This window comes from Sulfitobacter sp. HNIBRBA3233 (assembly GCF_040149665.1).
GTDB classification, from domain to species: Bacteria; Pseudomonadota; Alphaproteobacteria; order Rhodobacterales; family Rhodobacteraceae; genus Sulfitobacter; species Sulfitobacter marinivivus.
In genome coordinates, this window is sequence record NZ_JBEFLP010000007.1 from 1 (window position 1) to 53,711 (window position 53,711).

Below are 53,711 nucleotides of genomic sequence, written 5' to 3' on the forward strand. Positions count from 1 at the left end.
TAGGTCACCGGCGTCCGGCCCGGCGTATCCGCCAGCGTCGCAAAGCTCACCATGTCGTTGCCAGATCCCCCGTCGATCGTATCAGACCCGCCTCCAGGCGTGATCCAGTCGCTCCCGCCCCCCGCGTTGATCGTTTCCGACAGGTCCGTCCCGTTCACGTTCTCCGCCGATTCCGTACCGGTGACCGGCGGGATGTCCCCGTCGTCGATCCGCGCCGCCAGCTGGGCGTAGGTCAGAATATCGTCGTCGAACTCGATCTCCTCGATGTCGTTGGCGATGAAATCCGTGCCCTGCGCGCTGATCACCAACAGACCGCCGGTGGCGCTGCGCACGATGGTATCGGCCAGATTGACGGTTTCGATCACGGCGACATCCTCGCCCGCGCCACCACGGATCGTATCCGAACCGCCGCCGCCCGCGATATAGTCGTTACCGCCGCCCGCCTGGATCAGATCGCCGAGGCTGGAGCCGATCAGAACGTCGTCCCCGCCCGTCCCGGCAATGCCCCGGTCGACCAGCGTCTGGCCGTTGCGGGCCGCGAGATTGGCAAAGCTCAGCGTGGTGTCGGAGAACTGGATGTTCTCGATCGTGTTGGTGAAGAACTGGGTGCCGGTACCGAGGGTCAGCAGGATCGACGTGGCCCCCGCGCCCACGCCCACGTCACCGCTGGCCGCGTGGATGATCAGCGTATCGATGCCTTCCCCGCCCTGCAGCGTATCGTTGCCCGACCCGCCGTAGATCGTATCGTTGCCGCCGCTTGCGTTGATGCTGTTGTTGCCCGCGTTGCCGACGATCAGGTTGGCGCCGCCGTTGCCGCCAAAGACCTGCGCACGGGTGCTCGACAGGGTTTCGGGTGCCAGCAGTTCGATCGACAGGGTCGAGGACAGCGTATAGTCGAGATCGGTCAGCAGGATATCGCGCCCCTCGCCCGCCGTCTCGATGATCCGGTCGCCGATGTTGTCGACATGGTAGGTGTCGTTGCCGCCGTAGCCGACCATCAGGTCGGCGCCGCCCTTGCCGTCAAGCTCGTTGTCGCCGGCGTTGCCGCGCAGCTGGTTGTCGATCGAGGAGCCGGTGAAATCCATGTCGTTGGTCGTGGCCTCGTCCAGCGCCCGGACCACCTCGACCTCCGAATCCGCCGTCAGCCTGATATCGACCGAGGCACGGATGGTATCCTGACCGCCACCGGCCAGTTCGATCACCTGCACGCCGGCGGCCGAGATGCGGTAGGTATCGTTGCCCGATCCCCCCTCCGCACGGTCGGCGCCGCTGGTGACGTAGAGCGTGTCGTCGCCCGCCCCGCCGCGCAGGGTGTCGATCCCGCCCTCGCCGCGCAGCATGTCCGCGCCGTCGCCCCCTTCCAGCAGGTCATCGCCGCTGCCGCCGCGCAACTCGTCGTCGCCGCTGCCACCGCGCAGGATGTCGTCGCCGTTCTCGCCGCGCAGGGTATCGTTGCCGGCACCGCCGTCGAGCGTGTCCTCGCCATCGCCGCCGCGCAGCGAGTCGTTGCCGCCGTCGCCGCTGACGCTGTCGTTGCCGCCGTAGGCAAAGGCCGTGTCATCGCCACCGCGCAGGACCAGACGGTTCGCCCCATCGGTGCCGCGCACCTCGTTGGCGCCATTGTCACCCGCGATATCGAGCCGCCCGGCGATCGACCGGCTGCTTGCGTTGATCACCTCGATCGCGTTGTTGGCGCCACCGTCGTAGCTGACGCTGGTGCGGACCGTATCGGTGCCGTTGCCCGCTGTCTCGAACACCACGTCGCCGGCTTCGGTCACGACGTAATCGTCGTTGCCCGCGCCCCCGTTCATCGTATCGTCGCCGTCACCGCCTTCGAGCGTGTCGTTGCCGTCACCCCCGTTCAGCACATCACTGCCCGCTTCGCCGAAGAGCGCATCGTTGGAGGCCCCGCCGTGCAGCGTATCGTTGCCGTCCGCGCCGAACAGCCGGTCCGCACCGTTGTCGCCAAAGACCTGATCGTGTCCCCCATCCGCAAGAATGGTGTCGTCACCGTCGAGCCCGCGCAGCGTGTTGGCATCGGCGTTGCCCTGCATGACGTTTGCCTTGGCGTTGCCGGTACCGTTGATGTTGGCATTGTCGCGGGAGTCGAGGATCAGGTTCTCGATGTCGCGGCCCAGCGTATAGCTGATGAAGCTGCGGACCTGGTCGGTGCCGCCCTGGTCGACACCGCCGCTGCGTTCGTTGACGACATCGCCGGCCTCGTTGACGAGATAGACGTCGTCGCCCGAGCCGCCGTTCATCGTGTCGTTGCCGAACCCGCCATCAAGCGTGTCGTTGCCGGCGTTGCCGTTGAGCGTCTCGTCCTCCCAGAAGCCCTGCTGGTTGGCGAGGATCTCGTCGTCGCCCGCCGTGCCGTTGAACGCCGGGGGCGCCCCGTCGGCGAGCACGTCGATGTTGCGGAACTGCGCCGCTGTCGTCTCGGGAATGGGGCCGCTGGTCTTGCCGCGATAGACACCCATCTGCAGGTAGGGGCCGATGTCGTCGTTATAGCCGATCGGGCCGGTATAATCGACGATCGTCACCCCGTCGCGCTGCACCTCGAGCCGTCCCGATGTGCCGGTGTGATCGAAGACCACGACGATGCGCATGTTGATCCAGGTGTCGCGCGCGATCGGATCGGTATCGAGATAGAGCGTATCCTCGTCCTCGTAGCCCGGCGCGGTCAGCCGGATCAGCGAGGTTTCGGTGGTGTTCTTGTTGGGATCGGTGCGGCCCACGATCTCGAGCCGGTCACCGCGCATCTGCACCGTCAGCGGGGGCGGGCCGGAGACATCCGTCGGCACGCCCGAGGCATTGCGGTCCTCGGTCTGGTGCAGCTGCGCCAGCACGAGAAAGTCGGCGGTGTTGGAGGGTCCGTCCTCGACGAAGACATCGAACTCGATGGTGAACTCGCGCCCGTTCTGCATGCTGCGGAACGACGATATCTCGCTGCGGTTCTTGCCCTGCGCCTCGTCGCCGCTGTCGGTATCGGTTCCCGAAACCCCTTCGAAGAAATCATCCTGACGTACTTCGAAACGCATCCTCCCGTCGGAAAACCGTTCGTAGCTGTAGTCCTTGCCCGCGTTCTTGAGAAAGGAATTTTCGTCAGTGAAAAATGCCATCGTATGAATCTCGCCTTTTGTTTTGAATATGCGTCCGGAGGTGAATTGGCTTCGGCCGAAGCCTAGAGTCTTATCTCTGCAAATCAGACGCCTAATGTTAAGTTGTGATTAAATTCTGTCGAAAAGTTGACGGCTGAATCATTTTTCACACAACTCGGCCGCCAGCCCGGGGTTTGGCGGTTTTACGCCGCCCCATCCGCCCCCGCTGCGCGGATCACAGCCACCACAACCTTGCCCTCTGCAGGCTATAGAATTGCCATGGTATGAGCGGACACCTTGTATTTCGCCGATCGATCCCAGGAGCGCGCGCATGTACAAACCGACCGCCTTTGAGCAGGAAATGCTGGAACTCATCAACCGCGCGCGGAGCGATCCGCAAGGTGAGTACGAAGCCCTGATCGGCACCGGCCCGGACGATACGGGTGTAACCCCCGAGATTGCCAACGCGGTGCGCTATTTCGGCGTCGATCTCGACGTCTTCCGCGCCCAGCTTGCGGATCTCGACGCGGTGGCGCCACTGGCGTGGGACGACGCGCTCAAGCGCGCGGCGCAGGGGCATTCCGAACAGATGATCGCGCAGGACACGCAATCGCACCGCCTGCCGGGCGAGGCGAGCCTTGGCGGCAGGCTCGACGCGGCCGGTTACGATGGCTGGCGGATCGTGTACGAAAACGTCTTTGCCTATACCGACGATCCGGTGCAGGGCCACGCGGGGTTCTACATCGACTGGGGCGCGGGCCCGCACGGCATTCAGGATCCCGCGGGCCACCGTATCGCGATCCTTCAGGAAAAGGTCAGCGATGTCGGGATTGCGGCCATCGCTGAAAACGATCCGGGCACCTCGGTCGGCCCCTGGGTCGTGACGCAGAATTTCGCCGCGCGTTTCAGTGAAATCCCGCAGCTGGTCGGCGTGGTGCTGGCGGATGCCGATGGCGACCGGTTCTACGACGCGGGCGAGGGATTGGGCGGGGTGCGCATCACCGCCACCAACGCGGCGGGCGAAAGCTTTGTCACCACCAGCTGGGACAGCGGCGGATACCAGATGGAACTGGCCCGCGGCGCCTATGACGTCACCTTCTCGGGCGGCGCGCTCGACGGGACGATCAGCGGGCGTGTGGTTGTCGAGACCGCGAACGTGAAACTCGATGGGTTTGCCGCCGATGCCCGCACGGCCGATCCGGTACCCGAACCCGATCCGACCCCCGATCCCGAACCTGCCGTCGATCCCGTCCCGGTCACCGAACGGATCGAGGGCACCGACGGCAACGACTGGCTGACCCCCGGCGCGGGCAACGATACGGTTCTGGGCGGCGCGGGCGAGGATATGGTCAGCTTCTTCGATCTGGCGCAGGCGGTCAGCGTCAATCTGGAAACCGGCATGGCCCTTTCGGGGGCGGACACCAAGACCCTCGACGGGATCGAGAACGTCACCGGATCGATCCACGGTGATCTGATACAGGGCGATGCGGGCGACAACCTGCTGCGGGGTCTGGGCAATTACGACTGGTTCGTCGGCTCGGACGGGCACGACATCTACGAGGGCGGATCGGGCCGCGACATGATCTCCTACGTGCTGTCGGACAGCGGTGTCACCGTCGATCTGGGTGCGGGCCGGGGTCTGGCCGGACAGGCGGCCGGCGACAGCTATCAAAGCATCGAGCGGGTCACCGGATCGATCTACAACGATCTGACCTACGGCTCGGACGGGGCCGATGATTTCCGCGGTCTTGGCGGCTACGACTGGTTCGTCGGCTCGGGCGGCGGCAAGGACCGCTACGACGGCGGATCCGGCTACGACACGGTGGCCTATTCACTCTCGGGTGCAGGTGTCACGGCCTCGCTGCTCAGCGGGCGCGGCAGCGCCGGCGATGCGGCGCGCGATCTCTATACCTCGATCGAACGCCTGACGGGATCGAGCTTTGACGACATCCTCATCGGCGACCACGGGCGCAACGAGTTGCGCGGGCTCTACGGCGAGGACGCGCTTTACGGCAACGGCGGGGTCGACCGGCTGACCGGCGGGGGATCGGACGACTACCTCGACGGGGGCGGCGGGTTCGACTATGCCCTCTTCGATCACGCGCGCGATGCCTATACGGTCAGCACCTTCGGTGCCACGACGACCGTCAGCTACAACGGCGCCGGCGGCGAAGGCACCGATACGCTGGTCAACATCGAGGCGCTGATCTTCGCGGACGATATCTTCTTTCTCTGAGCCACAGGGCGGGATTTATTTTCCCCAGATCTGGCGGCACCGCCGCGCTTGCGGTAGATCGGTGCCGGGCGCGGAGCAGGGTTTTCGCGATCCCGCCTCTGCGGTACAGATCGAAAAGGTTTTCAGACAGTGATTTATCCCACTCTTCTTTGCGGCGGATCCGGCACGCGGCTCTGGCCTCTGTCGCGCAAGTCATACCCCAAGCAATTTGCCAAGGTCATGGGCGACGAGAGCCTGTTCCAGGCCTCCGCGCGCCGGATGGCGGGGCCTGATTTCGAAGCCCCACTGATCGTCACCGGCGATGCTTACCGGTTCATCGTGACCGAGCAGCTTGCACAGGTCGAACAGGCCCCCGCAGGCATCCTGATTGAACCCGAGGGTCGCAATACCGCGCCCGCGGTGCTGGCCGCAGCGCTCTGGGCGGCGCAGCGCGACCCGCAGGCGCTGATGCTGGTGGCCCCTTCGGATCACGTGATCCCCGACAGCGACGGGTTTGCCCGCACGGTAACCGCGGCGGTGCCGCGCGCGCAGGCCGGTGATCTGGTCACTTTCGGGATCACCCCGACCCGCCCCGAAACCGGCTATGGCTATCTTGAACTTGCCCCGGGCGCGCAGGCGGATGCACAAAGCCCGCAACCGCTGACCCGTTTTGTCGAGAAACCCGATGCCGGGCGCGCCGAGACCATGCTGGCGGCGGGGAATTTCCTGTGGAACGCGGGCATCTTCCTGTTCACCGCCCGCGCGATGATCGACGCCTTCGAAACCCACGCCCCCGATACGCTCTCCGGCGTGCGCGCGGCCCTTGAGGATGCGCAATCCGATCTGGGGTTCACCCGCCTCGCCCCCGAACCATGGGCCCGATGCGCGGAGATCTCCATCGACTACGCGATCATGGAAAAAGCCTCCAATCTCGCGGTGATGCCCTACCACGGGGCCTGGTCCGATCTGGGCGGCTGGGACGCGGTGTGGATGGAAAGCAACCCCGACGCGGCAGGCAACGTCACCTCGCGCGGGGCCACGGCCATCGACTGCACCGACACGCTGCTGCGGTCGGAGGACGAGGGGCTGCAACTGGTGGGCATCGGTCTGGAAGACATGATCGCCATCGCCATGAAAGACGCGGTTCTGGTGGCCCCGAAATCGCAGGCCCAACGGGTCAAGGAAGCGGTGGCCGCGCTGAAGGAAAAAGGCGAAAGCCAAGCGGTGCAGCTGCCGCGCGACTACCGCCCCTGGGGCTGGTACGAAAGCCTCGTGATCGGGGGTCGGTTCCAGGTCAAGCGCATCGTCGTCACCCCGGGCGCAAGCCTGAGCCTGCAAAGCCACCACCACCGCTCCGAGCACTGGATCGTCGTCGAGGGCACGGCCCGCGTGACCGTGGACGAAGAGGTCAAGCTGATCAGCGAGAACCAGTCCGTCTACATCCCGCTCGGCGCGGTGCACCGGATGGAAAACCCCGGCAAGGTGCCGATGGTGCTGATCGAGGTCCAGACCGGCAGCTACCTCGGCGAGGACGACATCATCCGCTACGAGGACATCTACGCGCGCGGCTGAGTGCTGCGGGTGTCCTAGCTGTCCCGACCGCCCTACCCGCCCAGCCACGCGCGCACCAGCGCGCGGGCCTGACGTTCGAACACCTTGTTGCTCCAGTCCGCGGCCCAGGCCGCGCGGATCTGCGCGGCGTAGGTCTCGCGCCCGGCGATATAACGGTCCAGAAGATCGCTGACCGCCGCCGCGTCGCGCGGCAGGCTGGCGCGGGTCATCTCCAGCCGCAGCACCAGCGGGTGATGGTCGGTGAAATCGGCGGCGGATTCGAACTCGGTCAGGATCAGCGGCAACCCCGCCTCGAAAGCCTCCAGCGCCCCGATGGGCACCCCCTCGTAGCGCGAGGTCAGCATATAGCCGTCCGCCTCCACGAGCAGGTGGCGCACATCCGCCACGGGGCCGCGAAAGGTGATCCGCGCCGCGGCCTGCGGTCCGGCCAGACGGCCCAGACGGCGCTGCACATCCGCGCGGTCGGTGCCCGCCCCTGCCAGCACCAGATGGCAATCCTCAGGCAGCAGCGCGAACAGCCGCACCGCCAGCGCATAGTTCTTCTGGTAGCCGCTGCGCCCCGTCATCACGAGCGTCCGGCCCGGGCGCTGTCCCTTGCGCGGGGGTAATTCCCCCAGATCAGAGCCGTTTCTGAGAATGTGGACACGGTGACGGCTGAGCCGGCGCGCACCCATGGCGCTGCGCATCCGGTCGGCCTGACCGGGGCTGAGAAACACCAGATCAAGCCGTGGACAGGCGCTGAGCAGCAGCTTTTCGATCCCGCGCGACAGCCGCCGCAGGCCGGGGCGGTGGCCACGACCGAAGGGCAGCCCATGGTAGGTCATCACCACATGCGCCCCCGGCGCCGGGCGCCACAGCCGCAACGCCAGCGCGGTACGCCCCAGCAGGGTGGCCATGCGCGCGTGCAGCCAGACAACGCGCCAGTCGCGCCCGCGCAGCACCCGCACAAGCCCGCGCAACCCGCGCAGCATCCGCAAGGGATTGAGACCGCTGCGCAGCCCCGGCACGGCGATGTGATGCGCGCCCGCCTCTTCCAGACGCGCAAATCCGCCCTCGTCGGGTTCACTGGCCACGTGGACCTGCCCCATATCGGACAGCACCTGCGCCAGCAGGCTGATATGGCGCGGCACCCCCGACAGGTTGGCCACACCACCCACCAGCAGGATACGCTCAGACCCGGCCAAGGACCGCCCCTCCCCAGAAGGTCAGCGACGACAGCCCCCCCTGACGGTAAAGCCCCAGCCGCCAAAAGGCGGAAATCCTGCGTATCAGAGACTGTTTTCGCGCACGGGCGAACCGCTCGAGCGTGGCGCGCGTCTGCGGGGTCAACAGATCGTCCACGGCGCGCAGCGCGGCGATATTGCTGTCGATCCGCGCCGCGTAGGCGCCTTTCAGAACCGCCCGCTTGCGCCCGATCTGCGCGGCGATACCCTGCCCGGCCCCGATCGCGTTGTCGCCATGCTGGCGATAGAAAAGCGCCGGTTCAGAGTCGAATATCACGCGACCTCCGGCGCCCAGCACCAGCAAATAGAGCCACCAGTCGTGGGCAAAGACCGCCCCCGTGCGCGCGGACGCGCGCCGCGCAAGTGCGGCGGCAGCGGGATTCAGGGCGATGGTGTTGCCCTGTGCGATATTCTCGATCAACGCATTCTCGAACCGGGGCGGGCGCGGGCGCGCGGGGCCCTGCCGCGTGACATCCCTGTCGGGCCACCAATACAGCACCTGCGCACAGTAGAGCGTCGGCACCTCCGGCGCCGCCGCCGCCAGCGCCGCCTGCGCGCGCGACAGCTTGTCCGGCAGCCAGCGGTCGTCCTGATCGGCCAGCGCGACGGTTTCCGCCGCCTCCGGCAGATCCCGGATCATCTGCATGAAATTCGCTGAAAACCCTTGTTCAGGGCCTGATACGACCGTCACAGCCTGGGGCACCGAGGCCCCGAACGCCTCGATCACCGCGCGGGTGCTGCCGTTGTCGCTGCTGTCGTCGCTACAGGTCAGCGACCAGTCCGCATGGGTCTGGGCCGCGATGCTGCGCAACTGGTCGGGCAGATGCGGCGCGCCGTTATAGGCCCCCATCAGGATATGCACATGGGTGCCCGACACCGGAAGGGACGGCGCGCTCAGAAGCTCTGATCGTAGTCGCCCACACCCGGCTCGGTGCGGATCACGTCGTCGATCCCCTTGAAGATCGCGCGCAGCTCCGCCTCGCTTTCGGCGCTTTCGCAAACCACGACAAGGTTGGGGGTGTTCGACGAGGCCCGCACCAGCCCCCACGATCCGTTGTCGAGGATCACCCGCGCGCCGTTCACCGTCACGACCTCCTTGACCGGCCGGCCGGCCAGTTCCGTCAGGTCCGCCAGCTTGGCCACGATGCGGTCGAGAATATCGTATTTCTCGGTATCCGCGGCATAGGGCGACAGGGTCGGCATCGCGTAGGTCAGCGGCAGCGCGCGGCGCAGGTCCGACATCGACATATCCGGATTGCGGTCCATCAGCTTGCAGATCTCGACCGCCACGCGCATCCCGCAGTCGTATCCGCGCCCGATGGGTTCGGCCAGAAAGTAGTGGCCGGATTTCTCGAACCCCGCCAGAGCGCCGAGCTCGTGCACGCGCCGCTTCATGTGGCTGTGGCCGGTTTTCCAGTAATCCGCCTTGGCGCCGTGCTTCTGCAACTCGGGGTCCGAGGCGAAAAGCCCCGTGGATTTCACATCCGCCACGAAGGTCGACCCGGGGTAAAGCCGCGCCAGATCGCGCGCCATGATCACCCCCACCTTGTCGGCAAAGATTTCCTCGCCCTCGTCATCGACCACGCCGCAGCGGTCGCCGTCGCCGTCAAAGCCCAGTGCAAAATCGGCCCCCGACGCTTTCACGCTGGCGCTCATGTCGTGGAGCATCTCCATCGCTTCGGGGTTGGGGTTGTAATGCGGGAAGCTGTAGTCGAGCGTATTGTGGCTTTCCACCACCTCGACCCCCAGACGCTCGAACAGTTCGGGCGCAAAGGCCGAGGCCGTGCCGTTGCCCGTGGCGCAGACGACCTTGAGCTTGCGCGTCATCCGGAAGTCGCCCACCAGATCGTCAAGATAGGCCTCGCGCACCCCTTCGACGAATTCGTAGGCGCCGCCGGGGCGGCGCTCGCCGCGGCCCTCCAGCACGATGGACTTGAGCTCGGACATCTCGTCGGGGCCGTGGGTCAGCGGGCGCTGGAATCCCATCTTCACACCGGTCCAGCCGTTGGGGTTGTGGCTGGCGGTCACCATCGCGACGGCAGGCGCATCCAGATGGAACTGCGCGAAATAGGCCATGGGCGACAGCGCCGGACCGATATCCTTGACGGTGATCCCCGCCTGCATCAGCCCCAGCATCAGCGCGTTCTTGATCGACAGCGAATAGTCGCGGTAATCGTTGCCGACCGCGATCACCGGCTCGATCCCGCGCTGGTGCATCTGCGTGCCCAGCCCCAGCCCCAGCGCGGTCACGCCGGGCAGGTTAATCTCTTCGGGGTACTGCCAGCGGGCGTCGTATTCGCGAAACCCCGTCGGCGCGATCATCGCGTCCCGCAGGAATTCCCAGGTGTTGGGTGTCACGGTGGAAAGCGGAGCGTTCATGCGGATATCCAGTACAAAAGAAGAGGTCGGTTAAGGTGAATTGATAGTGACGCTGCCCGGTCGGAACAACAAGGGGGGGCGCTCAGTCGCCGCCAAAGAGGTCGCGGGTGAACACGCGCCCGGTACAGTCGGCGATATCCCCGGTGACGCGGTTGGCGACGATCACCTCCGAGCGGGCCTTGAAATCCGCAAGGTCGCGGACGACTTCGGAGCCGAAGAAGGTCTCCTCCTTCAGCACCGGTTCATACACCAGCACCTCGACCCCCTTGGCCTTGAGCCGTTTCATGATGCCCTGGATCGACGACTGGCGGAAATTGTCGCTGCCCGCCTTCATCACCAGTCGGTAGACCCCCACGACCTTCGGCTTGTGCTTGAGGATCTGTTCGGACAGGAAATCCTTGCGGGTGCTGTTGGCATCCACGATCGCACGGATCAGGTTCTGCGGAACATCCTCGTAATTGGCCAGAAGCTGGCGGGTGTCCTTGGGCAGGCAATACCCGCCGTAGCCGAAGGACGGATTGTTGTAGTGGTCACCGATCCGCGGATCGAGCCCGATGCCCTGGATGATCTGGCGGCTGTCCATACCTCCGGCCATGGCATAGCTGTCGAGCTCGTTGAAAAAGGCCACGCGCATCGCGAGGTAGGTATTGGCGAAGAGCTTGATCGCCTCGGCCTCGTCGGGGTCGGTGAACAACACCTCGACATCCTTTTTCACCGCCCCTTCCAGCAGCAGGTCGGCAAAGACCCGCGCCCGGTCCGACCGTTCACCGACGATGATCCGGCTGGGGTGCAGGTTGTCGTAAAGCGCGCGGCCCTCGCGCAGGAACTCTGGGCTGAAGAACACCTGATCGTTACCCAACTCGCGCCGGATACGGCTGACAAAGCCCACCGGCACGGTGGATTTGACCACGATCGCGGCAGTCGTGTTGACCTCCAGCACCGAGCGGATCACCGCCTCGACCGACGAGGTGTCGAAGTAGTTGGTTTCGGGGTCATAGTTGGTCGGCGTCGCCACGATCACGAAATCCGCATCACGGTAGGCAGCGGCCCCGTCGGTGGTGGCGGTCAGCGACAGCGGCTTGTCGCGCAGAAAGGTCTCGAGCTCGGCATCCACGATCGGGCTGCGGCGGGCGTTGAGCATCTCGACACGGTCCTGCGAGATATCAACCGCCGTGACATCATGCGCCCCGGCCAGCAGCACCGCGTTCGACAGCCCCACATAGCCGATCCCGGCAACCGCAATCTTCATGTCTCAAATCCAGTTGTCTTTTGATAATCCGCGATTGTCTTAGATGAGAACCGGGGCGGTCACAACGCATCGCCCTGCGGTTCGGCCACAACAGCCGCGCTCTTGAGGGTTATCTTGCCAGAAAAGCGTGCTAAACGACCTTCAAGGAACGGCTGGAGCGCTGATATGCAGATCGAGAAAACCTCGCTGGACGGTGTCGTCATCCTTACCCCGCAGCGTCACGGGGACAACCGGGGGTTCTTCAGCGAAAGCTGGAACGCCCGGCGGATGGCGCAAGCGGGGCTCGCCTATGACTTCGTACAGGACAATCATTCGCTCTCGGCAAAGGCCGGAACGGTGCGCGGACTGCACTACCAGTCGCCGCCCCACGCGCAGGCCAAGCTGGTGCGCTGCGGGCGCGGCGCGCTCTACGACGTGGCAGTGGATTTCCGCGCAGGCTCGCCCAGTTTCGGGCACTGGGTAGGTGTCGAGCTCAGCGCCGAGAACGGCCGCCAGCTGATGATCCCCGCAGGGTTCCTGCACGGGTTCGTCACCCGCCTGCCGGATACCGAGATCATCTATAAGTGCACCGACTACTATGCCCCCGAGTGTGACGGCGCCGTGGCCTGGGACGACCCCGACATTGGTATCGACTGGGGCTTGGGCGATACCGCTCCGCAGCTGTCGGCCAAGGATGCCGCGGCCCCTGCCCTTGCCGAGGCACCGCGCCCCTTCCGCTGGGAGGGTGCCCCATGAAGATCCTCGTCACCGGCGGCGCGGGCTTCATCGGCTCGGCGGTGGTGCGCCACGCCATTGCCGAGGGCCACGAAATCGTTAACCTCGATGCGCTGACCTATGCTGCCTGTCTGGCCAACCTCGACAGTGTCGCCGACGATCCCGGTTACAGTTTCGTCGAGGCGGATATCCGCGACCGGCCCGCGTTAGACACTGTTTTTGCCGATCACGCCCCCGATGCGGTAATGCATCTGGCCGCCGAAAGCCACGTCGACCGGTCCATCGACGGACCCGGCGCCTTTATAGAGACGAATGTCACCGGCACCTACAACATGCTCGAAGCCGCCCGCGCCTACTGGATGGCGCGCGGCAAGCCCGCGGATTTCCGCTTTCACCACATCTCGACCGACGAGGTCTTCGGCACGCTGGGCGAGACGGGGTTCTTCACCGAAGACACCCCCTATGCGCCGAACTCGCCCTATTCCGCGTCCAAAGCGGCGTCGGACCATCTGGTGCGCGCCTGGCATGAAACCTACGGCCTGCCGGTGGTGCTGAGCAATTGCTCGAACAACTACGGCCCGTTCCATTTTCCCGAGAAACTGGTGCCCGTGGTGATCCTGAACGCCCTCGCGGGCAAGCCGATCCCGATCTACGGAACAGGCTCTAACATACGCGATTGGCTCTATGTCGAAGACCACGCCACCGCGCTTCTGACCGTGTTGCGTTCGGGCCGGACCGGACGCAGCTACAACATCGGCGGCAACAACGAGCTGACCAATCTCGATCTGGTGCACCTGCTGTGCGGCATCCTCGACCGCGTCAGGCCCAAGTCCGAAAGCTACGCAGAACAGATTACCTTTGTCGCCGACCGGCCGGGGCACGACATGCGCTATGCCATCGACGCCAGCCGGATCCGCGACGAACTGGGCTGGACGCCTTCGGTGACCGTCGAGGAAGGGCTGGAACGTACGGTACGCTGGTTCCTCGACAACGAGGATTGGTGGCGCGCACTGCAGGACCGCGACGGCGTCGGCAAACGGCTGGGCACCGCATGAGCGTGCTGGTCTTCGGCAAGACCGGACAGGTCGCCCGCGAGCTGCACAGGCTGGTCGCGGGTCTGCCAACCTCCGATCAGGCCCTGTTTCTGGGCCGCGAGGATGCGGATCTGGGCGATCCCGAGGCCTGCGCCGCGGCCATCGCGCGCGCTGCGCCGCGGGCGGTCATCAACGCCGCCGCCTATACCGCCGTGGACCGCGCCGAAGAAGAAGAGCCGCTGGCGACCACGATCAACGGGGACGCGCCCGGCGCCATGGCGCGGGCCTGTGCCGCGCGCGACATCCCCTTCGTCCATATCTCGACCGATTATGTCTTTGACGGCAGCGGCACGGCGCCGTGGCGTCCGGACGATGCCACCGCCCCCCTCGGGGCCTACGGGCGCAGCAAGCTCGAAGGCGAGCGGCAGGTCGCGGCGGCAGGCGGGCGGCACGCGATCCTGCGTACGTCCTGGGTGTTCTCGGCCCATGGTGCGAATTTCGTCAAAACCATGCTGCGACTGGCACAAACGCGCGACAGCCTGAACGTCGTCGCCGACCAGATCGGCGGCCCGACCCCTGCGGCGGGTATCGCCGAGGCCGTGTGGCGCATGGCCGGCGGGCTGGAGACCGGCACCGGCGGCGGTATCTACCATTACGCAGGCGCGCCCGCCGTCAGCTGGGCAGATTTCGCCCGGGCGATTTTCGCCGGCGCAGGGCAGGATGTGACGGTCCACGACATTCCGAGCACCGATTATCCGACCCCTGCGGCAAGGCCTAGCAATTCACGCATGGATTGCTCTTTGTTAGAGACTGATTTTGGCATCCCACCCGCCGACTGGCGGGCCCATCTGGCGGATGTCCTCAAGGAGATTTCCACATGACCCAACGCAAGGGCATCATTCTGGCCGGCGGCTCCGGCACGCGGCTCTATCCCGTGACCATCGGCGTCTCCAAGCAGCTTTTGCCGATCTACGACAAGCCGATGATCTATTATCCGCTGTCGGTCCTGATGCTGGCGGGCATCCGCGAGATCGCGATGATCACCACACCGCAGGACGCAGAGCAGTTCAAGCGCACGCTCGGCTGTGGCGGCCAGTGGGGGCTCAAGATCACCTATATCCAGCAGCCCTCCCCTGACGGGCTGGCGCAGGCCTATCTGCTGGCCGAGGATTTTCTCGACGGCGCGCCCTCGGCGATGGTGCTGGGCGATAACATCTTTTTCGGCCACGGCCTGCCGGAGGAACTGGCCGCCGCCGATGCGCGCACCACCGGCGGCACGGTCTTTGGCTACCGGGTGGCCGATCCCGAACGCTACGGCGTGGTGGATTTCGCCGCCGATGGAACCGTCCGCGCCATCGTGGAAAAGCCCGCGCAGCCGCCCTCGTCCTACGCGGTGACGGGGCTCTATTTCCTCGACGGCACCGCCCCCGCGCGCGCCGCACGGGTCGAACCCTCGGCGCGCGGCGAGTTGGAAATCACCTCTCTGCTGGAAATGTATCTCGCCGACGGGGAGCTCAGCGTGCAGCAGATGGGCCGCGGCTACGCCTGGCTCGACACCGGCACCCACGCGAGCCTGCTGGACGCGGGCAACTTCGTGCGGACCCTGTCCGAACGGCAGGGCATGCAGGTGGGCAGCCTGGACGAGATCGCCTTCAGACGCGGCTGGATCAGCGCCGAAAAGCTGCGTGAAACCGCTGCCCCGCTGGCCAAGAACAGCTACGGGCAGTATCTGCTGCGGCTGGCTGACGCGGATCGCACCCACGGATAGGATAGCCCAAACCGCCATCTGAGACATAGCATACCGCTCAAACTCATCGCGATAATTGCTTGCCCTGTTGCTTCAAAGTGATGGCTAGAACTATCTATAAATCAGGGTGTACCTCAAACGTCTTTTTCGGCCTTATCCCCACTTCCTGTTTCAAGCGTGCCCAGGAAACTCAGCAACGGGGCGATGGCGCGTTGGGGCGAGAACTCCCCCCCCATAAAGATAGGTGCCGCCCGTGCGACCGCACGGCGGTCATGCTCTCTTTCTGCAAAATGTGTCACGGCACGGGCAAAATCCACACGGGACGTGGCCACTGCAAGCCCGGCACCTCGGGCACCCGCGAGACCTGCGGCTCCTTCGACCGTAGTCACACAAGGCAAGCCAGCCGCGAGCGCGTCCACACATTTAATTTTCAGCCCCCCACCGACGAACACAGGATTAACGGAGATATCCGCTGCATCAAAATGCGCGTCGAGATCGTCCTGTCTACCGTGCAGTACTATGCGTGAGCTAGCGCGATCCACGAAAGCGTTGCAGACGTCACCGACAACGTGGAGAACCATGCGTTCTTCCAAAAGCGGCATGACCTGATCAATAAACCAGCGCAGTCCCGTCACGTTTGGCGCAGAGTTGGCTCCGACGAAGAGCATCCGACTGCCGTCGCCAAAGCGATTACGTGATCGGGCCGCAACAGCGTGAGGAACGTAAAGAACATCCTCAAGTTCCAGCTTGTTCTGGCAAAAGTCGACGTCTTCACTACTAATAGCCATAACAGCGTCAAAACCTGCAAGTAGCTCTCGCTCTGTAGGCACGTCCAGCTCGATCGAGGCGCGCAAGCCAGCCATGCGCATATTAATAGTGCGTGAAGACATCACATCATGCATGTCGAGGATTGTAGCGGTTTCGGGCGGACACACGTCAGCTATGTAACCGACTGTCAAGTACTCAAAGATTACCGCATCAGCCGGATGCGCTTCAAGATAGAGATTAAACGCTTCGGCGAAGTCAGGCACCCAGCGTTTCGCATAGTAAGGCAGTTTAGATAGCTTCCGCGCGAAGCTCGGACGATGGCCCGAATAACTCTTATAGCTGATTATCTCGACCTCAGATAAACCGGCTATTTCGGAGATCTTCTCCCGTTCGACCACCGTCAGTGTCCTCAGGAGGAAAACTACTACCTCATGCGCCTGCGACAGACTGCGCAAGAGCTGCGCAATTCGGGCATGGCTTCCGTAGGAGCCCTCCCAGAAAGTGACATCCGTCAACATTACGATTTTGCGGCGCATTAGACTTCACTTCTCTTGTCAAAGAACAACGTGATTTCCCACATTGGGCATTCCGTACACGGGCTAAACTAGTTGCGGCAATGACGTCAATCATGGCTTTGGGAAGCGCTGCCCGACAGCCCCCTCCATCTCGCCCTAGCATGTTTGTTACCCCTTCCCGTTGCACCCTCCTTTAGAACATGGAAGATAAAGATACTTCTCGGCAACAAAGTACCGGATTTCAGAAAGAGCGTACCATGCCTGTAAACAGGATCGTTTTTACCGGTGACGTATTGCGGCCCAACGTGGCGGGGACCCGGCCAACCCAACATCACAATATTCGTTGGTTGCGCAACCTGCTTGGTACCCAGCTTGAGATGGCAACCAACCTACCTGTGGAAAGCATCAGCTGGAATTGCGGCGGTGTTCAGGACGGCCGACTAGGCGATGATGACATATCTTTAATTTATCGGGCCTTTGGGCTACGTGTGGATATCCGAAACTGGGCGCGAATTCACGATATTGACCGGCTACCTCAGCAAGTCGATGAGCTGTTCCGTCGGCTGTTTCAGAACGCGCTGGTCGTGGGGTTCGAAATGCCTCCATACCTGCGTCGCATGTTTAGCCGCTTCGGCATTCTCTACATCAACGTAATGTTGCACCCAGTGCGCTTCCTCGACGATTTGCTACTTACCTTCTCTGCTTCTGAACCGTCTTTGCAAGAGCGGCTCTTTGCTCACCGCATCCAAGAGCCCTTTATCCGCACCATAGCCGGCCTTCAGCGCGCGGCAGCAGCGCGTAGCGATAATACGCAAATTGAGCCAGATAGTGCATTATTTCTAATGCAAACTTGGTACGATCAGTCCCAAATACAGGACGGTATTTTTGTCGATTCGATGAATTTTTTGAACGACATTGCCGCCTATGCAAAGCAGTACCGTGAGTTCTTGGTCAAGGAACATCCACTCGAGCCAAACCCGGCGACGTTATTCATGGCGGCTACTATTCCAAACATGCGTTTAGTGAAAGGCAACACCTATACCTTCATGTCGCGACCAGAAATTATTTCGGTAGGCACGCTGTCTTCGTCGGTAGGCTACGAAGCGCAGTATTTCGACAAAAAAGCACAGTTTTTTCTGCGACCACCAATGCAGCTAAGGCGCGGGCCCGACGATCCGGAAGATGCTCAGATCGGCATCCAAGACATGTTTCTTACTGCTGATTTTTGGCGCGAAGTACTCACGCCCATTCTGCCGGTGACCAACTCAGACGGCGTCACCGTACCGTTCAAGCCTAACCGGCTGAGAAGCTCGATACGGAGCTTCTGGAATTTCAATGAGATTGACACCGATATTGCGGTGCGAGCTGCGAAAGCAGGTTAATGGAGGATGACAATGACCGAGAACACAAATCCGGGCCTAAATCGCGACATCTCGGATACTGCCGCCAGCCATGAGCTGCTCGATGCAGTAGAAGCGCACGTAGACCTCTCAAAAGCTGGCTCAGAGAGCGAGGTTCTAATGGCCCATCTGGCAGCACGATATGAGGAGGCAATGACCCCCCTCCTAGGCGACGCCCCGAGCGATCCGGAACGGCTCGAGGGAGTGGTCCGGATGCTGGTTCGCCAGCTCGCACGCACACAGGCAGACGTCTACGTACTCAAGTCCGCAATGATCGGCCGGGACCATTTGTTAATGACCGATGATTGGGCATACAAAGATCCCCTGCGCGCTCATTTTCAGGGGATTGGTCGCGACCTGACGAAACTCAAGCCTTTCCCACTTGGACGCTACGAATTAAGTCTTGAAGACTCGATGTTGGGTTACGGCTGGCACAAACTAGAAACGAAGCCTGGTGCGATGCCATGGCGCTGGTCAGGGCCTGAGCGCAAATCTGGTCTCTTGTTGCCAAACCTGATGGGCGGCCCATGCCGCATACGCTTCGACCTGCAGATGCTGGTACCCGAGGCATTCCCCGCAGAGGGTTTTCTGCGTGTTGAGGATGCGCCTGTACCCTATGAGGTGACTTGGCACGAAAAAGACAAGCTTTCCGTCGTCTTTGAGATCGCGCCGCCTCAGGACGCCGTCAACGTCCTAGTCGAGATGCAAGTAACACACACAATTTCGCCCGCTAAGCTGCTAGGGCGTTTCGACAAGCGCAAGCTGGGTTTCTGCATGAAACGGATCGTCTACGAGACAGCAGATACCACTTCAGAGTAAGCCAGCCCCCTACAGGTAGGTCAGTGCAGTGTTGAAAATTCGCCAAGCAAAATATGGGCTATGAAACACAAATTCTCGTATGAACGGACCATTGGGAATGACCTGAGACCCGTTTCTTCCTCCATTTTTAGGAAGAGTCCGCTCCAATACGCGCCGCGTAGCCTCAGAAATCAAGCCGCGGCCTCTCCATCAATTCGGAGGAGAGTCGGGTCTCAAGTCACGCGCTGACGCTTAAACAGTCAGAGACCTTACTGGCCGCAGAACCTCGCTCGGTGATCTACGCGACCGCGTCCCACTTGAAAGCGTCACTGTAATTGTTTTTGCTAATCATGGCTTCCTTGCTTCAAAATTAGCTAAGAAAGCATCCACGATACAGGGGCTATTCAGTATCATAAGCTGGAAAAACCAGCTAGCTCCCCTCAGTCTCGAGGCCGGCCCTGACCAACCAAATCAGCGAACAGCGCGCAGATCCTTGCGGATCGCTTGCAGGATACCGTCCGGAGCGGGGTCTGCAGTTATCACCGGCGGACCGGGCCAGTCCGCGTCCACCCATGTCCGGCCATAGCGGTCGATCTCGCGGTCGTAGCGCGGCAGGATGTGGAAATGCACGATTGGATCCTGCATCATCAGGCACAGAATATTGATGCGCACAGCGCCGAACACTTCGCGCGACAGACGTTCTGCCAGACCAAACCCCGCCGCCATGCCCGAAGCCTCGGGACCGGTCAGCGCGGCAAGGTCGCGCGCGCCTGACCGCACGCTCAGCACTGTGGCGCCCAGCGTCGTCTGCCCCGGCCTGAGCGACAGCGCCCAACCGCCGGTATCGGCCAGCAGCAGCGTTTCGACGCGAAACTTTTCGTCAAAGCGGGTCAGATCATCCGTGGACATGCAATGCTCCTTGTCTGCGGGCACCGCGGGGTTTTCTTACCCCTGTGCCTGCTGGGTTGGCAGGATCTCTTCCAGCACTGCGCGCAGGCGAGAGCTGGAAGTATGTTTGGTATAGGGAAAATAGACGATCTCGACTCCGTGGGGCTGAAACCACTCTTCCAGAGCGACCCAGTTGGGGTGCCCTTTCCAATCGTCGCCCACGAACATCTTGTGAAAACCGTATTTCTCCCATGCGCCGTATTTATTCATGTCCTCCTGCACCACGACCTCATCGACGCAGCGCAACGCGCCGACGATTTCCATACGCTCGTCCTGCGGGATCACGGGGGCGACTTTCTTGCGCGACAGGCACAATGCGTCCGACGTCACGCCGACGATCAGATGGTCACATTCCGCACGCGCACGGCGTAGAAGGTTCAGATGGCCGACGTGAAACAGGTCGTATACGCCGGTCGTGTAGCCAATGGTCTTCACAGGGTCTCCAAGATCACAAGGCACGCCGCATGGCGTTCAGGACTGCTCCCAAGGGGCGGGGTTCGGGAGAACCTGATCCAAAAGCGTTTCAAAATCAATCATATCTTGGGGATCGGGCTCGTTGCCAAGATGGTCGTTCACATTCAGGAACACCGCCTTCTCGTCCTTGGCTTTCTGCATGGTCTTGCGCCAGTCCTGTTTTGCGTCGCCCACCAGCGCCTGACGCGCCACGCCCCACGTCGCATACGAGAACGCGGGGCCCTGGTGGTGGTTCTCCTCGTCGAGCGGCGCCTCCAGAAGTTTGGCCACGTAGTGGGGGTAGAAAAACAGCATGCTCAGATCACGGTCGGTGCGGAATTTCGCGTCGCGCGTGATCGCCAGATCCTTGGCAAAGTTCTTCTCGATCCGCTCGCAGATTTCGGTCTTGCGCATTTGCGGGACGTGTAGCGGGGCATGGGCCGCCACGATGCCACGGGTGCCCAGAACAAACCGGTTGAAGCCCAGCGTGCGGCGGTAGTTGCCTTTGACATCCCCGGCAAGGTTCATGTCCGGCGCTCCATGGCCAAAATAGTACTTCCCCTGCCCTTCCACTCCCATCAGCATCTTGGGTTCGACAGGATTGATGGCCAGAAAATCGTCACTGAAGCGGATGAACTTGTCGCTCAGCCCCGGAATATGATGCAGGCATGAATCGATGGCAAAAGAGTTGAATGTCGGCAGCACCGACAGATCGGGAAAGATGTCGCTGTGGATCACGAGGTTCAGCCGCGGATTGTCGAAGTCGATGCCGTCAGGAACCTGCCCGGAGGTGACGATATGGATGCGGTTGATCCATGGCATGTTGTCGTGAATGCCCCGCAGACAATAGTTCAACTCACCGTTGTTGCGGTGACGGGCGCGGACTTCATGCTTGCGGGCGGCCTTGGCCACGATACCGGAATAGTTCGCATGCTGGCGAACGAAAATCGGGTCTTCGCCATCCACCCACATGATGACAGCATCAATCTTTTCCATCACACCCTCCTGTAAAAGTGCTGTTTTGCGGGCAATTTCCGTGAATGTCTACGGCCAATGCCCCAGAAATGCGCGGGCGGCCCACAGGGTCGCAGCCTGCCCTTTCTGGCGAAAGTTTCGCACGCGAAACTTTTGACCAAGAGGTCAAATTTTACAAGTTCTCGGCACACCAGGCTCGTAGCAGCGCGCGTTTTTGCGCGGTCAGACCTGCACCACCGATTGTCACGCTGCCATCCGCATTCTCGGTCAGCTGAACCTCCGGGGCCGGGGAGGGAACGGCAGCACTGGCTGTCCCATCCGCGGCAGTTGGTGGGGCAGGGGGCACCGATCCCTTGGCGGGGCTGCGGCGCGGGGCAGGGGGGGTGCCTGCGTCGCGCGGCGCTTCTTCCGCCTGTGCGGCGGCGAGGGCCCTGTCGATCACAGCGCGTTCGTCTTCGGGCGTGGGCTGTGGCGCCTCCGACAATGTCTGTGTCATCCGCATTGCAAAGCCGGGCTCATCCTCCAGCAGCCGCGCCAGTGCGAGCCCCGTCCGCTCGGGCAGATGTGTGGGGAACCGCAGCACCGGATCGAGTGCGCGCACGATATGGGTAAAGCTGCCGATCTTCGATCTCTTGGCGCGGCTCGCGTTGGCAAACAGAGACTGTAGTGCGGTTTTGTCACTGTCATAGACCCCCTGCTCGACCGCGCGCAGCACGATGCGGGCGCGCTCGTAATAGCTCAGTCCGACGCGGATCTCGTTTTCCTCGACCATGGCGAGATAGGCGTCCGCCGCATCCTGCGGCTGGCGCAGCAGCGCCAGAACCTGTGCCGGACGGCCCTCGGTGCGCGCCAGATGCAACAGCGCCTGACAGCGCCGCCACCCCGAGATCAGCCCGTAGCGGTCGGGGCCGAGGGCCACCACTTCGATCGGGGTCTGCTGTCCGCGCGCCCGCAGGCTGGCAGCCAGCGCGTCCAGCTCCTCGGGGTCGAGCGCCACGCGGTCGCGCACCAGATGGTTGAACTCGATCTGCTCCAGCGGCAGTTCCAGCACCATGCGCCCGTCCTCGCGCGCGCGGCGCAGGGTGTCGGAAAGCTCCTCGAGTGCTGCCGCGCTGGCCGCATCCTGCACGATCCCCGAGATCGGCGCCGTGGCCCCGCCGGTCAGCGCCGGTCCGATCAGCCGTGTCAGTGGCGCGTCCTCGTCCGAAAAGGCCACGGGGCCCAGCCGTTTGCGTTTCGCCATGTCAGTCTCTCCCTGCCGTCGTCATTCCGCCGCATCGGCGTTTTGCGCCGCTGCCGCATCGCGTGCCCATGCTCCGATCAGCAGCGTCTTGAAGGCCGCGTAGGTCGCATCGAATGTTTCGCGCCCGCGCGCGTAGGTTTCGCGGTTGAAATCGCGGTAGTCGGCCTCGTAGATGCCGCGCACCTGTTCACCGGCCTGACCGATCAGCGCGGTATATCCCTGACGGTGCGGCGACAGGGTCGGCCCCAGATAGGCCTGCATCAGCGCCGCCAGTTCGGCCTGTTGCGCGCCGTCGTAGCGGGTGATGACCGCGCGCACGGCATCCCATTCGAACGACAGCCCCGCCCGCCCCAGCGCACGGGCGGCGATGTTTTCACCGTCCTCGATGGATTTGAAGGTCGTGTGCAGCATGTCGAAGAACCGCCCCGTGCTGTCGAATTCCAGAAACGATGCCCCCAGCGGCACCAGCAGGATATCACTGGCGGCCAGACCGTTGATCGTCAGATATCCCAGCGCGGGCGGCGTATCGATGAAGACGATGTCATAGCGGTCCAGCACGCCGTCCTCGGCCAATGTGTCGGTCAGCGCATCCCACAGTTTCCAGCCACGCGCCTGCATGCGCCAGACCGGCACCTGGAACTCCGCCCAGTAGAGATCGAGCTGGGCACCGATGAGATCGATGTTGGGCCAGTGGGTGTTCTGGATCAGCGCGTCGCTGCGCATGTCCAACGCTTCGCTGAGCGTATCATCGAGCGGGATCGGCGCATCGCCACGGTCCAGCCGCCGCTGGTTGTCGGTGCGCAGGTGCTGCGCGTAGTGACGCGCGATCAGCGGAAAGACGGTTTGCCATTCGTCCGCCACGCGGCCCCCGAAGATCGAGGTCATGGAGCCCTGGCTGTCGAGGTCGATCACCAGAACCTTGTACCCATCGAGGGCCGCCGACATCGCCAGATGCGCTGCAGTCGAGGTCTTGCCGACCCCGCCCTTGAAGTTTGCCACCGCGACCATTTTCGCGGGCAGACCTTCGGGGCGATAGGGCATGTAATCCTTCGCCTTCGATCCCGTCTGGCTGAAATGCGCACGCAGGCGCAGCACCTCGTCGAGGGTGAACCACTTGGCCCCGCCCTCGGTCTCGGACACGCCCTGCGGCAGGTCGGGGTTCTGTTTCAGCACGCGGCGGAAGTGTCCTTGCGCCACGGGGATCAGATAGCGGGTGATTTCCCAGGTGGAGAATTTGCGCAGCCGCCGGCCACCGCCGTCTTCGAGGCCGCGCCCGACCAGATCGCCGCGTCCGCGCGCGCAGGCCTCGGCCACCGCGCGAAAGCCGTCGGTGCCGACAGGGTCGCCCAGCGTGCTGCGCGCCTCAAGCGGATCTATGTTGAAATAGGGCGGGGCCCCGGGGGTGGTTTCTGTGGGCATGCTCGGCCTCTGTGTGTTGTGTTTTCTCTAAGGTACCACAAAAGGCCGCACATGGAAGCAATGATGCGACCTGTCGTGTTTTTCTTATATTTTTCTGGGCAATCAGCGGCTGCAACTGTGGCCGAGGGTGGCTTTGAGGGCAGGGGGTAGCCCCGAAGCCGAAAGAAGTGTTGTTAATTTATGGTTATTTATTCGTTACATATGACCCGCTGTCACGCAAATAGTTGAACTGACTGTGCAAAAGGCGATTCCGAAACAGGAAGGCGACTCTGAACCCCCGATAGCGCGACTCTGATCCCACGTCTTGGCGACTCCGATCCCACGTTGGAGGCATTGGCGGTTATGGACGCAGCCTGTGGATAACTCTAGGGTGTCACTGAAACCCCGATAAGGGTGGGATTCGCCAAAGGTGTCTTCCCGGGTCACGGACCAACTCCGGACCATCGAGCAGCGGGCAGGGCAGTCTGCCGACAGTGAGGTAAGGACAGGCCATGCGTGCGCCGACCAATGCGGCCGTGCCCTCGGGGGCGGGGCTCTTGCCCGACAGGCATCCGACGGCGGATTTCTTCGTCTGCGACATCTTCGGGGCCAGTCCCAAGGATGATCTGGGCACCATGGAGCATCCGATCTTTTCGCTGTCCACGCGTCCCGACCGGCGGATCCTGCGCTATACCCACAACGATGCGCAGGTCGAGGTGACGCCCAGCGTGAAGGGCCGTGCCACGATCCACGACAAGGACATCCTGATCTACTGCGTGAGCCAGCTGATGGCCGCGATCAATGCCGGTCGGCCGGTCAGCCGGGTGCTGCATCTCAAGGCACATGATCTGCTGGTGGCCACCAACCGCGACACTTCGGGGGATGCCTACGCGCGGCTGCGCGAGGCCTTCGAGCGGCTGGCCGGCACGCGTATCACCACCAACATCGCCACCGGCGGGGTCGAGACCACCAGCGGGTTCGGCCTGATCGAGACCTGGCAGATCGTGCGCCGGTCGCGGGCGGGGCGGATGATCAGCGTGACAGTGACGCTCAGCGAATGGCTGTTCCGTGCGGTGCTGGGCAAATCGGTGCTGACGCTCAGCCGCGACTATTTCCGTCTGCGCAAGCCGCTCGAGCGGCGGGTCTACGAACTGGCGCGCAAGCATTGCGGCCGCCAGCCCGAATGGCCGGTGTCGGTCGCGGTGCTGCACAAGAAGGCGGGATCGACAGCCCCCCTGCGGGTATTTCGCGCGGCGCTGCGGCGGATGATCGCCGACGACAATCTGCCGGACTACACGATGGAGGAGCGCCCCGGCGATCTGGTGGTGTTCACCCGTGCGGGCACGGTGCTGGCGGGGAGCACCCCGGTGCTGCACCCCGATACCCTGCAAGGGGCGCGCGATCTGGTGCCGGGGGCGGATATCTACGCGCTTCAGGCCGAGTGGCACCAGTGGTGGACGGATACCGGCGCGCCGAAACTGTCGGACCCCGACAAGGCTTTCCTTGGATGGGTGCGCAAGCGCCGCCGCGACGCCTAGCGCGGGCGGGTTGCTGCGACCGCAATTTCTGTGCAAAACGACTTTTATCGGCGGGGCAGGGCCCTTGCCGTGATTTTAGCGCGGCTGTCTTCGGGCGGTGCGCACCGATGATTTGAAGAATGTGGCCCGGTGGCCGCCGGTTCACGGGGGATATCTCCGCGCGATCCCGGTGCCGGCTCTGCCGCCAGAACGACGAGGATACGCCGAAGATGAGCCAGACCGCGCCGGCACCGGACCGCTACAACCCGCGCAACCCGTGGACGAAAGCGCGCCAGACGCTGGATCTGATCGCCGCCGGGCGTCTGGATGATGCTGCGCGGCGGCTGGAGATGATCCGCTACGATGCGGGCCTGCCCGAGGAGGCTTTCGGGCTCTACGCCGCCGCGCTGGATGCCGCGCGGCGCAGCAGCGGTCTGCCGCCACGGATCAACCTGCCGTGCGACTATACCGGCAGCGCGGGTCTGGGCCTGCGCAGGCCCTTCCGGCGCGTGCCCGCCGGCACCGTCCCGCCGCATCTCTATCCCGCGGGGATGGCGCTGCCGCCTCTCGCGGGACCGCGCAACGATTATGCCTTTCTGCGCGATGCGGCCACGGTTCTGGCGCCCGCGCATGCGGCGCGCAGGCTGCGGGTCGATGTGGTGCTCGACGCGGCGCGCTGCCCCGACACGGGTGCGTTGGTCGCGGCGCTGGCCGCGCAGGACTTCGACGGCGATATCCGGCTGCATGTTCTGGCCCCCGGTGGTTTGGGCGATCTGGCGCTTCCCGATGCCCTGTCCCCGCGGATGATCGGCGACGATATTCTGGGCCTGCAGGCCAATTCGGAGCTGCGCCGGATGCTCGAGATCACCGACAGCGACATCACCGTCTTTCTGGGCGGGGAGATCACACTTGATCCCGGCTTCATGGCGCGCGCCGTTTTCCTCGCGCGCGTCAGCGACACGGTCGTCCAGCCGCTGGTCCCGTTCGAGGCGCAGGGCGATCTGCGGCCGCTGACCACATGGCTCGATGATCATGCGCTGGCCCGGTCGCGGTTCCCCTACCGTGATATGGAGGGGCTGAACTTTGTCGCGCCTACCGCCTTGATGCGCCGCGCGGGTCTGCCCGAGACGCGGTTTTCCAGCACCTTCTTCGCCGCCCGCGAGATCGCGTTCAGGATGCACCAGAAGGGGGCCTATTTCGCGCCGCTGGCGGTGCCGCATCTGGTGCGCCCGGCTGACGACGAGGTCCACTCCGGCGACGGGTCGCTCTTTGTGGCGCTGTGTCCCAGCCACTGGGATCGTAAGAAGGACGCTGCTTTCGAGCGTCCGCGCGTCAACGTCTATATCCCCGCCTATAACGCCAGCAAATACATCTGCCGCGCCGTTGACAGCGTGCTGGAACAGGACGTGAAGGATGTGGATGTGTGCATCGCCGACGACGGATCCTCCGATGGCACGGCGGATGTGCTGCGCCAGCGCTACGAGGATACCCCGCGGGTGCGGGTGCAAAGCCGTCCCAACGGCGGCATCGGCCACGCGTCGAACCGGGCGATCGCGCTGGGACGCGCGCCCTATATCGGCCAGCTCGATTCCGACGACTGCCTCAAGCCCGGCGCGGTGCGCCGCCTGATGGAGGTTCTCGACGAGAACCCGGGCGTCGTCTGCGCCTACGGCTCGTGCGAGCGCATCGACGCCAAGGGCGCCTATATGCGCGACGAATACAGCTGGCCGGTCTTCACCCGCGAGAAGATGATGATCACCTCCATCGCGCATCACTTCCGCATGTTCCGCCGCGCCGCGTGGGAACGCACCACCGGCTTTCGCGAGGACATCGTCAACGCGGTCGACTACGACATCTTCCTCAAGCTGGCCGAGACCGGAGATTTCCACCACGTGGAGGAAATCCTCTACCAGCGCCGCTGGCACGGGGAGAATACCTCGAGCGTCAACGAGGGGTTCCAGACCCGCAACACCCACGTAGTGCAGAAGGAAACACTGGGACGGCTCGGCCTTGACCGGTTCTGGCAGGTCGACGTACCCGACCCGTCCGAGCCGCGCAGGGTGAGCTACGCGCGCAAGCCCGGGGTGAAGACGGTGATGTTCTGGCCCAACTATTCGCGGGTGAATCCCTACCAGCACATGCTTTATGGTCCGATGCGCGACCGCTACGAGGTCTGCGCGGGCGATATCGACGCGGCCCTCGAGCAGATCGAGACGTTTCAGAACCCCGCCGATCTGACCTTCCACCTGCACTGGATCAATTTCGTGCTGAACGGGGTGACCGATCCGCTCGTCGCCCGCGCCGAGGTGGATCTCTTCCTGCACAAGCTGTCGCATTTCGTGGCCCTGGGCGGGCGTCTGGTCTGGACGATCCACAACACCCTGTCGCATGACACGCCCTTTGCCGAGCTTGAGCGCGAGATGTCCCCGCGGATCGCGGCGCTGGCGCACCGGTTGCATTTCCATTCCGCCGCTTCCGTCGACGAGGTTGCGCGCGCCTTCTATCTGCCGCGCGACAAGGTGGTGGTGTCGCGCCACGGCCACTACATCGGCGCCTATCCCGATTTCGTCCCCCGCGCCCGCGCCCGCGCCGAACTGGGGCTGGCGGAAGATGACGAGGTGATCCTGTTTTCGGGGCAGGTGCGTCCCTACAAAGGGGTCGAGGCGCTGATCGCGGTGTTCCGCAGCCTGCTGGCCGAACGGCCACGCGCGGTGCTGCTGATCGTCGGCGAGGTGAAATTCGATCTGCTGGGCCAGCTTGCCCCGGCGCTGAGCGAGGCCGAGCGCGCGCGCATCCGCCTGACCAACCGCTTCGTCGACGACATGGAGTTGCAGGTGTTTCTGCGCGCCGCCGACATCGCGGTCTATCCCTACCAGAACATCCTGACCTCGGGATCGCTGCTGCTTGCGCTGAGCTTTGGCGTGCCGGCGGTCGTCCCCGCCGTGGGGATGACGCGCGATGTGTTGGAAGGGCGCGATGCGGGCGCTCTCTACGATGCGGATCAGGGGCAGGACGGGCTGGCGGCGGCGCTGCGCGAGATGCTGGCGCACAAGGATTCGGGCCGTTTGGAGCAGATGTCGCGGAACGCGCGCGCGCTGGCGCAGCTGCAGTCGTGGCCCGATTTCGCGGCGGTAATCGAAGCGGCGCAGCCCGACGCACCGGGGGCCGCATGAGCCTGCGGCGCTTTTCGGGGCAGGGCAGGGGAGATGCGTGTTCTCACGCGCTCCGGTGTGGGATAAAAGCGGCCCGAACGGGCCAGCGGAGGCATGGATGACAACGATCGCAAAATCTTCTGACAAGGGGCGGGACCTGCCGGTTTCGGGCACCGATATCGTGGCCCCGCTGTCGAGCCGTGAATTGTTCTGGCGCGCCCGCTATACCCGCGGCACCGAGGCGCTTGCCCATCTGCCGCTGTTGTTCTGGCTGGTGACGGACCTGCGCCCGGGCCGGTCGGTGACGGTGGGCATCGATACCGGGGTTCTGCATTTCGGCCTGTGCCAGGCGCTGGACAAGAACGGATACGACGGGGTCTGCTACGGCTTCGGGACATGGAAGGATGCCGAAGAGGTGCCCGCGGCCCTGCGCGAGCACAATGCACGGGAATACGACGACATGTCCTATCTGTCGGTGGCCGACGTGTCCGGCGCGGCCGACGGCTTCGGCGAGACCAGCGTCGACCTGCTGGTCTGCGAGAGCCGGCTGGACGGCGACGAGATCGATGCACTGATCGCGTTGTGGCTGCCGCGCATGACCGCCCGCGGGGTGATCGTGCTGTCGGGCGGGCAGGCGCAGCCGGGTCTGTTGTCGCGCAGGCTTTCCGCGCAGGGCATCGACGTGCCGGCGGTGCATTTCGAATTCGGCGGCGGTCTCGATATCCTGCTGGTGGGCGATACCCCGTCCGAGCGGATGGGCCATCTGGCCGGTCTGGACGGCGACAGCAGCGTGATGCGCAGTGTCGAACGGGTGCTGTCGCGCATGGGTGCGTTGCACGTCAACGAATGGCGCGCCACCGACAAGGCGGAATGGGCCCGCAAGCTGTCGGGTGAAGTGACCGAGGTCCGCGCCGCGCGCGACCGCGCACAGGCCCGTCTGGAAGAGCTGGAAAAGGCCACCGCCGCACAGGCCGAGCGGATCGAGAAGGCCGCCACGCTCGAAGAGAAACACGCGCTGAGCAGTGCCGCCGTGCAGCAGCTGACCCAGCGCGCCACCGATCAGGAACGCGAGATCGAAACCCTGCGCGCCGAGCTGGAACAGACCCGCACGGCGCTGGAACAGAGCAAGGAAGAAGGCACGACGCAGGCCGCCGTCCTGCGCGACGCGCTCGCCGAGGCCAAAACATCCGCCGACAGCGTCGAGCGCGCGCGCGCTGCGGCGGCGCTGGAGCTTGGGCAGGCCCGCGCGGCACTGGCCGAGGCCGAAGAGGCGCTCGAGGCCCTGCGCGGCGCGGGGGGCGGGACGATCGTTTCGCAAACCGGGCTGGCGGATCTGACGGCCCACCTTGAAACGGTCCAGCAGGAGGTGCTGGGCCTGCGTCACGATGCCAAGCGCGCGCAGCAGGAGATCGAGACGCTCCAGACCTACCGTGACAAGCTTCTGGCCAGGATCCGCACGCAGGACCGGCAGATCAAGGAGATGGAGACGCACAAGAACGCGCTGAGCGCGGACCGCGACGCCCTGCGCCACACGATGAACGAGATGATGCGCAGCAGCTCGTGGCGCCTGACCTCGCCGCTCCGGCGGGCGCGCTCGGCGCTCGGCAAGGGCTGAGCGGGCTCAGCCCGGGGGGGCCTTGCGCATGTTGAACTCGTGCCGCTCGATGCCCTCTTCGAGGTCGCGGTAGTAGCGCATCCGCCCGTCTTCCAGCACCACCGCGGCGTCACAGACGTTGCGGATGTCACCCAGCGAGTGGCTGACAAAGACCGCGCTGCTGTTGCGCATCCGGTCGAGGAAGATTTCCTTGCTCTTTTCCTTGAAGGCCGCGTCGCCCACGGCGGTGACCTCGTCCACGAGATACCAGTCGAAGTGGATCCCCATCGAGCAGGCAAAACCGAGCCGCGAGCGCATGCCGGAAGAATAGGTGTGCACCGGCTGGTGGAAATGCCCGCCCAGTTCCGAGAACCTGCGCACGAATTCGGTCAGCTCTTCGGTATCTACACCGTAGACCCGCGCCAGAAAGCGGATGTTCTGTGCGCCGCTCATGTCGCGGTTGAAGCTGCCCATGAACCCCACGGGCCACGACACGGTGCCGTCGATCTCGATGGTGCCGCTGTCGGGCTGGATGGCGCCCGCGATCATCGACAGCAGGCTTGATTTGCCCGCCCCGTTGCGGCCCAGCAGGGCAATGGATTTCCCGGTGGGAAAATTCATCGTCGCGTTGCGCGCGATGGTCTTGTGGTTGCCCTTGAGATGGTAGGTCTTGGTGACATTCTTCAGCCGGATCATGATCAGCGGCGATCCTTGAGGCTGTAGCCGATCAGCACGAGGATCGTCCAGACGCCCATCAGGATCAGCGTGATGATCAGCATCACCATGGTCCGGTCGGGATAGCGCGGCGTCTCGGGCAGGGTGGGGCGCAGGTAGGCGGCCAGATAGCGGCTTTGCCGACGGGCTTCGGCGACGGCGCTGTTATAGGCCGACAGCGCCGAGATATAGGCTTCCTCGGCGAATTTCGTATCCACCGCGAGGCTTTCGAAGGTGCCGAACAGATCGGCGTAATCCTCCGTGCCGGGGCCGGAATTGGCGTTGTCCGCCCCCGCGCGCCCGCCCAGTTTCTGGCGTTCGTCGGCGATACGGCGTTCGATCACCTCGATCCGGCGGCGGGTCTGCGCGATCCGCGGATCGTTGGTGGCCTGTTGCAGATCCTCGTCGATCAGCGATTCCGCCAGCTGCGCCTGGAGCGAGCTCAGCACGCCCATCTGGCTCTGGATGTCGATGGCCGGATCGACCACCTGCGTCTCGTTGCGGAACCGCGTCAGCGCCGAGCGCGCCTGCTTGAGCCGCTCGACCGCCTCGTCCAGTTCCTCGCGTGCGTAGAGCGTCGCATCCGCGCGCGCGATGCTGGACAGCTCGTTGATCATCGCGCTCGATTCCTCGAAGATCTGCTGCGCGATAGCGTAGGCGTCCTGCGGGTCGAAGGCGCGGACCTCGACCTCGATCAGCCCGTTGCCGGAGGTGAAATAGAGCCGCACCATCCGTTCCCAGTAATCCACCTTGTCCTCGATGCTGGCATCGGGCGCGAGCCGGTAGATCGGATCGTTCTCGGGTTTGCTGTAGATTTCGGTCAGGTTCATCTTTTCGTCGATGGCACGCACCAGTTCCTGGCTCTGGATGAACTCATACAGGATGTCGATGTCCGAGGAGCTGGCCGAGGACAGGCTGCTCAGCCCGCCCAGCAGTTCCATCGCGGATCCCGCCTCTTCCTGTCGAACGGTGAAGCCGACCTTGGAGGCATATTGATCCGCGGCGCGCGTATAGAGGTACCACGCCGTCACAAGGGCCGGCAGCACCACGCAGACCAAGAAGCTGACCATGACAATGATATGGCGGGGCCGGATCCGCGCGGGGCCGGCGGGTCTGAGGCTGGCAGCAACGGGGGCGGCCGCGTCCGGCTGCGGTTTTGTCTGCGTTGTCACGAGGGGGTGTTCCGATCATTAAGGCTGTATCGCTCTTGCATAGTGTTTGTAACCTCCGCTACCCCTGATTTCCAGATGTAGCCGCAGACCGGAGCGCCAAGATGTCCTTTCCCGCCGCGCAAAGACCGGGGCCGCCCCGCTTTCGCACGTTCCGATCCATCAGCGCGCTGATCCTGCGCGAGATGAGCACCCGCTACGGGCGCTCTCCGGGGGGATATTTGTGGGTCATTCTGGAGCCTGTGGCGGGTGTGGCATTGCTGACACTGATATTCACGCTGATCTCGCGCACCCCGCCGCTGGGGGTGAGTTTCCCGATCTTCTACGCCACGGGGATGCTGCCGTTTACTGCCTATGTTGCGATTTCGGGACTGGTGGCCGGCGCGGTGCAGTTTTCGCGCGCGCTGCTGAACTATCCGGCGGTCAGCTTCATGGATGCGCTGCTGGCGCGGTTCCTGCTGACATCTGTGACTCATATTTTGGTCATGGTCCTCGTGCTCACAGGAATCGTGATGATCTATGACCTGAAACTGATCATCCAGTTCAACTATGTCTTCGCCGCGATTGGGCTGCTTTTGCTGCTGGCCTTCTCGATCGGGGTGGCGAACTGTTTCCTGTTCACGCGGTTTCCGCTCTGGCAGAGTTTCTGGAACATCCTCAACCGGCCGCTGTTTTTGCTCTCTGGGGTGTTTTTCTTACCTGAAAACCTACCCGAGGGCGCGCGCGAATACATCGTATGGAACCCGTTAATTCACATAACAGGTCTTATGAGAAAAGGATTCTATCCCACTTACGATGCCCCCTACGTCGATACGATCTACGTGATGGGCGTGTCCTTTATCGTTGGCAGCCTCGGGCTGTGGTTCCTGATCCGCTATCACAAGGATCTTGCCCTGCTCTGAGGCCCCTTCAGTCGAGCGCGATCTTGGCCTGGGATTTGGTCAGGTCGTCGAGGGCGCGCAGCTGGCCGATCAGCGCCTCCATACGGTCCACGGGGATCATGTTAGGCCCGTCCGAGGGCGCATTGTCGGGGTCTTCGTGGGTCTCGATGAACAGTGCCGAGACCCCCACCGCCACCGCCGCGCGCGCCAGCACCGGCGCAAATTCGCGCTGCCCGCCCGAGGTGGTGCCCTGACCGCCGGGCTGCTGCACCGAATGGGTCGCGTCAAAGACCACCGGATAGCCGGTGCGCGCCATCGTCGGCAGGCCGCGGAAATCACTGACCAGCGTATTGTAGCCGAACGATGTGCCCCGGTCGCACAGCATGATCCGTTCGTTGCCCGTGCTGGCGATTTTCTGCGCCACGTTGCCCATGTCCCACGGTGCCAGGAACTGCCCTTTCTTGACGTTGATCGCGCAACCCGTTTCCCCCGCGGCCAGCAACAGGTCGGTCTGGCGGCACAGGAACGCGGGGATCTGGATCACATCCACCACCTCGCCCGCAGGGGCGCATTGGGCGGCGTCATGCACATCGGTCAGGATCGGGCAGCCGAATTCGTCGCGGATCTTGTCGAGAATGCTCAGGCCCTCGTCGATGCCCAGGCCCCGCTGGGTGGTGATCGAGGAGCGGTTGGCCTTGTCGTAGCTGGCCTTGAAGATGAACCGTGTCCCCGTCGGTGCGCAGGCCGCGGCAATGCGCTCGGCCATCATCCGCGCGTGGTCAAGCGATTCCAGCTGGCACGGTCCGGTAATCAGCGCAAGAGGGTGCGTGCCACCGACGGGAATGCCGGAAATGTCGATGGGATTCGTCTCTATCATTGGGTTTCCAGTGCTTTTTCGATCCGCGCCACATCGGACGGGTTGTTGAGTTCCCAAAAGACACGGCCGCGCGCGTCGACCTCTACACAGGCAACGGGAATGCCCGTGTAGAGAAACCGTAGCTGTTCGAGCCCTTCGAGGGTTTCCAGCGGGCTGACGGGGGTCTCCACGTAGCGGCGCAGCGCATCGGGGCGGTAGGCGTAGACGCCCACGTGGTGGAAGACGGGGATCGGCTCGGTCACCTTTCCGGGGTCGATGTAGGGCAGCACTTCCTTGGAGAAATAGAGCGCGCGGCCCTGCGCGTCGAAGACGGCGGTGGTGCCGCCCACGCGGCCCTGCGCGCGGTCTTCCTTCAGGGCGTCATAGGTTGCCCGGTCGCAGCGCAGCACCGGCGTGGCCATCTGGATGGTGTCGTCAGCGGCCATGGCGTCGATCAAAGCCTCGACGAACCACGGCGGGGTCAGCGGTGCATCGCCCTGGAAATTGATCACCAGATCCGCGTCGATCCCGGCGTTGGCGAGTGCCTCGGCCACCCGCGCGGTGCCGTTCTCGCGTTCGGGGGCGGTCATCACCACATCGGCGCCGAAGGCGCGCGCGGCCCCGGCGATGCGGTCGTCATCGGTCGCCACATAGACGGCATCGACACCGCGGATCGCACGGGCGGCGGTCCAGCTCATCTCGATCAGGGACTTTTCGCTGCCGTCGCGCTGGCGCAGGCTGACCAGCGGTTTGCCGGGATAGCGGGTAGAAGCGTAGCGCGCGGGAATAAAGACAACGGTTTTCATCTCAGACGACCCCCGCCCGCAACAGATCATGGATGTGCAGCACCCCCAGCGGCCGGCGGTCCGCATCGGTGATAAGCAGTACGCTAAGCTTGCGCTCATTGAGCACCGCCAGCGCCTCGGCAGCCAGCGTGTCGGGGCCCAGCATCAGTGGATCACGGGTGGCGATGTCGCGCGCGCGGCGTTCCATCAACCCTTGCATGTTGCGCCGCAAGTCGCCGTCAGTGATCGCACCGGCCACGCGCCCGTCCTCGACCAGCACCCCGATGCCGAGGCTTTTCGTGGTCATCTCCAGCAGCACATCACCCATCGGGGCGTCGGCGGGCAGGATCGGCATCTCCGCCCCCGAATGCATCAGGTCGGACACGCGGCGCATCTGCGCGCCCAGCTTGCCGCCGGGGTGGTAGACGTTGAAATCCTCGGCGACAAAGCCGCGCCGCTCCATCAGCGCGACGGCCAGCGCGTCACCCATTGCCAGCGTCAGGGTGGTCGATGTGGTGGGCGCCATGCCGATGGGGCAGGCTTCGGGCGCGCGGGGCAGTGTCAGGCGGTAGTCGGCGGCCTGCATCAGGGTCGAGCCCGCGTTCGACGAAATACCGATCATCGGGATCGAGAACCGCTGCGTGTGATAGACGATGTCGCGCAGCTCGGCGGTTTCGCCGGAGTTCGAGATCAGGATGCAGACATCGCCCTTGCCGATCATGCCCAGATCGCCGTGGCTGGCCTCGGTGGCGTGGACGAAATAGGACGGTGTCCCTGTCGAGGCGAGAGTGGCCGCGATCTTGCGCCCGATATGGCCGGATTTCCCGACGCCCGACACGATCACTCGGCCGGGGCTGGCGAGGATCGCGTCGATGGCGGGGGCGAAATCAGCGGGCAGTTCGGCGGCCATCTGCGACAGCGCGCGGGCCTCGATCTCGAGCACACGCCGCGCGCAAGCAAGGCTGTCAGACGTAGGTGAGGGGCTGGCTTGGTTCATAGACCGGTTATTCCGTCATGTTTGAGGCTTCGCGCAGTGGGCATTGATCGCCTTTCCCTAGCACAGCATGGCGAGGGGGCAACAGTATTTCGGGCAGCCCCCGTCGCCCTGCGCGGTTTGGGCTTCAAACGGGCGGGAAAACCGCAGTATAGAAGGGCGGCACAGCGGCACCGGAGAGAAGGCCACAGATATGATCGATACCGTGCTGCGCAAGGTGGCCACCGTGCTGCGCTATCTGTTTCCCTCTGCGCGCGAACGTGCCTACCTGCGGGTGATCGCCCGCGAGGGCGGGTTCGACCGCGCCTTTTACCTGCGCGCGCATCCCGGTCTGCACCCGCTGTTCCGGCTGATGCCCGCGCGGCACTATATCCAGCACGGCGAGGCCAAGGGCCTGAGCCCCAACGGCCGGTTTTCGCCGCGCGCCTATCTCTATCACAATCCCGATCTCGATCCCGACAGCACCCGTCCCCTGCTGCACTACCTGCAAACGGGCCGCGACGAGGCGCGCACGGCCCTTCTGGAGCACGGCTCGGTGCCGCTGCCCGATCTGCCACCCGCGCCCGCGCCCGCAGCCGATCCCGCGCCGGTCGCGGTGGTGGTGCATCTCTACTATCTCGATATGTGGGACGAATTTGCCGAAACGCTGGCGAACCAGCACTTTGCCTTCGATCTGTGGGTGACGCTGAACGACGATGGCAGCGGGGCCGCAGCAGCGCTGCGTGCGCGGATCCTCGACCGGTTTACTCGCGCACGGGTACATCTGCTGCCCAACCACGGGCGCGATATCTTTCCTTTCGTGTGGCTAGCCAGCGGCGGCGCGCTGTCTGCATACGCTGCCGTATGCAAGCTGCATTCCAAGAAATCCCCCCACCGCGACGATGGCGACGACTGGCGGCGTGACCTGACGCGCGGAGTACTGGGCGATCCGGTGCGCACTGCCGCTCGGCTGGAGCGGTTTCTGGCGCATCCGCGCGCGGGGTTCTGGGTCGCCCCGGGCCAGCGGTTCGAGGGCGACGCCCACTGGGGCGTGAACCTCGACCGTGCCCGCGCCTTGCTGGCGGCCCGCGAGCGCGCCCTGCCCGATGCCCCGCTGGTGTTTCCCGCAGGCTCGATCTACTGGGCGCGCCGCGCGGTGGTGCAGTCTCTGGCCGGTCTGGACCTCGGGGCGGCGGATTTCGAACCCGAACAGGCGCTGGTCGACGGCACCACGGCCCACGCGATCGAGCGGCTGATGGGCAGCCTGGCGCAGGCGCTGGATCGCGAGGTTCTGACCACGGACGACCTCGACGCGCAGACGGAGGTCTGAGACGGCTGGTATTTGCGCGGCCCTTCGACCATATACGGTCCAGTTCGATCCAATTACGCGGCAGGTCATGGCCAGAGTCTTTCTTCATATAGGCGCACACAAGACCGGCACGAGCTATCTACAGGCGATGTTCCACAACAACCGTGCCCTTCTGGCGCAGCACGGCCTGCATTATCCCGACATCGGTCCCAACAACGCCCACCACGCGCTGGCCGCTCCCTGGCTGAGCACCCCCGACATCCCCGACAGCTTTTTCGGCAGTCGTGGCCGGGCGGGCCCGTGGGACATGCTGACCGAACGCTACGCCCGTGCGCCGGGAACCGTCTTTCTGTCGGCCGAGAATTTCAGCCGTGTGCGCCCGCAGCGGGTGAACATGCGCGAACTGGCCGACAGGCTGCGCCCCTTCGACGAGGTGCGCATCGTCTATACCATGCGCCAGCAGGCCGATCTGGTGCAGTCGCTGTGGATGCAGGTGGCCAAGGGCGACCGGGTGCCGCTGTTGCGCAAATACGTCGAGACCGCGCTGGAGGACCGCCGCGGCGCGGGCGTGCCGATCGACCATACTTCGGTCTATTCGGACCTTCTGACAGGATTCGATCCGCAGCAGATCCTGCTGGTCGATTACAACAGCCTGCGCCGCGCCGAAGGCGGCATCGTGGGACATTTCCTGCGCCTGATGGGGTGTGATCTGGATGCGGATGCGCTGGCGCCGCTGACATCGATCGAACGGGCCAATGTATCGCCCGATCCGATAGCGCTTTACATGGCGACCGAAGTCACCCGCCAGCAGGTGCCCCCGGCAGAGCTGGTGGCGCTGATCGCGCAGGTCGTACGCCCCGCAGGATCGCCCCCCGCCAGCCTGCTGAGCCGGTCCGAATACAACAAGATGCGCAACCGCTTTGTCCATTCCAACACCACGCTGGCCGAGCGGGTGCAACCGGTACAGCCGGGGTTCACCTTCGATCCGGGCCGGGTGCCCGCCGACCTGTTCTGCCGCGACGATCTGACGGCGGAACACTGGAAACGGGTGGCACAGGCGCTGTTCGCGCCTCCCCCGCCGCCGCAGCACGATATGGCCGACACGGTGCCCTCGCTGCTGCGCAGGTTTCTGCCGGGAGGCTAGCTCTTAATAGCGCGCCCAGAGACAGGGATCCACTGCTGACGCCACAACTCCCTATACGGCATTTTCGCGGGTATAGCGTTTGCCGCCTTTCGGGGAGGTCGATTTAAAGTTTTGGGGAGCGTCTAAAAGCTTTGTTGCACAAATATTGTGGAGTGTTCGTCTCATAGTCCAGCAGTACAGACGCAGGTATTATCAATGAGGCACTCCTCTGCCCTAGGTGTTTGATCCCATGGTTTGATGGTGCGATCCTTTCTCAGGAATGGAAGGAAGCATTATGAGGTGCCCCAAGTTTCCTAGACACCTGCCTGTTCCAGTTGTAGCTGTCTGGTTTCGAAGTCAACGGGCGACAGCATGCCCTCCTCCGTCTGATTCTCAGTTAAACTGGTTGGGAAGAACCCGATAGACCAAAGGCCAACCATGCATTAACATTCAAACTGGACCACCCGACGGGGGCACTCCAGCGGCGTTCAGTTCGGAAAACGCCCCGCCCTTACTGAAAATCAGATCATAGAGCTGCGTGACAAACGCGCGAACGGCACCTTGATCAAAGATCTCATGGCCCACTATCACCTCTCAAAGGCCACCATCTACCGCTACCTCACCAAGACTGAAGCCTGAACTCAACTCCAGAGCCCCAATCCGGCCTTACCGCCCTATTCTGCACCGAGCCGGAGTCGACCCCCTATCGACCAAGCCTGATCATCAGCCTCGCCGCTACGAGGATGAAAGCGGCAAGAATTATGTCGAGGTTCGCCCCTCTTCGGATGGTCTCGCCACGATCCATGATCGCGATGTCCTGATCTATTGCATTAGTCAGGTTATCGCTGCGCTCAACGAGGGGCGACAAGTGCAGCGGGTGGTGCGGCTCAAGGCTTACGATATGCTCAAGGAACCGACCTACCCAAAGAGATGGCTGACTGGTCACTGAGCAGCCTCCAAACAAGGCTGATCAAAACCGGAGCGAGGGTGGTGCGTCATGCTCGGGCCATTACGGTCCAACTGGCCGAAGTCGCGGTCAGCGGTGACCTGTTCAACCGCATTCTGGCCGCCATACATCGCCTGCGCTCACCACCGGTTCCCGGATGATGACGTCAGCAACAAAATCTGAGGAAAAGTGGCTCGACCGGTCTACCCAAAGGACTGTCGATCAGCCCAAGAACTACATCAAACCCGCCGCCGAGGCCAGAAAGCATGCTCAGTTCACGCGTGAGGTGCCCCAACCACGGCACAGCGGGCGCGAAAAACTTGATCTTGATGCAAAACGGTATCAAAATCAATAGGTCGGCGTTCTACTTGGGGAATGTCGGTTAAATATGCCGATAACTTAATGGGAACTATTATGCCGCTATCTAAGCAAAGCTATGATGCGTACTGTCGTCGCGACACTGTACAAGTTTTGCACAGTGAGACTTATTCTGGTCAAAACTGGACGGAAAAACTCCTTACTCATCAAAATATTCGCCTTGTGGAAGTGTTGCAAGGCATCACAAATGCTCATTTTCATCTGATTGACCCAGTCGCTAGTGTTTATATAGCCGATCAACAGAACTCCCGTTTTTCCAGTCCACTTAAAAGTTGGGTCGAAGAAAACGGAACAATTCAGATACCACATGAGCAGGTGTATCAGGAGGAAACCGCGCTGATAATCGGTGGAATGAAGAACCACTGGCATTTTCTGATCAACTTTCTTCCCAGGTTGATCATGGCGCGTAAAATAATGGGGTCAAGTTTTGAGGATCTCGATTGCGTTGTCATTCACGAAGCCACTCCAATGCAGCAGGATTTTCTTGAACGGCTTTTTCCAGACGTGGTCTTTCGTCAAATTCCGGCTGGTAGCACTGCGGCCTATGGATTTAAGAGTATGTTTTATTTAGATTTTCCTAAGAATACATTGCTATGCCCCGAAATTCTGTCTTTGACCCGCGCAGTCGTTTTGGAAGCCTACGAGCCCCGTCCGACAGATCTGGCGGCTGGTATCTTCGTAGACCGTAATCCTGACATCCCGCGGCGGCGGCTGGCGGGGAGGGCAAATAAACTAGCCATCTTTGAAGAGCATGGAATCACACCTATTTTTTGTGAGGACTACAATTTTAGCCAACAGATCGCATTATTTCATGGAGCTGATTTTGTGGCAGGTCTTCATGGAGCCGGTATGTCAAATATATTATTCTGTCGCGTTGGAACACCTGTATTGATCATTGACTACAAGTGGCCATCCGAAATGTATGCCCTCGCACAAGCGCTTGATCTGCGGCCGTTACCAATCCTCGCTGAAAAAGTTTATAACAAAACAGTTGAAATGCGTCTAAGAGACCTGGAAATAACGCCAAAACAACTGGATGCGGCATTAACAGCACTGAAAGCCCTCACAGATTAACTATAATTACTTAATCTCACTTCCTTTGGCCGTATAGCCTTCCAAAAACCACCGCTTTTTGAATAGCCTTACCGGTCGATCCCATACCCTCGGTCGCGATGGGTTTCCCGCTCAATCTCCTGCTGGCGTTCCAGCTCTTTCACCAATTCCTGCTCTCTCGCGGCTTCCTGCGCGACGGTTCGCTCCTCAGCCTCTCGGCCGTCACGCATCGCTGCTGCACGGTCGGCCACGGCGCTGGGATCGATCCCCGCCGCTGCATCGCGCAGCCGCGTAGCAAGATCAGGCTCCTGCTCTCGACCGTCGCGGCCACCAGCAAGCGCCAATTCCGACTGCCCAGCCCCCAGACGTGTCGATGTTCTGATCGAGAACGACGAGATCGACGCTTTTTTCGCGCAGGGTTTCGGCGATCTGGCAAAGGTGCAACGTGGACCGGGCCAATCTGTCGATGCGCGTGACGATAGGGCGTGTTCCGAGCCGCCGTTGATCTGTGCAACACGGCTATGGTCAAGCCGCATATGTTGTAGTAGGCGACCGGCGCAGCGCGGTTGCCTGGCTGCGGGAAACCTTTGGCAATGACCATGCACGGGCGTTCAGGCTTGCCAATCATATCCTATCAGGATGTGGTCGATCTTCTGGCAGAGCGGGATGTCACCGTTGACCGATCGACCATCTATCGCTGGGTTCAGAAGTTCGGTCCCGAATTGACCAAGCGCACTGAGAAACATTTGCGCCGGGCGAGTGTCGACTGGCATGTGGACGAAACTTACGTCCGCGTTGGTGGCAAGTGGCGCTATCTCTGGCGCGCCATCGATGCCAACGGCCAGATGGTCGACTTCCGCCTCACCGCGCGCCTCGATGCAAAGGCTGCAAGGGCCTTTCTGAACAAGGCCATCGAGCGTGTTCGGCTGCATCGGCCTGTTGCGATAATAACCGACAAGGCGCACAGCTATCGACGCGTCATTCGTGAGATCAATCAATCGCCGATATGATCCTCACTTTGACAGCATCCGGCATATCGATCGAAAGTGGCGAAACAACCTGATCGAGAGCGATCACGCGGCCATGAAACGACTGCTCGGATACCGGCAGAGCTTTCGATCCTTGCGATCGGCCAAGGCGACACTCAGCGGCATTGAGACAATCAAACGCGGACACATCCATCACAAGCTACCAGGCGTCAAAGGCCCGGCAGGCATGCGTGCAAACTTGCCCAATCTCGCCCCGATCCTATCGGACGTGGTCGATTGGGATGAGATCGCCCGGCAATACGACGAGATGGTGAAGTACGCTGCCGCGATGCAGGTCGGAACGGCAGATCCAGAAGCAATCCTGCGCCGGTTCGCGCGAACCGACGTGTTGCATCCGACCTACAAGGCGCGGGCGGAGTTGGGCCGTGGCATCAAGACGATCTTCCTCTGCCGGTGTCTGCGGCTTGAATCCTTCCGCCGCGAAATCCACGAGGGTCTGAATGTCGTGGAGAACTGGAACAGCGCGAACGGGTTCGTGTTTTTCGGCAAAGGCGGTGAGATCGCGTCCAATCGCATCGCCGATCAGGAGATCTCGGCTCTGGCGCTGCAACTGGTCCAGGCATCGCTGGTCTATGTCAACACGCGCATGGTCCAGTCGGTGCTCTCCGATCCAGTCTGGGCGGCACGCCTGTCATCGGAAGATTACCGCGGCCTGACCCCGCTGATCTACCTGCACATCAATCCCTACGGTCGATACGAGGTCGATCTGGACAACCGGATCGATTTCGATCGGCTGGCCGCATAGAGGCGCGAATGGCGAAAAAAGCCCCCCAAGTTCTACGGTTGAAAATCACCCTTGAACATTTGAACCCTGCGCCGTGGCGGGAGATCGAGATCAGGTCGGACAAGACCTTGCCCCATTTGCACGATGCCATTCAGGCGGCATTCCTATGGTATGACATGCACCTGTGGGATTTCGCGATCGGTGACCGAAAATACCATATAGAGTTTTCAGAACCACTATGTTAGCAGACCCCCAATTCCGCATCCTCTTTCACGAAAGCCGTTGGCGTGACTTCACCCCTTGTCGCTGAAAAACCCGTCACCGCTGTTCCGGACAACCGCGACGTCGCCCGTCGCGTCCTGACCGTGGAAGGTGACGCCCTGTTCTATTTTGCCGATAATCTGCCGGAGGATTTCGAAGCAGCGGTCGAGAAGATCCTTGCCTGCACCGGTCACCGCCAGGGACGGCATCCGCCTGCCCGGCAAACCCAACCGCTTCCCCAGCAACTGCGCAGCGCCTGGGGCTACAACCAGATCGACACGGATATCGCGGTGGGATGGGCGCCGCGCCCGCAGTAGGGCACGAATGACAACCCGACCCGTGCCTCGCGCGGCGGGTCACCAGGTACATGAGGACACGATTCCGCAATGCAAGAGATTCCGATATTTCACATGGCCAGCTTCTCCCGCTCCGGCGAGACGCTGCTGCAGCGCTGCCTGAACGCACATCCCGATATCGAAGTCGTGCATCAGATCATGGCAAGGGACATCCCCGAGGATCTCGAAGTCTTCGACAAGTTCACGCAACGCAAGGAACAGCACATCGACATCGATGCGCCGCTCCTGAAGCACCGCAATCTGAAACCCTCTTCGGTTCTGCTGCTGAAGAACGCGGTCTGGGTACACGGCCATCCGCGCCGCGGCTTCACCCTAGTACGAAATCCGTTTTCGCTGATCGCCAGCTCCTACCGTGAGGCACCGCCGCCCGACCAGGCCAAACGCCAGCGCGCCCAGCAGATCCGCTGGGCGCGGGGCATCGACCCCAAGATGATCAACATGATGGATGGCTCGAAGACGATCCACGGCTTCCTCGCGCTTTACAGCCGCAAGATGCTGCAGGACCGCCGTGACGGGCTGCCCTTCGTGCGTTACGAGGATTTCGTGGCTGAACCCGAGCCCTGGCTGCGCAAGATCGTGGCCCATCTGGGTTTGCCGTGGAGCGACCGGGTGATGAAATCGCACGAGGATTATGCCAAGGGTCTCAAGGGGCACGGCGGCATCAAGCTGTGGCAGCCGATCAACCAAGGCTCGACCAACAAATACAAGGCAATGAGCGAGGCGGTGAAAGCACATATCTATGGGCTCACCCATGAGGTGCTGCACCAATACGGCTATACCTGGGACGGAGAGACCCTGGGACTGCGCGCGGTTGACGGCATGCTTTAGCTTCGGCACTGGTAAGCCAGATGCGCGGTCTACTGCTGGATCGCGGCATACCGATTGCCTTGTCAATCGGCCGTGCGCGGCGCGCTATCCCGGAGATCCTCGAAGACCTGACGAACGGACGACTGCAATGTTCCGTGGTGGCCCGCGCAGGATGAACAGGTCGGTGAGAGCGTCGATGACATCGGTCGAGTTCAGCTTTCGCTTCACCCGGATTCCAGCGATTGTAGAGCGTCTTGTGCGGGCTATAGGCGCGTCATGCCATCGTAAGCCATTGCGACTTATGAAGATAATCCCACTCAACACGCGCTGGTCATCGACGCGGGGTTTGCCGTGGGATTTCGGGAAGATGGGTTCAAGACGCGCCATCTGCGCATCCGTCAGCCAGAAAAGATCAGACATGTTCACCGCTTGATTTTCGAACTGTGAATCACGCACCTACGCGAAAACCAATGGGTCCTGACCCTAAGGATATAGCTTCTTCTTCTATAAGATTTGCGAAGGACTTAAGCCGACTTCACTAAGTTTCCAACGCGCCCAACGCCCCTCCTTGTACTAAGATAAACTGAACTTGTAGCGACTTAGGATGGGGTCTCACCTAGTTGCCGCTTAGTCAGGACGTAGAAAAGGGGGGTGTGGTTGGCAGTAAGGTGTTGTGCGCCCTCGGCCTCAAGTACTTGGTGATTCAGAACCGTTTTAGACTGTATCAGGAAGTGTCTGATGTTCTTGGGTCGTGATCTAGCAAATGAATTTCACCGATTTCCTCCCCCATCGCATAAAATCCAGCATGGCTGGTTGAAATGAGAGAAAACCCCGTACTAACCCCGTATTAACCCCGTAAGAAAATCAAGGATTTTCACTCTTATATTAACCAGCCTACCTCTGAAATCTAAGCCGCTCCCCGAAAATCGGGTAGTGACGTAAGCTACAATGGTAATCCCCCCCCCTAAAATTAGCGGTGTTCCAAAGTAGAATTTTCTCGACAACATCTTCATCGAGCGTCTCTAGCGATCGCTGCAGTATAAGTGCGTTTAGCTGCACGCCTAGGAGACCGAATTACATGCCAAGGCCGGGGTTGCCCGGTGGATCACCTTCTACAACCACCAGCGGCCCCACGCCGTCCATGCTGGACAGCCGCTCGCCGTGGTCTACTTCAACCAGATCTAAATCGACCAGCGGGGGCAGAGAGTAGCTTAAACTACCTTCCCAAAGCTGTCCAAGAGATGTGGGGTAGCTGAGTTTGCCCGGAGATCCAACGGGTCTGGGAGGAGAATTACCAGGCCTACGATGTCCGTAGGGCATGGCATCAACTGAAGCGCGAGGGCCTTGAGCTGGCGCGCTGCACGGTGGAGCAACTGATTAAGCAGATCAGCATCCGTGGTGCCGTGCGTGGAAAGGCGGTTAAAACAACGGTTCCTGACACGTCAGCGCCCTGTCCGCGTGACAAGGTGAACCGTGTATTCCGGGCACCAGCCCCAAATCTGCTATGGGTCAGCGACTTTCCCTACGTGTCGACATGGCAGGGTTTCGTCTATGTGGCCTTCGTCATCGACACATTTGCTGATCGCATCGTCGGATGGCGGGTCTCGCGGTCTGCCAAAACTGACTTTGTCCTCGATGCTCTGGAACAGGACCTGCATGATCGACGCCCTGTTCAGAAGGGCGGGTTGGTCCACCACTCGGGTCGCGGAGGACAATAGTTGTCCACTCAATACACCCAGCGTTTGGCCGAAGCCGAGATCCAGCCGTCAGCCGGCTGTGTCGGAAACTCGTATGATAACGCCCTCGCTGAGACGATGAATGGTCTCTACAAAACTGAACTGGTCCATCGGCAGAGACCGTGGCGTAAAATGCAAGATCTGGAAATGGCCCCACTCGGATGGATCGATTGGCTCAACAACAGACGGACCCATCGGAAACCTCCCGCCAGCAGAGGCTGAAGACAACTTCTATGCACAGCGCGACGTGCTCAATATGGTCTCGTGAAATGAAGCTATAAGTCTCCGGTGAAACCGGGGCGATTCAAAGCACAGTGCGGAAGAAGCGTCACGCTGACTTTTTCAGCATTGATTTTCCTTCCACATGTGGAATCTGAACGCTGAAGCAGCTTCCCGATCCAAATTCACTTTTGACGGTTAGCTGACCTCCATGCAATTCAATCAGATGCTTTGCGATCGAAAGTCCGAGACCAAAACCGCCATTCTTTCTTGCCAAGGAGTCATCAACTTGTTGAAAACGGTCGAAAATCCTTCCAAGATATTCGGTGGGGATCCCACAGCCGGTATCCTGGATATGGATAGATAGGATTTCACCATCATCGACGACCCGCATATCTATTCCACCTTTTTCAGTGAATTTTATAGCATTTGAAATCAGGTTGTAGAAGACCTGCTTCAGTCGAACATTGTCTGCCAGTACCACCATCGGTCTACACCCAGTATATTTGAAGTATAGATTCTTCTTGATGATCATAGGTCTTAGCTCCTCACCGACCTCGTCCAATAGTTCGTCTATCCTTATTTCATTTATGTTTACCTGCGTTGTTCCACGCTCGCATGTTGTCCAATCTAGAAGGTCTTCGACAAGTTTGAGCATGTGAGCGGCAGATGTATCAATTTTCGCGCCCTGACTGCGAACAAAGCCCTTGTAGGAGTCGAGCGTCTCAGTGACTTCATCTGAAATTTCGGTCGAGGACGAAACGAGCCCGTTTAGTTTCTGAACTATCGGAATGCGATCCTGATTAACTAGAAACGAAGCGTGACCTAAAATTACCGTGAGTGGCGTCCTCAACTCATGTGAGACATTACTAATAAAACGAGTTTTCTCCAAGTCGGCAGCTACAGCAGCGTCAACCGCTTGTTTTTCCATTGACACATCTGTCACAATTCCAACCCGAAACCCATTCGTTGTGCGCGCCTCGGTGACTTTGAGCCAACGACCTTCATTAGTCCATTCAACAAACGGTCCGCTTGGGTTATTGAAGCGACAAACTCGCTCATTAAGCCATTCCTCTTCGCGGCCTATGGCTTCGGGAAACTGGCCGCGCGAAACTGCAGCCCTCATCATGACTTCAAATGAAGCGCCCTCCGTCATCATTTCAGAGAGTAGCGGGTAGTAATCTCGGAAACGGCGATTAACGGTTACCAGTTTTCCGTCCTTATCGAACGCTATGAAGCCTTCGTTAAGACAGGATACTGACTCAAGAAGCAGGCGGTGAGCAGATTCTCGGTCACGCGAAATACGGTGGAGTGTAGTTGATGCCACAGCCAGCAGAATGGAAATGGTAAAGCTCACCGCTAATATCAAAGGTGTCCATGGTGAGGTAGCTGTCCAGCCCTCCCGTGGAATGGCAGATAAAAACCAATCGACTCCCAGCATCGGAAAAGAAATGAGTGCCGGATTGTTTTCTCCTATGAGATCGTTTGCGTCTTCTGTAGCGTTCTCTGCTTGTTCTCTCTGGTTCGATAGGCTGAATATCAACCCTCCTAAGTCAAGGTCCGTAGCTTGATCCAAAATCATTCGATCTGCATCTATGACAACTGAAATGATGCCCCAAAACTTCCGAAACTTTGAGGATAAATTCTCTAGGAAGACAGGATACCTGAGAATATAGCCTTCGCCTCCTTGAACGAGATTTACCGGACCGACAACAACTGGTCTTGCTTGCCGGTATGCTAAAGCAACGCTAGACATCTGTTCCGGCACTTCCCAATATCTCGTACCAATCGCCTTGCTGTCTCGATTTGGAAAGGATTGGGTGAGTACCAAGTCTGGCGCCAGACCAACAGCTAGAATTGATTGATTACGCGCGATAAAGCTCTCAATCTCATTTTCGATAAGATGGCTCGTCTCGCCACCATTCGCTGTCAGAATAGCCTCCACCTTGCCGGCAACCATCTTGGCATCAAAGAAAGATAAACGAATTTGATTGCTTGCCACCATCAAGGCTTTTTCAACATCACGGCGCTCTTTGCTCGAATAGTCAGCGTTGCTAGCTTGAGCCAGTTTGACGCTTACAAATACCGTTACTACGATGGCAAAAGCGCCAAGAATTAAGAAAAAGTTTGACCAAGCCGAAAGTCCGAGCCTTCGAACAGTGGCATTGAACCCGATATCAATGATTGATGCATTCGGAGCTTCGATCTCCTTCATAAGCCCCACCTTCCCTATCAAGGTCCATTCAACCTAATGGCGGGTAAGGAACTTCAGTTATGTGGCATTTTTGTGGCAAGTTATGGAGGCGGATTCATCGCTCTATGACCGCCATTGATGCCACCACACTTGAGCGGTGCAAGTCGCAAATAAGAGCTGGGTGCCCGCGTACCACTCGATCGCATCCCCGCACTGACACAACCGCCCGGCCTAGATCCGTCCACGCCGTCCCTGTTGACGTCGAGTGCCACATAAACGGCCTTATTCTTCACCATGTGGCAATCAGTATCGTGGATCTCGACCCTGAGCGCGTCGGAAATGACGCTTCGATACATGCGATCAAGCGCCCGAGATTGGCATTCGCATACGTCGTCCAGCAAAGCGTCTGAGACGCGTCTGATCAGGTCCGGTGACACTTAAAGACCGTAGGTGTCCTCAACGTGGGCACGGATGTCGCGAACGGTGCGATCGGCGGCGTAGAGGCCAATGATCTTGTCATTCATACCGTCGATCAGGGTCTGACGCTTCGTGATCGGGTCGGGTTCAAAGCTGCCTTCCCGGTCGCATGGCAAGGCAATCGGCAGTTTGCCGTCCTGGCTCTTCAGGTGCTTGGCTGACGTGCCGTTGCGCCGAGTGGGCTGACTCGGCGGCCCGTCCGTGTCGCCCTCGTATCCTAGATGGGCCGTCAGCGGCGCGCCGAACATGCGCTCCCTCTGTTTTGCTCTGCAACTCACCGGACTTCTTTTAGGCGGTATCGATGGTGACATGCTGCTTGGAGGGTTCGGACTCGGGGCGTTGATCGTTACGGGCTTGTCTGCAGGTGTGTGCGCACCGTTCTCGCGGCGCAAGATGAGGTTCAGTTGACTTCTGAGCAAGCTGATTAGGCCCTGATCCGGGCGGCGTGCGACTTTACTGACTGAGTGGATTTGCTGGAATATGGAGTAACCGCAGGCTCGGCTGCAGAGTGTGTTCAGTTCATCGAAGGGCTACGCAACGCGCAAGTGGCTTGATGAATGCGATCAGATCCAAGTAGTAGCGATATTACAGGGCGTGCTGGTAGATCACGGCAAACCGATTAAGGTGCAGGGTGAAATAACCCGGAGAAGAAGACCATTTGACCCGCCTCGCGCATCTCATCGGCCTCATATTCATCTGCTTGGCCACCGTTTCGCTCGCTCAAGGTTCAAACGACTGGACCGGCGAATGGGATACGTACTGGCGCGACGGCGAAGCGCGGATGACCCTTCGACAGGAGGCCGACAGTGTTCGGGGAACCTATACGCCCGGCGATGGCCAAATCGAGGGCCAGATCGAAGGACGCGTGTTACGTGGACTATGGCGTCAAGACGGAACAGACGGTCCGGTGGTCTTTGCGCTGTCTGAAGATGGCCAGACTTTCACAGGGCGGTTCACGGGCGGCGAGTATTGGAATGGTCGTCGGGTCACAGCGGCGGCTCTGCGAGCCGAAGAGGTTTTGGCCCCGGCTAATCCGCGCGAAGTTTTGCGGCGACTAGTGGACCTCGGCAATGCCACGGTCTACGGCGCGGATATTGCGGCTGTCAGCGCCTTTGATCGATTGCTGTTCTACGCGGGTGAAACTGCAGGTGTGCGCGAGGAACGTCGCCGCAGGCAGTTGCTTTGGACACTGATCGACCTCTCCACATTTCGGATCTACGATGCACCCCGAAATGTCGAAGGTGGGACAGCCGAGTTTAGAATTGGTCCGGCCGCGACAAACTACGACTATGTCTTGCAGTTTAAAAAGCTTGACCAGGCTTGGTACATGGTCGTCCCTGCCGAGGCTGATTTGCAGAGCGATCTGGACGGGATGATCGCCGCTTTGGGATATCCAACGCTGACCGCGCTCAATGCAGCTAGGGCGGATAGTCCTCGATCGGCCATTCGAGACTTCCTCTCGGGCGCAAGAATTTGGGAAGAAGGCGGCGCTGAAAAAGCCCTTGCGCGACTCGATCTCTCTTTCGTTCCGGAACGGTTCTACGGTTTCGAAGCCCCACTGCTTGCGCAATACCTCAAGCAAGTCATCGACAGGGCAGGTTTCGTCACCTGGCAAGAAATTCCCGACGATCCTGATCGCTCGTTAGCTTACGTTTTCTATCGGCACCCCGTCGGGTCGGTTGTCATTGATCGCGTCGCGCAACCAGACGGCGAAGGAGAGATCTGGGCTTTCACGGTTGAAACCATGCGCACCGCCCCCGATCTATTCGCGGCAATGCAGGATCTGCCGATTTCCGACGCCATTCCCGACGCCGAGCCTATTACCCACTTTTTCGAACTACGCGAAAAGATACGCACGGTTGCGCCCGGCTTTCTACATCGCATCGGCCCACTCGATGTCTGGCAGTGGCTCAGTTTACCAGTATTTATTTTGTCTGCAATTCTGATTGGTTGGCTTGGAGGCGCTGCGCTTTCTCGACTGTTGAGTGTTTCGCTACGGCGTGCCGAACGCGGTGTTCGGGTTGCCGCCGCGCGGCGCCTTGGCCGACCTGCGGGTCTTGCACTCGGGAGCGGTCTGGCAATCGCAGCATTGCTATGGGTTGGATTGGCACAGACGGTTCTTGGACCGTTCGCCATCTTCTTGGCCATACTGACGACCGTTGCCTTTGGCTGGTTTTGCTACATCCTGGCAGAAGTAGTCGGCAGTTATTTTCTGCGCCGTGCGGAGCGCACGCCGGGCTTCGTAGACGAGATCGCAACATCTTTGATCTTTGGTGTCCTGAAGGTCGCTGTCGTAGCCATGAGTATCATCGCAATCGCAGATGTGTCGGGCTTACCCTACGAAGGTGTGATCGCTGGTCTTGGGGTCGGTGGGGTGGCGCTTGCATTTGCGGCGCGTGAAACGGTTTCGAACCTCATAAGTGGTGCTATCCTCATGAGTGATCGTCCATTTCACCGTGGGGACCTGATTGAGGCGGACGGCAAACTGGCCAGCGTCGAAAGGGTGGGACTAAGGTCGACTAGACTGAGAACGCTCGACGATGAGGGCGTGATCATTCCGAATTCGCAGCTGACAGACAAAGCCATCGTAAACTGGGGCCAGAGACGGAAGCGTAGTGTTCGCGTTGAAATAGGGCTAACTTTTGATACGCCGCGCGAAAAGCTCGATGCTTTCGTTGTGCGGCTGCGTACTTTGTATCTCGAACAGCCAAGTGCAGATCAGAACACGGCTTATGTGGGATTAAAGTCCATCAGTTCATCGTCGCTGGAAGTCGAACTGTGGGGATACTTCAACGTTCCTGACTATCCGGCGCAAGTAGAAGCTAAACATCGTCTAATCGCTGATATTGTGGACCTAGCACGTGACCTTGAGGTTGAATTAGCGTTTCCAACAAGGACTATCGTTTTTGCATCCAGTGCTACAGTGACCCGTTCTGTAAACAGTAAAGCCACCAAGCTAATTGAAAATTGATAGGCACTGTAGCCATGCTGTGCTACCGGAAGTGTCCCCGCTTGGGTCTAGATTTTCCGCGCTTTGATCACACAGACGGGCTGGATGCGCTCGTGAAGGCAGCCAACGAAAGAGGGTTGAAGACGACACGGGGAAATGGGTGGACCGTCAGCTCGGCACAGCGAGCCTTGATGAGAGTAGCGGATAGAAGCTAGCACGCGATGATTAGTCTTCGGTAGCAACCTCTCAGATATTATCAGGTGACCACAGGCACATCATTTCTAGTACAAGAGTTACACCTAGAGAAGCGGACTTCACAGTGTTTCCGGCCTGCCTAACCGCCTCCTGTTAGCTGCGTAGGAGTGCCTAAAACTCAGAGCCAACCTACACCGAAATAGGCAATCGTCCTATCGGCCAGAATTTTCCTACCCCTTCAGAGCTTCGTTTAGAGTGTGAATGGGGTGTATGGTTGGTATTACAGTTATTAGGGGCACCAATTCCCTGCCCTTCCAATCGAAAGTTGCAGATCTTAACCAAAGCCACAATGGCCTAGCTTAAACGCATTAACTGCCTGTTCAACGCCGCTTCCCTCTAGAAGAGTCTGCGGTCAATAAAAGTTTCGGTTCCGACCTGGCTATTCCGCTTTTAGCGACCTTGTAAATGCTGTTCAATTGCACCCAAGCGTGTGACTGTGACGATCGCATCAACGCGCTTTGCCATTAGATCGCGAGAGGCGCGCGTAGAGAGCCATACAGAGGCGCATCTCACCGATCCTATGATTCGTGATCATTCAACTTCGCGCCCTGAAACGCTTTCTGAAGCTCTCAGCACGTACCTCTTCGGCAGGTAATGTCACAACTTTTGCCAGCGCCGCGACAGGCTTCTCAGCGCACGATCAACCTTGTTGTTCAGCGCTGTGTATGACACCGATCTTCCCTTCGCACGGAGCTTTACCGGCTTTGTCTTGATTTCCCTATTTCGGAAACGGGCTGCGTGGATCTGCTCCAGCGATCGGTGCATTTGATCGAGACCGTACACACCACTTCTGGCGAAGACCTCTTCTTCGGTCACGTTGACAGAAAAAGGCAGATCTCTCAGTGGATCATCCGGACTGAAGGTTGGCAGAAAGAACTCAAAGACAAGCTTTCTGAGATCCTTGAAATCGAAGTCTTTGAGATCCGCAATGGTTTCTAACCCGAGCGCGGCGGGGACACCTACGGTGCCCGGTACCGTTCGCAACGTTACTTCCACTCTCGAACGCCATTGGTCTGCCGGAAGGTATAGTACGGTGGATTTATTCGGATCTCGATGATCTGTCGTCTTATCCATTACGCGCAACATGACGGGAAACTCTTTCGACCCGATATAGCTGGTGGTATCGATGGGTGGCTTATTATGATTGCCCTTCCGAAGAGGCTGAAGGAGCTCTAGGGGAAGACTCAGGCGCATGAGTTGCGCGGCCATTGACGCAGGCGGGGTCCCTCGCCGACCCACAAAATAGGTCGCGGTACCCTTGCCATTCACCTCGCTGAAGAACCTCGGAAAGCACGATTCCGCCTCTGTCAGGATGTCTTTTGGCTTCAGGTGACGCCGCAGCAGATCCGTCATCCGCCAACGCAGGAGGTTTTGAGCATCAAGGTTCCGGGTCGCCTGATCCATCACATAGAAATCGACCGAGATCTCGATACCCGAGATCCGAAGATCTCGGATGGTGTCTCGACCTGGGGCATATTTCTTGGCCATCGCCTTGAGCAATTCGATCAATGCGCGCGGCTGCGGCCGCTGGATCCGAAGCGTGAACGCTGAGCCTGTGTATCCAGGGCGCCCATCCGGCCCGGATACAAAGACACCCGGGTGAAAACCTAAGTCCTTGAGGAACCGACTGGCGAACCGCTGAACGTTCACAGCCTGATGACGACCCGTCGTCTCGAGCCCAATGTCGATCCAATCGATCTCCGCGTGACAGCGATAGTCATTCAGCTCGATATCCGGCGCGACAAGAAGCCGGTTTCTCAAAACGGGCTGAACGGATGCCCCGTTGGGAGCTACATAGAGTTTGGTGCTGTATTGCACAGACGGCGGATCCAAAGTGGTCGGCCAACTTGGAGCCGTGTTAAACAGCAGTGGAGCATCGATCCGTTTCAAACATTCCTCCTGAAAATGCATTTCGTCGCGCGAAAGATCACAAAGTCAAATTCACGACAAGAGTTTGTACCAAAGCTCTCATGCGGCGATATCACGGTAGGAAGCGAGCCCCAGCCGCTCAGCTTACCGAAGACAACCAAAACCCCATATTAACCCTGAAATAAAATGGCGGATTTTCATCCTTGGAGTAAGAAGCCAGCATCCGAAGTCCTAGACAATTGGGGCTTTCTTTTGAGGGCGCTGTAGGTAAGGAAATCCGGATTCAACCCCGATCCTTATATCGGCAAGGCTTGCCGGGCTCCTGATCGGATGTAAAACTCGATGGGTGGAGCAACTAAACGCGCATCTCGCTGAACACATCCGAGACCACCTTGCGCAGCCACTTCTGGCCGGGCTCGCGCTCTGTTCGCAGATCCCAGCAAAGGTCGAAGGAAAACACCACTTCCTGCAGAGGCAGGGGGGCGGACCGCAGGTTGTTCAATCGAGGGTCGAGTGAAAACAGGCGTCGCGGGGCAATGGCGATCAAGTCTGAATTGGTCACGATATCGGGGATTTCAAACCAGCTTGCGACGGTCATCGCCATGTGCCGCTTCAATCCGCGCGCTGCCAGA

General features: G+C 61.1%; 40 protein-coding genes and 8 pseudogenes. 26 read left to right on the forward strand and 22 right to left on the reverse strand.

The window, feature by feature from the left end; genetic code table 11:
* Window positions 1-3,122: heparin lyase I family protein (locus tag ABMC89_RS18035; RefSeq protein WP_349570460.1), on the reverse strand; the 3,122-nt coding region annotated here is incomplete at its 3' end.
* A gap of 310 nt (window positions 3,123-3,432) precedes the next feature.
* Here ABMC89_RS18035 and ABMC89_RS18040 point away from each other — a divergent pair.
* Together ABMC89_RS18040 and ABMC89_RS18045 are read left to right on the forward strand one after the other, a co-directional pair.
* Window positions 3,433-5,337 carry a CAP domain-containing protein gene (locus ABMC89_RS18040; protein WP_349570462.1) on the forward strand — a complete coding sequence of 635 codons (1,905 nt, stop codon included), beginning with the start codon at window positions 3,433-3,435 and terminating at the stop codon, window positions 5,335-5,337.
* Between the two features lie 129 nt (window positions 5,338-5,466).
* On the forward strand, window positions 5,467-6,888 hold the full coding sequence (locus ABMC89_RS18045; RefSeq protein ID WP_349570464.1) for a mannose-1-phosphate guanylyltransferase/mannose-6-phosphate isomerase: 1,422 nt from the start codon (window positions 5,467-5,469) through the stop codon (window positions 6,886-6,888).
* A 32-nt stretch (window positions 6,889-6,920) separates the two neighbouring features.
* On the opposite strand, the gene ABMC89_RS18050 is transcribed toward ABMC89_RS18045, so the two are convergent.
* From ABMC89_RS18050 to ABMC89_RS18065, 4 genes are all read right to left on the reverse strand, one after another.
* A complete protein-coding gene (locus ABMC89_RS18050) occupies window positions 6,921-8,072 on the reverse strand; it encodes a glycosyltransferase (RefSeq protein WP_349570466.1) in 1,152 nt (383 codons plus the stop codon).
* Entirely contained in the window at window positions 8,059-8,988 is a 930-nt protein-coding gene (locus ABMC89_RS18055) for a glycosyltransferase (protein WP_349570468.1), read from the reverse strand. The genes ABMC89_RS18050 and ABMC89_RS18055 overlap by 14 nt, the downstream gene beginning before the upstream one ends.
* 17 nt (window positions 8,989-9,005) lie before the next feature.
* Complete coding sequence (locus ABMC89_RS18060; RefSeq protein WP_349570470.1) at window positions 9,006-10,490, reverse strand: phosphomannomutase/phosphoglucomutase; 1,485 nt, start codon at window positions 10,488-10,490, stop codon at window positions 9,006-9,008.
* Between the two features lie 82 nt (window positions 10,491-10,572).
* A complete protein-coding gene (locus tag ABMC89_RS18065) occupies window positions 10,573-11,739 on the reverse strand; it encodes a nucleotide sugar dehydrogenase (protein WP_349570472.1) in 1,167 nt (388 codons plus the stop codon).
* Between the two features lie 165 nt (window positions 11,740-11,904).
* Between ABMC89_RS18065 and rfbC the strand changes: the two genes are divergently transcribed.
* The 4 genes from rfbC to rfbA are packed head-to-tail and all read left to right on the forward strand — an operon-like array spanning window position 11,905 to window position 15,255.
* Window positions 11,905-12,474: a dTDP-4-dehydrorhamnose 3,5-epimerase gene (gene rfbC, locus ABMC89_RS18070; RefSeq protein WP_349570474.1), complete on the forward strand. Its 570-nt coding sequence runs from the start codon at window positions 11,905-11,907 to the stop codon at window positions 12,472-12,474.
* A complete protein-coding gene (gene rfbB / locus ABMC89_RS18075) occupies window positions 12,471-13,508 on the forward strand; it encodes a dTDP-glucose 4,6-dehydratase (protein ID WP_349570476.1) in 1,038 nt (345 codons plus the stop codon). The genes rfbC and rfbB overlap by 4 nt, the downstream gene beginning before the upstream one ends.
* Window positions 13,505-14,368 carry a dTDP-4-dehydrorhamnose reductase gene (gene rfbD, locus ABMC89_RS18080; protein WP_349570478.1) on the forward strand — a complete coding sequence of 288 codons (864 nt, stop codon included), beginning with the start codon at window positions 13,505-13,507 and terminating at the stop codon, window positions 14,366-14,368. Before rfbB ends, rfbD begins: the two co-directional genes overlap by 4 nt.
* Window positions 14,365-15,255, forward strand: coding sequence for a glucose-1-phosphate thymidylyltransferase RfbA (gene rfbA, locus ABMC89_RS18085; protein WP_349570480.1), 891 nt, complete (start codon window positions 14,365-14,367; stop codon window positions 15,253-15,255). Before rfbD ends, rfbA begins: the two co-directional genes overlap by 4 nt.
* Window positions 15,256-15,368: 113 nt before the next feature.
* On the opposite strand, the gene ABMC89_RS18090 is transcribed toward rfbA, so the two are convergent.
* The gene (locus ABMC89_RS18090; protein WP_349570482.1) at window positions 15,369-16,538 is read right to left on the reverse strand and encodes a glycosyltransferase; all 1,170 of its coding nucleotides are present in this window, start codon (window positions 16,536-16,538) and stop codon (window positions 15,369-15,371) included.
* Between the two features lie 179 nt (window positions 16,539-16,717).
* Here ABMC89_RS18090 and ABMC89_RS18095 point away from each other — a divergent pair, with 179 nt between their 5' ends.
* A complete protein-coding gene (locus tag ABMC89_RS18095) occupies window positions 16,718-17,899 on the forward strand; it encodes a hypothetical protein (protein ID WP_349570484.1) in 1,182 nt (393 codons plus the stop codon).
* Window positions 17,900-17,911: 12 nt separating this feature from the next.
* Window positions 17,912-18,736, forward strand: a complete 825-nt coding sequence (locus ABMC89_RS18100; protein WP_349570486.1) for a hypothetical protein — start codon at window positions 17,912-17,914, stop codon at window positions 18,734-18,736.
* A gap of 450 nt (window positions 18,737-19,186) precedes the next feature.
* Here the strand turns inward: ABMC89_RS18100 and ABMC89_RS18105 are convergent, their stop codons facing one another.
* The 5 genes from ABMC89_RS18105 to ABMC89_RS18125 form a co-directional block, all read right to left on the reverse strand.
* Window positions 19,187-19,624 carry an HIT family protein gene (locus ABMC89_RS18105; RefSeq protein ID WP_349570488.1) on the reverse strand — a complete coding sequence of 146 codons (438 nt, stop codon included), beginning with the start codon at window positions 19,622-19,624 and terminating at the stop codon, window positions 19,187-19,189.
* Between the two features lie 36 nt (window positions 19,625-19,660).
* On the reverse strand, window positions 19,661-20,098 hold the full coding sequence (locus ABMC89_RS18110; RefSeq protein ID WP_349570490.1) for an FAD synthase family protein: 438 nt from the start codon (window positions 20,096-20,098) through the stop codon (window positions 19,661-19,663).
* A 36-nt stretch (window positions 20,099-20,134) separates the two neighbouring features.
* Window positions 20,135-21,112 carry a stealth family protein gene (locus ABMC89_RS18115; protein WP_349570492.1) on the reverse strand — a complete coding sequence of 326 codons (978 nt, stop codon included), beginning with the start codon at window positions 21,110-21,112 and terminating at the stop codon, window positions 20,135-20,137.
* Window positions 21,113-21,263: 151 nt separating this feature from the next.
* Window positions 21,264-22,334, reverse strand: coding sequence for a ParB N-terminal domain-containing protein (locus ABMC89_RS18120; protein ID WP_349570494.1), 1,071 nt, complete (start codon window positions 22,332-22,334; stop codon window positions 21,264-21,266).
* Between the two features lie 21 nt (window positions 22,335-22,355).
* Complete coding sequence (locus tag ABMC89_RS18125) at window positions 22,356-23,753, reverse strand: AAA family ATPase (protein ID WP_349570496.1); 1,398 nt, start codon at window positions 23,751-23,753, stop codon at window positions 22,356-22,358.
* 491 nt (window positions 23,754-24,244) lie between these two features.
* Here ABMC89_RS18125 and ABMC89_RS18130 point away from each other — a divergent pair, with 491 nt between their 5' ends.
* The 3 genes from ABMC89_RS18130 to ABMC89_RS18140 all read left to right on the forward strand — a co-directional run bounded on the left by ABMC89_RS18130 (window position 24,245) and on the right by ABMC89_RS18140 (window position 30,016).
* Window positions 24,245-25,270, forward strand: a complete 1,026-nt coding sequence (locus tag ABMC89_RS18130; RefSeq protein ID WP_349570498.1) for a replication initiator protein A — start codon at window positions 24,245-24,247, stop codon at window positions 25,268-25,270.
* 209 nt (window positions 25,271-25,479) lie between these two features.
* The gene (locus ABMC89_RS18135) at window positions 25,480-28,422 is read left to right on the forward strand and encodes a glycosyltransferase (protein ID WP_349570500.1); all 2,943 of its coding nucleotides are present in this window, start codon (window positions 25,480-25,482) and stop codon (window positions 28,420-28,422) included.
* A gap of 97 nt (window positions 28,423-28,519) precedes the next feature.
* Complete coding sequence (locus tag ABMC89_RS18140; RefSeq protein WP_349570501.1) at window positions 28,520-30,016, forward strand: class I SAM-dependent methyltransferase; 1,497 nt, start codon at window positions 28,520-28,522, stop codon at window positions 30,014-30,016.
* Between the two features lie 6 nt (window positions 30,017-30,022).
* Here the strand turns inward: ABMC89_RS18140 and ABMC89_RS18145 are convergent, their stop codons facing one another.
* Together ABMC89_RS18145 and ABMC89_RS18150 are read right to left on the reverse strand one after the other, a co-directional pair.
* On the reverse strand, window positions 30,023-30,691 hold the full coding sequence (locus ABMC89_RS18145; RefSeq protein ID WP_349570502.1) for an ABC transporter ATP-binding protein: 669 nt from the start codon (window positions 30,689-30,691) through the stop codon (window positions 30,023-30,025).
* 2 nt (window positions 30,692-30,693) lie between these two features.
* Complete coding sequence (locus ABMC89_RS18150) at window positions 30,694-31,881, reverse strand: KpsE/RkpR family capsule polysaccharide export protein (RefSeq protein ID WP_349570504.1); 1,188 nt, start codon at window positions 31,879-31,881, stop codon at window positions 30,694-30,696.
* 101 nt (window positions 31,882-31,982) lie between these two features.
* Here ABMC89_RS18150 and ABMC89_RS18155 point away from each other — a divergent pair, with 101 nt between their 5' ends.
* The gene (locus ABMC89_RS18155) at window positions 31,983-32,780 is read left to right on the forward strand and encodes an ABC transporter permease (protein ID WP_349570506.1); all 798 of its coding nucleotides are present in this window, start codon (window positions 31,983-31,985) and stop codon (window positions 32,778-32,780) included.
* Between the two features lie 7 nt (window positions 32,781-32,787).
* Here the strand turns inward: ABMC89_RS18155 and kdsA are convergent, their stop codons facing one another.
* Genes kdsA through ABMC89_RS18170 form a run of 3 tightly spaced genes read right to left on the reverse strand, consistent with a single transcriptional unit; the run spans window position 32,788 to window position 35,397 of the window.
* Complete coding sequence (gene kdsA / locus ABMC89_RS18160; protein WP_349570508.1) at window positions 32,788-33,636, reverse strand: 3-deoxy-8-phosphooctulonate synthase; 849 nt, start codon at window positions 33,634-33,636, stop codon at window positions 32,788-32,790.
* A complete protein-coding gene (locus ABMC89_RS18165) occupies window positions 33,633-34,421 on the reverse strand; it encodes a 3-deoxy-manno-octulosonate cytidylyltransferase (protein ID WP_349570510.1) in 789 nt (262 codons plus the stop codon). The genes kdsA and ABMC89_RS18165 overlap by 4 nt, the downstream gene beginning before the upstream one ends.
* A gap of 1 nt (window position 34,422) precedes the next feature.
* Entirely contained in the window at window positions 34,423-35,397 is a 975-nt protein-coding gene (locus ABMC89_RS18170) for a KpsF/GutQ family sugar-phosphate isomerase (protein ID WP_349570512.1), read from the reverse strand.
* A 190-nt stretch (window positions 35,398-35,587) separates the two neighbouring features.
* On the opposite strand from ABMC89_RS18170, the gene ABMC89_RS18175 reads away from it, so the two are divergent.
* The 6 genes and pseudogenes from ABMC89_RS18175 (at window position 35,588) to ABMC89_RS18200 (ending at window position 40,203) form a co-directional block, all read left to right on the forward strand.
* The gene (locus ABMC89_RS18175) at window positions 35,588-36,703 is read left to right on the forward strand and encodes a rhamnan synthesis F family protein (protein WP_349570514.1); all 1,116 of its coding nucleotides are present in this window, start codon (window positions 35,588-35,590) and stop codon (window positions 36,701-36,703) included.
* 67 nt (window positions 36,704-36,770) lie between these two features.
* Window positions 36,771-37,826: a hypothetical protein gene (locus ABMC89_RS18180; RefSeq protein ID WP_349570516.1), complete on the forward strand. Its 1,056-nt coding sequence runs from the start codon at window positions 36,771-36,773 to the stop codon at window positions 37,824-37,826.
* 486 nt (window positions 37,827-38,312) lie between these two features.
* Window positions 38,313-38,444, forward strand: a pseudogene (locus tag ABMC89_RS18185) (hypothetical protein); the annotation flags it as partial.
* Window positions 38,445-38,484: 40 nt separating this feature from the next.
* On the forward strand, window positions 38,485-38,754 hold the full coding sequence (locus ABMC89_RS18190; protein ID WP_349570534.1) for a replication initiator protein A: 270 nt from the start codon (window positions 38,485-38,487) through the stop codon (window positions 38,752-38,754).
* Window positions 38,721-38,912 (forward strand): annotated as a pseudogene (locus ABMC89_RS18195) (transposase); the annotation flags it as partial. The gene ABMC89_RS18190 and the pseudogene ABMC89_RS18195, both read left to right, overlap by 34 nt.
* 214 nt (window positions 38,913-39,126) lie before the next feature.
* The gene (locus ABMC89_RS18200) at window positions 39,127-40,203 is read left to right on the forward strand and encodes a glycosyltransferase family 61 protein (protein ID WP_349570518.1); all 1,077 of its coding nucleotides are present in this window, start codon (window positions 39,127-39,129) and stop codon (window positions 40,201-40,203) included.
* Between the two features lie 68 nt (window positions 40,204-40,271).
* Here the strand turns inward: ABMC89_RS18200 and ABMC89_RS19075 are convergent, their stop codons facing one another.
* Window positions 40,272-40,718 carry a transcriptional regulator gene (locus tag ABMC89_RS19075; RefSeq protein ID WP_439655676.1) on the reverse strand — a complete coding sequence of 149 codons (447 nt, stop codon included), beginning with the start codon at window positions 40,716-40,718 and terminating at the stop codon, window positions 40,272-40,274.
* A gap of 90 nt (window positions 40,719-40,808) precedes the next feature.
* On the opposite strand from ABMC89_RS19075, the pseudogene ABMC89_RS19080 reads away from it, so the two are divergent.
* The 6 genes and pseudogenes from ABMC89_RS19080 to ABMC89_RS19085 form a co-directional block, all read left to right on the forward strand.
* Window positions 40,809-41,412 (forward strand): annotated as a pseudogene (locus tag ABMC89_RS19080) (IS6 family transposase); the annotation flags it as partial.
* Window positions 41,413-41,976, forward strand: a pseudogene (locus ABMC89_RS18220) (Tn3 family transposase); the annotation flags it as partial. It lies immediately after the preceding pseudogene.
* 8 nt (window positions 41,977-41,984) lie between these two features.
* The gene (locus tag ABMC89_RS19045; protein WP_350339964.1) at window positions 41,985-42,200 is read left to right on the forward strand and encodes an IS1096 element passenger TnpR family protein; all 216 of its coding nucleotides are present in this window, start codon (window positions 41,985-41,987) and stop codon (window positions 42,198-42,200) included.
* 42 nt (window positions 42,201-42,242) lie between these two features.
* Entirely contained in the window at window positions 42,243-42,533 is a 291-nt protein-coding gene (locus tag ABMC89_RS18225; RefSeq protein WP_349570524.1) for a hypothetical protein, read from the forward strand.
* A 93-nt stretch (window positions 42,534-42,626) separates the two neighbouring features.
* Complete coding sequence (locus tag ABMC89_RS18230) at window positions 42,627-43,400, forward strand: sulfotransferase family protein (RefSeq protein ID WP_349570526.1); 774 nt, start codon at window positions 42,627-42,629, stop codon at window positions 43,398-43,400.
* Window positions 43,401-43,402: 2 nt separating this feature from the next.
* Window positions 43,403-43,519: pseudogene (locus ABMC89_RS19085) on the forward strand (IS110 family transposase); the annotation flags it as partial.
* A 95-nt stretch (window positions 43,520-43,614) separates the two neighbouring features.
* Here ABMC89_RS19085 and ABMC89_RS18235 read toward each other — a convergent pair.
* A pseudogene (locus ABMC89_RS18235) lies at window positions 43,615-43,799 on the reverse strand (transposase); the annotation flags it as partial.
* An 842-nt stretch (window positions 43,800-44,641) separates the two neighbouring features.
* Between ABMC89_RS18235 and ABMC89_RS18240 the strand changes: the two are divergent.
* Window positions 44,642-45,383 (forward strand): annotated as a pseudogene (locus ABMC89_RS18240) (IS3 family transposase); the annotation flags it as partial.
* Window positions 45,384-45,443: 60 nt separating this feature from the next.
* Here the strand turns inward: ABMC89_RS18240 and ABMC89_RS18245 are convergent.
* Together ABMC89_RS18245 and ABMC89_RS18250 are read right to left on the reverse strand one after the other, a co-directional pair.
* Window positions 45,444-47,549 (reverse strand): ATP-binding protein, encoded by a 2,106-nt coding sequence (locus ABMC89_RS18245; protein WP_349570528.1) that lies wholly within the window; start codon window positions 47,547-47,549, stop codon window positions 45,444-45,446.
* A 224-nt stretch (window positions 47,550-47,773) separates the two neighbouring features.
* Window positions 47,774-48,274, reverse strand: a pseudogene (locus ABMC89_RS18250) (transposase); the annotation flags it as partial.
* Between the two features lie 389 nt (window positions 48,275-48,663).
* Between ABMC89_RS18250 and ABMC89_RS18255 the strand changes: the two are divergent.
* Window positions 48,664-50,976: a mechanosensitive ion channel family protein gene (locus tag ABMC89_RS18255; protein ID WP_349570530.1), complete on the forward strand. Its 2,313-nt coding sequence runs from the start codon at window positions 48,664-48,666 to the stop codon at window positions 50,974-50,976.
* An 831-nt stretch (window positions 50,977-51,807) separates the two neighbouring features.
* Here the strand turns inward: ABMC89_RS18255 and ABMC89_RS18260 are convergent.
* Together ABMC89_RS18260 and ABMC89_RS18265 are read right to left on the reverse strand one after the other, a co-directional pair.
* Complete coding sequence (locus tag ABMC89_RS18260) at window positions 51,808-53,100, reverse strand: hypothetical protein (protein ID WP_349570532.1); 1,293 nt, start codon at window positions 53,098-53,100, stop codon at window positions 51,808-51,810.
* 334 nt (window positions 53,101-53,434) lie between these two features.
* Window positions 53,435-53,711 (reverse strand): type 2 periplasmic-binding domain-containing protein (locus ABMC89_RS18265; protein ID WP_500812335.1); only part of this gene is annotated, 277 nt, incomplete at its 5' end.

Excerpts from the sequence above, each read along its gene's own strand:
- ABMC89_RS18040 (WP_349570462.1), top strand. The coding sequence starts at position 3,433 with ATGTACAAACCGACCGCCTTTGAGCAGGAAATGCTGGAACTCATCAAC.
- ABMC89_RS18060 (WP_349570470.1), bottom strand. The coding sequence starts at position 10,490 with ATGAACGCTCCGCTTTCCACCGTGACACCCAACACCTGGGAATTCCTG.
- ABMC89_RS18065 (WP_349570472.1), bottom strand. The coding sequence starts at position 11,739 with ATGAAGATTGCGGTTGCCGGGATCGGCTATGTGGGGCTGTCGAACGCG.
- rfbC (WP_349570474.1), top strand. The coding sequence starts at position 11,905 with ATGCAGATCGAGAAAACCTCGCTGGACGGTGTCGTCATCCTTACCCCG.
- rfbB (WP_349570476.1), top strand. The coding sequence starts at position 12,471 with ATGAAGATCCTCGTCACCGGCGGCGCGGGCTTCATCGGCTCGGCGGTG.
- rfbD (WP_349570478.1), top strand. The coding sequence starts at position 13,505 with ATGAGCGTGCTGGTCTTCGGCAAGACCGGACAGGTCGCCCGCGAGCTG.
- rfbA (WP_349570480.1), top strand. The coding sequence starts at position 14,365 with ATGACCCAACGCAAGGGCATCATTCTGGCCGGCGGCTCCGGCACGCGG.
- ABMC89_RS18090 (WP_349570482.1), bottom strand. The coding sequence starts at position 16,538 with ATGCGCCGCAAAATCGTAATGTTGACGGATGTCACTTTCTGGGAGGGC.
- ABMC89_RS18095 (WP_349570484.1), top strand. The coding sequence starts at position 16,718 with ATGGAAGATAAAGATACTTCTCGGCAACAAAGTACCGGATTTCAGAAA.
- ABMC89_RS18100 (WP_349570486.1), top strand. The coding sequence starts at position 17,912 with ATGACCGAGAACACAAATCCGGGCCTAAATCGCGACATCTCGGATACT.
- ABMC89_RS18105 (WP_349570488.1), bottom strand. The coding sequence starts at position 19,624 with ATGTCCACGGATGATCTGACCCGCTTTGACGAAAAGTTTCGCGTCGAA.
- ABMC89_RS18115 (WP_349570492.1), bottom strand. The coding sequence starts at position 21,112 with ATGGAAAAGATTGATGCTGTCATCATGTGGGTGGATGGCGAAGACCCG.
- ABMC89_RS18120 (WP_349570494.1), bottom strand. The coding sequence starts at position 22,334 with ATGGCGAAACGCAAACGGCTGGGCCCCGTGGCCTTTTCGGACGAGGAC.
- ABMC89_RS18125 (WP_349570496.1), bottom strand. The coding sequence starts at position 23,753 with ATGCCCACAGAAACCACCCCCGGGGCCCCGCCCTATTTCAACATAGAT.
- ABMC89_RS18130 (WP_349570498.1), top strand. The coding sequence starts at position 24,245 with ATGCGTGCGCCGACCAATGCGGCCGTGCCCTCGGGGGCGGGGCTCTTG.
- ABMC89_RS18135 (WP_349570500.1), top strand. The coding sequence starts at position 25,480 with ATGAGCCAGACCGCGCCGGCACCGGACCGCTACAACCCGCGCAACCCG.
- ABMC89_RS18140 (WP_349570501.1), top strand. The coding sequence starts at position 28,520 with ATGACAACGATCGCAAAATCTTCTGACAAGGGGCGGGACCTGCCGGTT.
- ABMC89_RS18145 (WP_349570502.1), bottom strand. The coding sequence starts at position 30,691 with ATGATCCGGCTGAAGAATGTCACCAAGACCTACCATCTCAAGGGCAAC.
- ABMC89_RS18155 (WP_349570506.1), top strand. The coding sequence starts at position 31,983 with ATGTCCTTTCCCGCCGCGCAAAGACCGGGGCCGCCCCGCTTTCGCACG.
- kdsA (WP_349570508.1), bottom strand. The coding sequence starts at position 33,636 with ATGATAGAGACGAATCCCATCGACATTTCCGGCATTCCCGTCGGTGGC.
- ABMC89_RS18165 (WP_349570510.1), bottom strand. The coding sequence starts at position 34,421 with ATGAAAACCGTTGTCTTTATTCCCGCGCGCTACGCTTCTACCCGCTAT.
- ABMC89_RS18170 (WP_349570512.1), bottom strand. The coding sequence starts at position 35,397 with ATGAACCAAGCCAGCCCCTCACCTACGTCTGACAGCCTTGCTTGCGCG.
- ABMC89_RS18175 (WP_349570514.1), top strand. The coding sequence starts at position 35,588 with ATGATCGATACCGTGCTGCGCAAGGTGGCCACCGTGCTGCGCTATCTG.
- ABMC89_RS18180 (WP_349570516.1), top strand. The coding sequence starts at position 36,771 with ATGGCCAGAGTCTTTCTTCATATAGGCGCACACAAGACCGGCACGAGC.
- ABMC89_RS18200 (WP_349570518.1), top strand. The coding sequence starts at position 39,127 with ATGTCGGTTAAATATGCCGATAACTTAATGGGAACTATTATGCCGCTA.
- ABMC89_RS19075 (WP_439655676.1), bottom strand. The coding sequence starts at position 40,718 with ATGCGGCTTGACCATAGCCGTGTTGCACAGATCAACGGCGGCTCGGAA.
- ABMC89_RS19045 (WP_350339964.1), top strand. The coding sequence starts at position 41,985 with ATGGCGAAAAAAGCCCCCCAAGTTCTACGGTTGAAAATCACCCTTGAA.
- ABMC89_RS18230 (WP_349570526.1), top strand. The coding sequence starts at position 42,627 with ATGGCCAGCTTCTCCCGCTCCGGCGAGACGCTGCTGCAGCGCTGCCTG.
- ABMC89_RS18245 (WP_349570528.1), bottom strand. The coding sequence starts at position 47,549 with ATGAAGGAGATCGAAGCTCCGAATGCATCAATCATTGATATCGGGTTC.